This window comes from Microcoleus sp. MON2_D5 (genome assembly GCF_036701905.1).
GTDB lineage: Bacteria > Cyanobacteriota > Cyanobacteriia > Cyanobacteriales > Microcoleaceae > Microcoleus.
The window spans coordinates 1-45,845 of sequence record NZ_JAUBRM010000062.1 but is presented as its reverse complement, the minus strand read 5'-3'; the positions used below and the strand labels follow the sequence as shown (position 1 = coordinate 45,845).

The window sequence follows — 45,845 nt, the reverse complement described above, 5'->3', positions numbered from 1 at the left end:
ACTAACTGCTTGATCAGCTAGACTAACCATCCCATAAGCTTTTCAGCTTATTTTCGGTTAAACGAATCGCACAGCGAGAGCATTCCCTGGTAGGTTTTTAACTCTTACCGTTAACGTAGTACGCAGGTACGCCTCTGGTCAACTATGGTTTAAGTCTTAGGCCCGAAGCAAGCGTGTCTTGAGACCTGGGTCGTTGACAGTGATTTGGATGCCGTAGTTATTAACTGACGCCAGTTAGGCACAGCTTTAAAATATTTTAAGATTTTATGCTGAAACGGGACTCACAAAATGCCGTGTTTTTTTAATGGCCTTTCTCTAACAAACTAAATGTCAGCAAATTCTGATTTTCTGCTTGCTGTCGGATGAGGGCTGCTGCTGTTTGAGAGTCTACTGGCTTGGAGAAAAAGAATCCCTGGGCGTACTCACATTTTAACCCTTTTAGTATAGATAGTTGCGAGGCTTCTTCGACTCCTTCGGCTACTACATCCATGCCTAAATTGTGGGACAAAGTAACGATCGACCGCACAATTTCTGTGGGGTCAATGCCTCCTTTACTGAAATCGAACTCACCTCCCATCCTGCTAACAAAAGAGCGGTCTATTTTTAAGGTATTGGTGGGGAAGCGGTGCAGGTAGGAGAGCGAGGAATAGCCGGTGCCGAAGTCGTCAATGCACAAGTGTATGTTTCGGGTTCTGAGCTGCACCAGCATTGCTGTTACTGATTCGGAATTTTCTATGAGTACGCTTTCGGTAATTTCTAGTTTTAAACTGCTGCCGTCGAGGTGAGTTTCTGCGAGAACTTGGTCGATGTATTCGATTAAATTTGGTTGAGAAAACTGTTTGACCGAAATGTTGACGCTAACGCTTAAGGGGGGGTGGCTGGGAAATAGCTGCTGCCACTGGCGGATTTGGTGGCAAGCTGTGCGGAGTACCCAGCGGCCCAGGGGTACGATCAAGCCGGTTTCTTCGGCGATGGTGATGAATTCGCCGGGGGAAACTAAGCCGCGTTCTGGATGCTGCCAGCGCACTAGGGCCTCAAAACTGGTAATTGTGTTAGTGGCGATCGACACGATCGGCTGGTAGTGAATAATAAACTGGGGCGCTGCGGATAAGGGAGGTAAGGCTGATTCGGGGGATGGGGGAAAGTCTTCTTCTCTGGCCGGCTCTCTAATGGATTCGATCGCCCGCCGCAGGTCGTTTTCTAGCTGCAACAGCCGCAAAGCGTGGGCGTGCATGGAACTGTTGAAAACTTCGTGTCGGGATCTGCCGAGTTCTTTGGCGCGGTACATTGCTGTGTCAGCGTCGCGCAACAGGGTTGTCGGTTCCACGTATTCGCCAGAACTCAAAGCTATGCCGATGCTGGCGGTGATAAATACTTCGTGTCCGTCTAGAAGCAGAGGGGAGGTGATTTTCTTTTGCAGGCGGTTGACAATGGTGGTAGCTTCATTGATGCCCTCGATGTCTTCGAGCAACAGCACGAACTCGTCTCCTCCGAGGCGGGCCACTGTATCTCCGGGTCTGAGACAAGCTTCCAGACGCCGCGCGATCGCTACTAGCAGTTGATCGCCGATGGCGTGGCCGAGGGAATCGTTGACTACTTTAAATCTATCTAAATCGAGAAACAGCACGGCAAACAAGTAGTCTTTGCGCCGTTTTGCCAGCCTCAGAGCGTGTTCGAGCCGATCGGTAAATAGCGATCGGTTAGGCAATCCGGTGAGGGCGTCGTGAAAAGCATCGTGCAGCAGTTGTTCTTCGGCGAGTTTGCGCTGAGTGATATCGTGACAGTTAATCACGATTCCCTCGACTGCGGGATCGTAAAGCAAGTTGGTGGCTACAGCTTCTACATAACACCAGGAACCGTTGCGGTGGCGGACTCGGTACTCAACTGGGCACAGGCTTCTTTTGGGGTTTTCAATGGCTTTGTGGAGGGTTTCGGCGATCGTGGCGCAGTCGTCGGGGTGAACTATTTCTAAGGCGCTGCGGCCGATCGCATGGTGGGGCGCGTATCCTAAAATTCGCTTGACGGAAGGGCTGATGTAGCGGAAGATTCCTTCGGCGTCGAGAATGATCGTGATGTCTGTGGCGTTTTCAATCAGCGAGCGAAATCGCTGTTCGCTTTGGCGCAGGGCTGATTCTGCTTGTTTGCGATCGCTGATGTCGAGGGCTACTCCGTCTATAATTACGTCGCCGTTTTCGTTTTTGGAAAATTTAGCGCTGTCTTGCACCCACTTGACCTCCCCAGAGCTCAGAACGATGCGGTACTGCCGATCGCACGGCAAAAGAGTCGCTCTTGATGCTGCTACGCGGCTGTCAAACGAGCTTTTGTCGTCTGGATGGATGATTTCGGTCAAGAGTTCCGGGTGCGAAATCACTTCTTCGGCCCCGAACCCAGTAACTTCGCGCACGCCCGGACTGATGTAGGGCATGGAAATTGTGCCGTCTGGATGCAGCACGGTGCGGTAGACTGAGCCGGGAATGTTGGCTGCCATTGTGGCTAGCTGCTGCTGGATGCCGCAGACTGCTGCTTCGGCGCGCTTGCGTTCTGCAAGTTCGGTTTGGGCTTGTTGGTAAAGTTCGGCTTGGTGGATCGCGATCGCGCACTGATCGGCTATGGCTTTGAGTAGCGACAGTTCTTCGACGCTCCAAGAGCGCGCCCGATCGCACTGATAGAGGCTAATTCCTCCCAAAAATGACCGCTGGTAGAGCAGCGGCGCGATCGCGACGCCGCGAAACCCTACCAACTCTGCTGATTCTTGCAGGGACGGGCAAAGTGTCGATAACTCGTCGATGATCAGGGTTTCCCCGGCCGCTAGCCCGGAGCGGAAGTGTTCGGCCACTTTGCAATTTAGCCCGACAAACCGTTCTCTGTCGGCTCCTTTGCTGATGTAGCGAATTCTGATGCCGCCTTCAGCATCTGGCTGCAAGATGGCGCAGGCGCTGATGTCTAAAGCTTCGTGCAGTTGATCTGCGGTGGTTTGCAGCACTTCGTCGAGTACAAGGGTGAAGCGCATGGCTTGGAGGATGCGGTTGGCGATCGCTTCTCGCTGAGCTTGCCGCTGAATTTGGGCGATCGCTTCTTGTTGCTGGCGCCGCATTTTGTATTCTTGGAGCGATCGTTCTAAAACTGTTGGCAACCTAAACAGGCGCCCTTTTAATACGTAATCGGTCATTCCGGCTTTGATGCACTCAACTGCCGCTTCTTCTCCCAAACTTCCCGTTACTAAAATCAAGGGTATGTCTTGCCCTAATTCCTGCATTAATTTCAATACTTCTAAACCGTTGAAGCCGGGGAGGCGGTAATCTGAGAGTACAGCATCGTACTGGCAATTCTCGAGCAGTTTTCTGCACTCTGTTGCTGTTTCTGCCGTGTCGCAATTAAAATTTACCCCCCCCGCTTCTAAGGCGAGCACTATTAATTCCATATCTTCTGCCATGTCTTCGATAATCAACAATTTTAATGTTGATTCCGCTACCATTTTTAGTAGATAGTTGGTCTGATTTATATCTAACATAAGGAATTGGGGAGGTTTTCAAGTGGTTATTCGTGTTTTTGCTAGTAATTTTTTAGACGGAGTTTTGTGGTTAATTTTATCGGGATATTATTTTTAGTTATTATTAGCAAAATAAATTATATACTCTATTCGCAAGACCTTTATTTAGCACCTGCAGTCGAGGGCTGACCGAACCGATTGGGGATCGTCCCAATTTTTAAAAGAGGGTTTTTTAGGAGTACGAGCATCTTTCACAGCCAAGCCTATATCTTTCGCTTCCATCTCTAACAGTGAACACTCCTGTCACACCAAAATTCGGATGATCTCACCGATTGTGACTTATTTAAGTGTATAAGAGTTTTAAATTCTGAATTTAAAACTCTTATACACTTAACTTACGAATCTATATTACCGTTTGAGATTGTTTGCCCTAGTTTAAAGTAAAACGTGGCTCCTTGACTAGGTAGGCTTTCGGCCCAAACCGTGCCGCCGTGGCGGTGAATAATCCGCTGGACGATCGCCAAACCGATGCCCGTCCCTTCAAATTCTCTCTGGGAGTGCAGCCTCTGAAAGGCTCCAAACAGGCGATCGGCATATTCCATCGGAAAACCCACCCCGTTATCCTTGACAAAAATCGTCCCATCAGGTAAACCCTCAATAACTATTGTAGCCGGAGTGCGCCCGCGGCTGAACTTGACGGCGTTGCTAATCAAGTTGCTGAACACCTGTTGCAGCAAGGTTGGATCTCCCATTACCGTCGGTAAATTTCCGACTGCAAATTCAACGCTGTGGAGAGTTTGGGTCGGGTCTGCGACGGTTGGGGGTTTAGTCAATTTAATCGCATTTTGTACCAAACGGCTCAGATCGATCGGAATTTGCCTCAACTCGGTGCGACTCACCCGCGACAGGGCCAGCAAACCGTCAATCAACAGGCTCATTTTTTCGCTGCTGTCTTCAATTATTTCCATATAGTGAACTATTTTGCGATCGCTCAAAGCCTCAGTTGATTCTAGCCGCTGCTTCAACGCTTCTACAAAACCTGAAATGTGTCGCAAAGGTGCGCGCAAGTCGTGGGAAACAGAGTAAGAAAAAGATTCTAACTCTTGATTTGCAGCTTCTAATTGCTCTGTGCGTTCTGACAAAGCTTGTTTTGTCTCTACCAACTCAGTGATATCGCGAGCAGTGCCAATTAAAGCATAAACCTCACCGTCGAGATTTCTGAGGGGAATTTTAAAAGTATCGTAGTAAGTAGTGGCGCCAGCTATCACAAATTTGTCCTGCAAGTGCATAGTTTCGCCTGTTTCAAATACCTGCAAATTTTTCCTACAAAATTGTTCGGCTATTTCTGGGGAAAAACATTCAAAAAGAGTTTTCCCCTGCATCTCTTTTCTGCTATTTAAGCCAGCAGTTTTGGCAACAGATTGATTGACAAAAGCCAGGCGCATATTTTTGCGTTCGACCACAAAAATGCGATCGGGCAAGGCATCAAAAAAAGTTTCTAATTCTGCGGTACGCTGAGCGACTTGAGCTTCTAAAGTTTCGTTGAGTTCTTTGAGTTCAAATTCTACTCGTTTGCGTTCGGTGATATCTTGACCTATTCCGATACAACTGCCGTCGGAAAGGTGAACATTTGCCCAAGAAGTGTCGATAATTCGCCCGTCTCTAACTTTTGTTTTGAAGTCGCTCCACTTCTGATTTGCTGCTTGGATTTCATCCAAAACGTATTGACGGTATTCTGGCTGCGGATAAACTTCGGCCAAGATATCGCGGTTTTTGATTTCTGCCAAACTCCAGCCGAGCACTTGTTCCCAGTGGCGGTTTACCCAGTTTATTTGACCGTTTTTGTCTAAGAATGCGAGCATAATCGGCACGTTGTCGAAGATAGTTTGCAGCAGTTCTTTTTGCTGTTTTAATGATTCTTCGGCTTGTTTGCGATCGCTGATGTCGAGTACCGAACCGATAATTTGCCTCATTTTTCCGTCTGGGGTTCTTTTGAAGATTGTAGAGCGATCGTGCACCCAGCGCCATTCCCCATTTTTGTGTTTAATTCTGTAGTCTCTGTCATCCGTTTCATAGAGATTGCTGCTGTGTTTTAGTCGCTCCATACCTGTAATTAGCTTTAACAGATCCTCGGGATGAACTAAGTTAGCGACAGCCTCTGTACCAAAATCTTGCCATTCTTTGGCAGTGTAGCCGAGTATGGCTGTGACAGATTCATTTGCATAAATATTTTTGTTTTCTACTGCATCGTAAATGTAAAGAAAGTTGGGGATAGTTGTAACAATGCTCTCTAAAAGTTGCTGATGTTTTTGCAGTTCTGATTCTGCCTGTTTGCCCTCGCTTAAGTCCAGCACAAAACTGACGCCTAACTGCTGCGTTCCTTCTAAAAATGTGCTGCCCAGCAGCACCGGAACGCGGCTACCATCGGAGCGTATAAATTCTTTTTCAAAGGGAACCACCGTATTTCTAGCCTTCAGTTCGGCAACTTTTTCTGTATCTAAACGCACATATTCTGGCGGTGTCATTTCTTGCCAGTTAACTCTTCCGGCAAGCAGCTCGTCCCGCGTATAATTTACCGTGTTTAAAAAAGCGGCGTTGGCATCTGTAATGCTGCCGTTAAGATCCCAAAAAATTATGCCGATCATGTTAGAATCAACTATGGCTTTAAATTTGGATTCGCTTTGTCGCAACTGAGCTTCGACTTGTTTAAGCTCTGTAATGTCGCGGGCGATGGATAACACTGTTTCTACTGAATTGTCTTCAGCAAACTCGGGAATGACTCGACAGTGGTAATGTTTTATGCCCTCGGGAGTGGGAAACTCAAATTCTATGGTTTCTTGTTTGCCGGTGTCAAAAACTTTTAGAAAAGTCTCGTCCCACAGGTCGCACAAGTGTGGTGGCATTCCTGATTCTCTGTTGCTCTTGCCCATCAATTCTGCGGGGGGTTTTCCCGTTGCTGATTCTACTGCGTGGTTGATGTAAAGGTGGCGGAATTCTCGATCGAACCTGGCGATGATATCGGTCGCATTTTCCGCTAGGGTGCTGAAAGCTTGTTCGCGCCGGTGCAGTTCTTCTTGAGTGCGGTGGCAATCGGTTATGTCTCTACCAAGAGATAGAATTGAAACTACTGTTCCCGATTCATCAATGAGTGCAGAATTGTACCATTCGCAGTAAATTATCGAGCCATCTTTGGTATAGTTGCGGTTGCGGCAAACGTTGCGGGTTTCTCTGCTGTCTAACAGTTGATTTTTGACGGCGCACACTTTTTCAAAGTCTTCTTGATAAACTATTGACCATTCGTGCCAGTATTTGCCAATTGCTTCTGCTGCACTCCAGCCAAATAGTTGTTCTGCCATTGGCGACCACCGCACTACCCGCAATTCCCTGTCCCACTCTATAACTGCCATTGGCGAGTTTTCTAGATGAAATTCCCGCTGCGAGTTGGCTTTTTTTATTTGAGTTTGAAGTTGCTGCCGGAGTTGCTTCGCCCCGGCAAAGATCTCGCTAATTTCCTGTGTGTTTGCTGAGCCGGCTTTGGCAATGTGATCAATGGTTTCTGCTGTTTGTTTTTCGAGTTCGTTCCAAGCAAGTTCGAGGGCTGATTCCGCCTTCTCTAGCTCAGTGAAGCTGTTCTGAAACAGTGTGGCACTTTCAACTGGAAATTTACGCATAGTTTTGACACTTAGGCCAGTGTTACTTTTAGAATTCAAAATTAAAGCTTAAAAATTAAAAATATGTAATTTCCTGTTAAATTATACATTTTTAGTTTTTAGTCTGTGCGTGGAGCCGATCGTTGGAGGCGGGCGGCGTTATTAAAGACTGCAAGTAAAAGGATTTGGGGTGCAGATCGATCGGCAATTGTGGTGGATCGATCTAAAACTCTCCTGGGTAAGGGAAGGGTACGGGCAGGAGCAGGCGCTAAGTATATTTTTGCACAGAGTTGTTGTTTGGGGGCGATCGAAAGGAGATCGGCGTGGCTGGGGGCTTGGGTCGATCGCCCATCTGTAGCAGGGCGTTGCCTGTGCACAGCCCCATGTGTCTCAACTAAACACGCTTTCTCAAAGTCCGGCAGGGGTTTAAACCTGCCGAACAAAGGGTGTGACGCGCTTGTTGACACCAATGAAACCCCCCCTACCTACAAATAATCTCCACTCACTTTGGTCAATAAAAAGCTAAAATAAAATCTAAAGTTATTCAGTCTTTAAAATTGCTTATGACTGCTGCTGCACCCTCTTCGATAAAAAACCAAACTCAGTACGAAGCCATTATCGGTCTCGAAACTCATTGTCAATTGAGTACGAATACTAAAATTTTCTCCAGTTCTTCTACAGAATTTGGCAATACTCCAAATACTAACATTGACCCAATTTGTATGGGAATGCCTGGAGTGTTGCCAGTATTAAATCAAAAAGTGCTGGAGTATGCGGTGAAAGCAGGGCTGGCTCTCAACTGCGAAATCGCACCTTACAGTAAGTTTGACCGCAAGCAATATTTCTATCCCGATTTGCCGAAAAATTATCAAATTTCTCAGTTCGATTTGCCGATCGCTACTAACGGTTGGTTAGAAATTGAACTGGTGGATGAGACGGGAAATTCTACTAGAAAAAAAATCGGGATCACTCGCTTGCACATGGAGGAAGATGCCGGAAAATTGGTTCACGGCGGCAGCGATCGGTTGAGCGGTTCAACTTATTCAATGGTGGATTACAACCGTGCCGGTGTGCCTCTAATCGAAATTGTTTCGGAACCGGATTTGCGATCGGGCGCGGAAGCTGCCGAATACGGTCAAGAATTGCGCCGGATCGTGCGCTACATCGGTGTTGGCGACGGGAATATGCAGGAAGGTTCGCTCCGGTGCGACGTGAATATTTCCGTGCGCCCCGTGGGCAGAAAAGAGTTCGGCACGAAGGTGGAAATTAAAAATATGAACTCTTTTAATGCGATCGAACGGGCGATCGATTACGAGATCGAGCGGCAAATTCAAGCGGTGGAAAATGGCGAAACCATCGTCCAAGAAACGCGGCTTTGGGATGAAAACAAGCAGTGTACTTTCAGTATGCGGGTTAAGGAAGGCGCAAGCGATTACCGGTATTTCCCGGAACCGGATTTGCCTCCGATCAAAGTTTCGGCCGAGCAATTGCAGGATTGGAAAGCTCAACTGCCGGAATTGCCGGCCCAAAAGCGCAATCGCTACGAAACTGAGATCGGTCTTTCTCCCTACGACGCGCGGGTGCTGACTGACGACAAAGCGGTGGCGGAGTATTTTGAAAAATCGATCGCCGCTGGTGCTGTGGCTAAACAAGCTGCGAATTGGGTGATGGGCGATATTACTGCTTATCTGAAAAATGAAAAACTGGCGATCGCAGAAATTCCTTTCCAACCGCAGGATTTAGCCGAACTGCTGGGGCTAATTGATGCCGGTACGATCAGTGGCAAAATCGCTAAGGATATTTTGCCGGAATTGCTGGCAAACGGTGGTTCGCCTCAGAAGTTCGTTGAGAGCAAGGGTTTGATTCAAATTTCCGATACTGGGGCGATCGATCGAGCGATCGATGCGGTGTTGGCAGCCAATCCCAAGGAACTCGAACAGTACCGAGCCGGTAAAACTAAGCTGCTGGGCTTTTTTGTCGGCAAGGTGATGAAGGAAACGGGCGGCCGGGCCGATCCCAAACTGACCAATGAGCTGCTGGCGGCGAAGCTTAACGGCGCAAGCTAAGCAAATTAAGGGGGTCGTGTAGCAGATACAGCGGCGGGCGATCGGTTTTTCCCGATCTCGCCGCGCTCTCGCCCTTCTTGCTGGCTCGTAACTTTATAATTAAGATACATTTCTTTACAACATCTTCACGTTTGGGGGTGACACCCCTCATCCCTCTCGTGTTATATTGTGTTATGTAGATGCACCCTGATGGCAGAGAGAGTTACTTAGGTAGCTCTCTCTTTTTTTGTCTTTTTTTTCCACGGACGTGAAAATACGGATGGGGGAGAGGGGGATTAACGATACCGATCCCCGATTACTGATTACCGATTAGCAATTACCGCTTTGAGTCGATTAATATCAACTTTAGTTATTAACTAATTTTGACAGTATGAGCGAACAAGCTAGCGAGCTAATCAAGCAGGGGATTTCGCAATATCAGGCGCGTCAATTTGAGGCGGCGCTGGGTTCTTGGCAGGAAGCGCTGGCGCTGTATCGCTCAATGGACGATAAGCGGCGATCGGGTGCGGCGCTGGGTAATATGGGCGTAGCTTACGAAGCGCTGGGAAATTATGCTCAGGCGATCGAGTGCTACCAGCAGCATTTGGTGTTAGCGCGGGAAATTGGCGATCGTCGGGGCGAGGCTAATGCTTTGGGAAATCTGGGCAATGCTTGTTGTGCTCTGGAGAATTTTTCTGGTGCTATTGATTACCAGCAACAGCGTTTGGCGATCGCGCGGGACACTGGCGACGGGCGCTCTGAGTTGGAAACTTTGGGCAATTTGGCACTAGCTTACGATGCTAAGGGAGATTTGCCTGGTGCGATCGAATGCTATCACGAGCAGTTGTCGATCGCGCGCGCCAGCAAGGACGATCGCATTGAGCGCAATGCTCTCAAGAATTTGAAGCTTGCTTACAAGTATTTAGCAGATTACGAGAAGGCTAACCAGTACCGACAGCAGCAATTGGCGATCGTCCGGCAACTGTTTTTAACTGATAAAAATAAGAGTTTTGTACAACTTCTAGAAACAGTTGGTTTGAATCCGGTTGAGGATTTTGCTGGGGCTAATTTAAGCGGTTTTGACTTGCACTACGCTGATTTTAACGGTGCGGATTTGCGCGAAACCAACCTCCGAGGCGCAGATTTGACTTTGGCCGATCTCAGCGGTGCTTTGCTGAGCGCTGCTATTTTAATTGATGCTAACTTGTGCAATGCTAATTTGCGGGATGCTGAACTCAGCAGCGCCAATTTGAGCGGTGCTGATTTGCGGACAAAGCTGCCCCGGGCGAATTTGAGCGGTGCCAATTTAACCAACGCCAATTTGAGCAGTGCTTATTTACCGAATGCGATTTTAGTAAATGCAAATTTGACAAATACTGATTTGAAGAATGCTGATTTAAGTGGTGTTAATTTGAGCGGTGCGAATTTAAACGGTGCTGATTTGAGCCGCGCTGATTTGACAAATACGGTGGTGGAAAATGCAAAGTTTTTTTGTTGTCTGGGAATTTCGGATACCCTGAAGGTTGAATTGACGGCACGGGGCGGGATTTTTGAGTAGAATTAATTGGAAAGGTTCGTAATTGTACAGGGTAAGAAAAGCTATGACTGCCGTAACTGCAAAACGATTCTCGATCGCCGAATATCACCGTTTGGGAGAACTCGGATTTTTCGCCCCCGATGAGCGAGTTGAATTGATTCGCGGAGAAATTATCATTATGGCTGCTAAAGGTAGGCTGCACTCTTCTTGTAACAGTCTTTTAGTTCAGGAGTTAATCATTTTACTGGCAAGACGCGCTCTTGTGCGCGCGCAAGAGCCAATTATTTTGTCTGATGATAGCGAACCAGAGCCTGATGTTGTGATTGCCCGCAATCGAGCCGATCGTTATTTCTCTTCTCACCCGCAGCCTGCTGATATTTTGTTGGTAATTGAGGTTTCGGATTCTACGTTGAAGTACGATCGCACAACCAAGTTGTCTCTCTATGCTGAGACTGGGATTTCTAATTATTGGATATTTAATTTGGTTGATAATCAACTGGAAATGCACAGCGAACCTTATCAGAAACAAAACGGGAGTTATAGTTATCAATTGCAACGAGTTGTTTTGCCAAATCAGACGGTGGTAATTCCGGGTTTTTCCGAATTGTGTCTGGATTTGTCTTTGGTATTTCCCGCCTAGGCTTCCTTCGATGATATAATACAAAAGTGCGATGGCTACGCCCCGGCTTGCGCCTACGAACTCTTCACCAAAGTAGCACTATGACCGCTCAAACTCTCGCTCCACCCGAACAAATTGTCGAGCTATCGGGTATCAGTTGGCAAACCTACGAAACTTTGCTTGCCGAAATCGGCGATAGTCAAATTCGACTGACATATAATCGCGGCAATCTTGAAATTAGGGTACCTTCTCCACAACACGAACGTTTCAAAAAAGTAATGGGTCGATTTGTCGAGACTCTAGCGGAAGAATTAGAGGTGAAAATTGAGCCTCTTGGTTCTACCACATTCAAACGTCCTGAACTGAGCGGTGCAGAACCAGATGAATGTTTTTACATCCAGAATCTTAGTGCAGTTAAAGGCAAAAAAAGAATCTACCTGAATCAAGATCCGCCGCCGGATTTAGTAGTGGAAATTGATATTACCAGCCGTTCGGAAAATAGCTTGCAGGTTTATGCGGATATGGGAGTGCCGGAAGTTTGGATTTATAATGGATCGCGGCTCAGAATCAACAGATTTGAAAATGGAGAATACGTTGAGGGCGAGATCAGTTTAGCATTTCCCAGCTTACCGATATTAGAGATTGTTAGATTTTTGGAACAAGCAGAAACAATGGACTATTTGGAATTAGTGAAAGCATTTCGGAATTGGGTAAAAAGCCAAATTCAGCAAAACCAATGAGTTGCGGATCAAATTAAACAAAATTTACAATTTTGTCCACAAAAAAAAGGTGTAGTGTGATAAAATAGAGATGATAAACTAATTTAAATATCAATTACAGGCTGGTAGTGCCAGCAATTCTACCCGATATGCGATCGCTAGAGTCTCACAACAAATACCCAGATTGCTTGTGGATGCAATTAGAAGCAATTCCAGTTCCATCGGTTGCACCCCAAACCCAGCAGCTCGACATTCACTTGAGTCTGAATTTTAACGAGCATTGGGAACCGCTGCTCGGCGGTCGCGTCAAATTTGGTCTGCAAGGCGGGACGCTCAAACTCTATCTAGAAAACTGCGAAATACCCGTAGCATCGCGTCAGTTAGTCGGTTCTTTCCAGCTTTTGCCCATAGAAGAAACTCTGCCCATTCAAAACAGTGCAAAAATTTTAGTGAGCGAAAGTCAGCGCGGAGTTCAGGGCGGCGAAAATGCGGAAAAAATCAAGGAAACAGAGAGCATACGGTGTCACGTTTCCACAATAAGGAATGATACAACGCCAGCTTGGGTTTTTGCAGTTGAACAGCGCAAATCCGTATTAAAAGGTTTGCTAAAAAGTGCTAAGCTGGGAGAATTAGCTGGCAAAGAATTTCGGATGGCAGCGGCTTTTGAAGTTGCTAAAGAAGATATTAATCTCACAGATGCGGAGGGTTTGTGGCCGCACGATATCACGCCAAATCAACATTCGGTTTTAGAAAGAATCCTGACTATATACCTGCACGCAAATAAACTCCAACCTGCCCTCAGTTGGGCGCTATTGTCCTACAATTTACCTCCGGTTGAACCGCGCGAAGTGGAAATTGCCCCGGAAGCTGAATCGGAATTGCAGGAAATAGTCGATCGCATTATTTCCGCTGAAACCGACAACTTTGTGGAGTTGGCAAAAATCGCCAATCTCAATCCAGCACTAGATTTCGCGGGTAGCACCTTGCGCGGAACGACTTTAAGTGCAGTGGATTTTAGCAGCGCAAATCTCGATCGGGTAAATTTCCGGGGTGCAACCTTAAACGATGCCGATTTCAGCGACGCCAGCCTGCAAAATGCCAAATTCGGCGGTGCAGATTTGAGTGGCGCTTTCTTAGGAAATGCTGATTTAAGCGGTGCAGATTTGCACAAAGCAAGTCTAGCTTTAGCTAACCTCAGCGGTGCCAATTTGAGCGGCGCAAATCTGCTGGAAGTGAATTTAACAAATACTAATTTTAGCGGTGCGAATGTCGAGTCAGCCAGATTCGGGAACAATTCAGGAATGGATGAGGACATGCAGGTGAATCTACAGCAGCGAGGCGCGATTTTTGAAGAGGTTTAGTCGGTAAGTGCGAATCCCTTTCATCCCTCTGCATCCATCCTCGTTTATCCGCCTGCATCTGCGGTTCAAAAAGAGCGTGAAGGGAAGCTATCCCCAAGGGAATCGCCCTCAAAAAGAGCGATCGCCCTCCCAAACAAATTATCCTTCATCCTCCGACTTTACAGGAGCACGCCCAGAAATCACAATAAATCCAACAGATTCGAGAGTCAGGTTTGGGCGGCGAATACCAGCTAAAACCGCTTGACTCAACAAACTTTCTGTAGTGATTTCATCAGCCAAAACCGATTCTAAAAGTTGTTCGGATTTAGAAAGTCGGTTCAAGCGCAATTGCAATTGATTCACCCGGTTTTCGAGTTGGATTGCAGCAGTGACAGCAGATCGATCGCACATTTCCACAAAAGCCGATCGCCCGCGCAGCAATTCCTCCGATACCACCCGCCCCTTTTGACAAAAATCATCCCATTCTAGCGGATCGACAAAACTGTCAATCAGCGATGTGCGATTTTTAGACAAATTGTAATCCCGATTCGGCCCGCCTTTCCCCTTATAAGCCCGCTGCAAAATCGCCAGAAGTTCCGCATCCTCCACCAGAGACATTTCTTCGCTGCGAGCATCTACAAACACAGTTTCAAAAGTTGGGAGAAACAGAGCATCAGCGCGGCGCTGCAAAGCTTTCAAGTTGTAATTTTCGATGTTTTGTGCTTGCAAAACTTGCTCGGCCGGCTGCACATCAGTCTGGATTGAATAATTAAACTGAAAGCCGAACCACTCCTTCCCGGGCTCCGCATCCCAACTTTCATCATGCCGCCACATGGCAAAAGCTTGACCCCGATCGTCCCAGCGAATATAAGAGCCAAGTGCATCGATCAATCCCTCACCAATTCGGTAAAGAGCGACATCCGCATTCTGATAAGCAATCCGGCGATTGTAACTGCCATATTGCTGGCAATAAGGAATCAATCGGGTTCTCAAATCGTTGGACGGAATCAACGTTTTTTGAGTAGGTTGATAGCGCAGCAACCCCGATACACTCGGATGTTCGATTTGTTTGAAGTGAAGAGCTTGACACAGCCAACCTTCAGTAGCCCGCTGCATTTCCTTATGCTTAGCATCGCAGTTGTCGAGAGATTCAAAATACTGAGATGCGCTGTCATCAAGAGTATCAATTTCATCGAGAACGTACTGTTCGTCTATTTTGATTTTCTCTTGTTCGATTTCAGTTTTAATCGCTGCAATTTCGCTGGATAAGCCCTTGCCTCCCTCAGCAAACAACTTTTCTTCAAGTTTGAGAAGTTTTTCCTCAGCATAAAACTGAAGGGTGGCAATAGATTTGTCGAAGATATCAAACCCATCTTTTAAAACTTGAAACCAAGCTTCGTGGGGAGTCTCCGGCAAATCCGGGCCTGCAAACAAACAAAATTGCACTCCCATTTTGCTGCCAATGCGATCGACTCTGCCGAGTCTTTGTTCTAACTGGTTGGGAAACCACGGCAAATCGAAGTGAACTAACCAATCTGTCACTTGTAGATTTACCCCTACTTCCGCCGATCGATCGCACACTAAGATAAAACAATGCGGCTCCGTCTTAAATCGCTTGAGACTAGCCTCAACATCATCAGCAGATTTGCCCGTTTCATGGCTGGCGATCGCATTTTTACCAAAGATTTTCGCTAAATTTTCCGCAATCTCTTTACAAGTTGCCGTAAAACTGGTAAAAATCACAATTTTCGGGAAACGCTCGCCTGGAATCGGCCGTTTAATTTGCTGTTGAATTCTCGACAGCAAATCGCGAGGTTTGCTGTGATACTCGCGCGGAACCTTCAAAGCAACTGCCAGAAATCGGAGAATCGCGATTCGTAACAAACTCAGTCGATCGAGTCCTTCCTGGGGCTTTTCTAGGGTGTTGAGCAAGGTTTCCAGCATTTCCCTTTCTTCGGGAAACAGCGCAGTTTTGGTCAAAATTGCTGTGTCATTTTGTCCAAATTCGCGATCGAGCTCAGGAGTCGATTTTTTCTGCAAGCGAGCTTTGACAACCCGTTCTAAAACATTCAGCCAAGTACCAGAAGCGCGGAAAAATAGCAGAAAAATTTTCTGGTATTCGCTCGACTTAGGAGCGGCTGTGCGCCATTTATCGAGTACGGTTTGAATTTCCGACCACTGTTCATCATTCAGATCGTACTCAGTTTTAGGAACAGCATCTCGATCGAAAATCACATCTTCCACGGCATCGCGGCGGTTGCGAAGGATGCGGCGGTGCAGGCGGTAGGTATCGCTAACATGAGTGCGAATAGTTCGGACAAGCCGAGCCTGTTCTGCGGTGTCTTTAGTTTTCAAACAACTTTCTAACTCTGTTGCTAATCCGATTAAATAATCATCTTTGGCAAAAATAGTGCGAAGTTGAGCGAGTTTTGTTTGCAAAACAGCAGGCTTGGCATTTTCTCGGAAATCCAGCAAAGCGCGACCGATTTCTTGACGGTTTTGCACCTGTTCTTTGAAGCTTTCCAGGTCATCAAGACGGTAAGTTGTGGGATCTAGCAAGTGCAGCATCGTTAGAAAATCTTGCTCGCGGCCGAGAACTGGCGTTGCAGATAATAACAATACATTTTTGCTTTTGTGAGCTAGTTTCTGACAGAGTTCAAAGGACTGCTGCTGAGCGCGATCGCTCGAATGTGCCATTGCAGCCACATCATGCGCTTCATCAACAATCAGAAAATCTAGGTTGGCGTTGCGGCTAATTTGATTAATTTCGCTAACAGCAACAAGCTGTACTCGGTCAGCAAAATGAGACAAATAGAATTTATTTTCCAACTCCTGCCGCCACTGTTCAAGCAGGTATTTGGGAACAAGTACCACAGCGCGTCCTTGAGGTTCATCTAACAGAAATTGGCGCAGAACTGTGCCAGCTTCTACTGTTTTTCCCAGTCCTGGTTCGTCGGCCAATAAATAGCGCACGATTGGGTCTTCTAGGACGCGCCGGACGACTTCAACTTGATGCGGATAGAGGTCTATGTTAGCAGAAATTAAACCCGTCATGCCGCGGCTGACGGCCCGCTGTTCGATCGCAGATTGAACGAATGCCAATCGGCGATCGTGAAAATACGGCGTTTCTTGGCCTTTGACTGCTAAAATGTCGATCGGATCGGCGATCGGGATATTGCAGCGAACGTAAAGTTCGGTTTCAACAGCTTGCAAACTTTGGCTGTCGGGCAGGTCAATTTCGTACTCTAATTTATCTTCATCCCAGTCATAAACTCGACCGATAATCCATCTTTCCTGAGTGGTACTCCAGAGGTAGCAGCGGGTTTGGCGCTGAAGTCTGGCTTCTTGCAGCAAACCCAAAGGCACAGTTTTGCGGATGCGGTTTTTTACTGAGCAAAAATATTCAACTACAGCATCAGTACGCGATACCTCGACAACTTTTCCGACTCCCAAATCGTTTCTGGGCGATCGAACTAGCGAACCAACATCAATCATAATTACAACCTGACAATACTTACTAGAATACAGTAAATCTTTTCCAGTTAAAAATTTTAGCAAAATGCGATTTTTGCCTGCGTCACTTTTCTAGTCAAGTGACAGTCAATCTAGTATTCTGAAAACAATAAGTTTAGCATGGTAAATAACATTTTGGTAATTGAATAAATATGCTAGCAGCGAATAAGAATAAGTAATTACGAGGCAGGAAAAATAACGCCTGGATTACCGGATTCCCATTTCGGGTATTTCTGCATAACACTGGTATAAATTTCCGACTCGGTAAAGCCTGCTAACCAAGCTTGTAGCGGAGGCCAAGGCTGTTCGTTAAACCAATTTAGATCGGTATGAGCGAATTGACGGACAAAAGGTGCGATCGCCATATCAGCCAATGCTACATTATTACCAAATAAATATTTAGTGGCGCTTAACTGTGCATTGAGTTTGTCCAGGAATAAAGAACCTTCATAACGATGTACTTGGGCATCAACACCGGGATAACGATCGGGGTACTTATAACGGTCAAGATGATATTTAAATCTATCATCAAATAGAGCGATTAGTTCCAGCATTTCTGTAACCGAACCTTGCTGTGGCATCAACCATTTTTCAGGATCGTGTTGTCTCAATGCCCACAACATGATATCGATACTTTGATCGAGTACCCGCCCGTCAACATCAATCAATATTGGTACTGTACCTTTGGCCGATACCTCCAACATCTCTTGTGGTTTGTCTCGCAAAACAACTTCCCGCAACTCACACACCCGATTGCTAACCATCAAGGCCAAGCGCGCGCGCATAGCATAGGGACAGCGGCGAAAGGAATACAAAATCGGGTATTTTGCTGACATATTATCTCAATTCCGGTTGCACCGGAATTATTGTTGACTGTTGACTGTTGACTGTTGACGGGCGGGTCGAAAAACTGAATAGTAGAGTGTTAACTGTTGACTCGATTTTATGATTCCGATGCAACCGGAAACGATATAATTAGTCGATCGCACGATCGGGCTTTTCGGGTCAGAAACCCCGTTTCTTCGTATATTTCTCGTCGCTAAACAAGATTTTTCGTAGAAACGGGGTTTCTTTAAGCTTAGTGAATAATAAGATTAGTCGATCGCACCATCTACTTTTTCCTTCGCATCGTAGCGCGCGCCTATATGTACTTGGTTGCGACGCTTAGCAAGCTCAATCTGACGTTGACGTTCAGATAAGGCTTGTTTTTTGGTTTCAGTTTTGGAGTCATGACAATGAGGACAACTCACACCAAGTACAAATAATTCAGAAGCCTTATCTTCCTGACTAATCGGGTGACGACAACCGCGACAAAGTTCATAGTTTCCCGGCTTTAACCCCTGACCAACAGAAACCCGTTCATCAAAGACAAAACATTCACCTTCCCAACGACTTTCTGCTTCCGGTACCGTTTCCAAATATTTTAAAATTCCGCCTTCGAGATGATAGACTTCCTCAAAACCTTGAGTACGCAAAAAAGCAGTAGATTTCTCGCAGCGAATACCACCCGTGCAAAACATTGCCACCTTGGGTTTATTGCGTAAAGCAGTTTCCCGCCGCACCCATTCAGGTAACTCAGAAAAGCTTTTTGTTTTTGGATTAATAGCACCTTCAAAAGTACCCAGAGATACCTCGAAGTCGTTACGCACATCAACCACGACAACATCGGGATCGTCCAGCAGCTTATTCCACTCATCAGGCTTAACATATTTGCCAGCCATGAGGCGGGGATTAATGTCTGGTACTCCCATCGTGACTATTTCGCGCTTCAAGCGTATTTTCAGGCGGTAAAAAGGTGCTTTTTCCGAGAAAGATTCCTTGTGCACGAGATCGGCAAAACGCGGGTCACTACGCAAGAATGCCAGCACTGCGTGTACGCCCTCGGACGAGCCGGCAATCGTGCCATTGATGCCTTCTTCGGCCAGCAAGATAGTGCCTTTGACGTTGTTGTTGTTGCAACAATCGAGTAGCGGTGCTTTCAGGTCGGCAAAATCAGGTAGTTCAACGAACTTATATAAAGCAGCGGTTAAGAAATAAGCCATAGATTGAATTGATAGCACTAATTAATTTTCATAATTCTATGAAAATTCAGTCAAAGCGGACGGTGGGACTCGAACCCACGACGTTCAGCATGGGAAGCTGACATTCTACCACTGAATTACGCCCGCGCTTAGTGTTTTTTAGCTGCTTTCACCTTCTTTGACCTTGGAGGCTGCGCGGTAAAAAACGACTAGAAAAACATTGTACAACTATTTTCTGATTTTGAGTATACCATTTTGACAATCAATTTTGGGCGGCAGCCGATCGCACAACGGAGCCATGATACTGCGGCAGACGAGCAAATTGTCATCGCGGCCAAAACCTGCCACTAAATCGGCAATCGCCTCGGTTCCGAACGTTGACAAAGAGTTAGCGGCTTCTGCGCGCACGTTCCGATCGCGCGATCGAACTGCATCATTTTTAACAGCGCAGCCATTGAGTCCGCAGTTTGACTGTGCCGCCATCCTATCGCCACGAACGATCGCACCATAAACTCGCGATCGTCCACTTTCCTCAGCAACATCGGTAGCGCCACCGCAGGATCGCCCTTTCTCACAGCCGTTACCCCCCGCAGCCTGTCTGGAGAATCTGAACTTTGCAGTGCTGCTGGGATTTCCCTAATTTCCCGAAGCTAATTAAAATATATTGTTGTTACTTTGATTGAAAATTTTAGCCATGAGTGCCGGATTGTGGGAAGATTAAAAAAAATTCCGTTATTAGATTATGTCTGCCAATTAACAGCTTCAAACTTCAACACCAGAAGAAGTTCAGGAGGTATTGGGCGAATTTGAGCAATATTGGCAACGACCGATCGACGAGACTCGGGAAATGACTAAAAAGGTAAAAATGCCTCAACAATTCGTGATGAGACACTTAGAAAATCATCCCCAGATAGTTTAAATCGACAGGGCGCTAGCGAATTTGCGATGCCACAATCTGCCTAAAAACGAAATTAATTGCCGTTCTGTAGGGTGTTCTGTTTTTTTAAGTTTATCTACTTAATTGTACTGTTTTCTTTTCGCGCAGCTTCTCCCTCGCCCCACTGCTTGAGAAGGGCGGACAAGATTCGGGTTTGAAGTTCCTTGATGAGTGGACGGATTTAGGATATCTGGAGTCTGTGGTGGCCAACATTCATATAAGTGCTACGATGATCGCAGAATGTGATAAATTTACTCTTGCTCTACTTTCAACAGTACAATTAGTAGATTTTATGACGGCTTCAACCCTCACGATTGTCCCCCATTATCAAAGCAGTAGGACTCTCAATAATAATAATAATAATAATAATAATAATAATAATAATAATAGATTTTGAAAATCGCTCGCGCAGAATGCACCCGCTCAATATATCCCTAGGTAGATGCGCGATCCTTGATTTTATTATATAAACTTTAATATAATAAAAATAAAAATTTATCATCATAAAATTTATTCAAACAGCAAGATAGGCGGTAGAATAAATGAGCAATAAAAATAAATTCAAAAAATGTAAAGCTCAAGCTGATATGGATGCTGAAGGCAAGCAACAAAACAATCAAAACGAGTTATTTCCACTTGTCGGAATAGGAGCCTCTGCGGGTGGATTGGAAGCCTTTACCGAATTACTCAGGCATTTGCCGATCGATACGGGCATGGCGTTTGTAATAATCCAGCATATGTTGCCGACTCAGGAAAGTGTGTTGAGTGAGATCCTGGCTCGATCGACCCAGATGCCCGTGCATGAGATAACAGATGGGATGCCCGTAGCACCGAATCAGGTCTACGTCATCCCCCCGAATGTCAGCATGACCATCGATCGAGGGTTGCTGAAGCTAACGCCTCGCGGCAGAGCACGCGGGATATTTATGTCCGTCGATATTTTTCTGGTTTCCCTCGCCGCAGAACGCGGGAACCAAGCCATCGCAGTCGTTTTGTCCGGGGGCGACGGCGATGGTGCCCAAGGATTAAAAGCGATTAAGGCAGCAGGCGGTATTACTTTTGCCCAATGTGAAGGATCGGCACAAGTCAGCAGTATGCCGAACACTGCGGTGGCTACGGGTCAGGTAGACTTTATCTTGACACCGGAAAAAATTGCCCAGAAAATAGCAGAGATCGGCCATCATCCCTACATTGCCCAGGGGTCTGCTGCAGAATCAACCACCAGCGAAAATGCGATCGAAAGTAAAGATGCGATCGCCACCATCTACAGGTTGCTGCGCGCGGCTACCGGAGTTGACTTTACTCACTACAAACAAACCACCTTGAAGCGGCGGATACAGCGACGGATGTTGCTGTACAAGCTGGAACGGATCGAGGATTATGCCGAATATCTCCAAAACACCCCGACAGAAGTAACGGCGCTTTATCACGATATCTTCATTCATGTCACCAGCTTTTTCCGCGACCCCGAGAGCTTTGAGGCCTTAACCAGCAATGTTTTTCCCGAAATCGTTAAAAATAAATCGTCGAAAACACCGATCCGAATTTGGGTGGCCGGCTGTTCAACCGGTGAAGAAGCTTACTCGATCGCCATCTGCTTGTTAGAGTTTTTAGCAGATCGAGGTACGGATCTGCCGATTCAGCTTTATGCGACAGACATCAGCGAAAATGCGATCGCCCATGCGCGCCGCGGCTTTTATACGTCAGCCCAAGTCGCGGATATTTCATCCCAACGCCTGCATCGGTTCTTTGTGCAAGTCGAGGGCGGATACCAAATCGCTCACTCGGTGCGCGAACTCTGCGTTTTTGCTAAACAAAACCTGATCGGCGATCCGCCGTTTTCCCGGATGGATTTGATCTCCTGTCGGAACGTGCTGATCTATCTGGGCCCGCCGTTGCAGAAAAAGGTGCTGCCAATTTTTCACTATGGGCTTCGACCCGCGGGCTTTTTGCTGTTAGGCACTTCGGAAACGGTTGGTGAGTTTTCAGAATTGTTTGCGGTATTAGACAAAAAGAGCAAAATTTATACTAAAAAACTGCTGTCGCATTGGCTAAGCATGGATTTAACTGCTAGCAACTATCCTGCGACAGCCATTAACTTTCCACCGCAGCAGGCGGAAAGCTTAAACGAAATGGAAATCGAGAAACAGGCCGATCGCATTGTTTTGAATCACTATGCGCCTGTCGGCGTCGTAATTAACACAGCCAGGGAGATTCTGCAATTTCGAGGACAGACGAATCCCTACCTAGAACCGTCTCCCGGTAGGGCTAGCTTGAATTTGCTGAGAATGGCAAAAGAAGGATTGCGCGTCGAACTCCGCACTGCAATTGAACAGGCCTCCCAGCAGCAGTTGCCGATCGAACGTACCGGCTTGAAAATTAGAGAAAGCGAGATCGTCCGCCTCGTCAAAATTAATGTGATTCCATTCCCAACAGACGCTGTACCAAAAAACTATTTTTTAGTTTTGTTTCAAGATGAGGCGCCGATCCCTGCAATGCCTGCTGCTGCAAACAATGGTAGAGTCAACTTCCATGCTTTAGATGGTGAAAGTTTGGAGATTGCGAGGCTGCAAGAAGAACTCAAAAACACCAAAGACCACCTGCAATCGATCATCCAAGAACATCAAGCCGCTAACCAAGATTTGATAGCCGCCAACGAGGAGATTTTGTCGAACAACGAAGAGTTGCAAAGTACAAATGAGGAACTCGAAACCGCAAAAGAAGAGATTCAGGCAACCAATGAAGAACTAAACACGATTAATGACGAATGGCAGCGGCGCAATATTGAATCAACTCGGGTGACTAACGATTTACAGAATCTGCTCAGCACCATCAATATTCCGATTCTGATGGTGGGAGGCGACCTGCGAATCCGCCGGTTTACTCCCGCAATCGAAAGCATCTTCAACTTGATTTCTAGCGATGTCGGGCGCTGTGTGAGCGACATCACTCACAAGTTGATAGTGCCGGAGTTAGAGCCAATGATTGTAGACGTGATCCGTACCCTCCATTGGAAAGTTCAGGAGGTTCAAGATCGAGAGGGTCGTTGGTTCGATCTGCATATTCGACCGTATCGGACGATCGACCACAAGATTGATGGGGCTGTGGTGATGTTGGTGGATATCCACGATCTCAAAGTCAGCGCCCAGCAGTTGATGGAAGCGAAAAATTACGCCGAAACGATCGTGGAAACCGTGCGGGAACCGTTGCTAGTGCTGGATCTAAACCTGCAGGCGATCACCGCCAACCGTTCTTTCTACGAGACGTTTCAGGTGCAGCCGATCGACACTGAGCACCACTCGATCTTCGATCTCGGTAACAGACAGTGGAATATTCCCAAGTTGCGATCGCTCCTAAAAGAAATTCTGGCCGGAAAGACCGAGTTTCACGATTTTGAGGTCGAGCATGACTTTGAGCATATCGGGCATAAAATAATGCAGCTCAATGGCCGCAAAATGCCTCCGATGGGTGATACACAGATGATTCTGTTGGCGATCGAGGATATCACCGAGCAAAAACAGTTGGAGACAGAACGCAGCCTCCGGATTCAAGAACAATTGGCTCGTGCGGCTGCTGAGGACGCCAACCGCATCAAAGATGAGTTTTTGTCCGTCCTCTCTCACGAACTGCGGACGCCGCTCAATGCGATCATTGGCTGGACACAGTTGCTACGCATGAAAAAATTTGACCAGCCTAAAACCGAGGAGGCGCTAAAAACGATCGAGCGCAGCGCCAAAGCACAAAACCAGCTCATCGATGACATCTTAGACGTTTCGCGGATTACCACAGGCCAGTTTCACCTCAACGCTTCTGAAATTGAGCTGAATCCACTGGTTAAAAATGCGATGGAGGTCGTTCGTTTGGCAGCAGAAGCGAAAAATATTCAAATGGAATCCAGGCTAACTTCTTTAACACTAAACATATTGGGCGATCCAAGCCGTTTACAACAGGTAGTGTGGAATCTACTTTCAAACGCGATTAAATTCACCCCAGCCGGAGGAAAAATTGAAATCGCATTAGACTACATTGATGGCATGGCTCAAATCCAAGTTAGCGATACTGGTAAGGGCATTCACCCTAATTTTCTCCCCTATGTGTTCGATCGCTTCCGTCAGGCGGATAGTAGTTTCTCTCGCAGAGAGTCTGGATTGGGGCTAGGACTCTCGATCGTCCGTCATTTAGTAGAACTCCACGGCGGTACTGTTAATGCAGAAAGTTCAGGTGAGGGACAAGGGGCAACGTTTACCGTGAGGTTGCCGATACGAACAGAGATCCCATGATTGTTGACTGGTGAGTGTTGAGTGTTGACTGTTGATTGTGATATCAATTCCGGTAGCATCGGAATAGTAAAATCCAGTCATACCAATTTAATGTGAAGTTGCATATATTTCGATCCCCCTAAATCCCCCTTAATAAGGGGGACTTTGACCAAGCTCTTGTCCCCCCCTTATTAAGGGGGGTTAGGGGGGATCAGATTCTATGCAGCCTCATATAAAATTGGTATCAACAGTCAACAATTCCCGACGGTACAACCGGAATTGATCTAATCCATCTGCGTTATATCGTTTCCGGTTGCATCCGAATAATAAAATCGAGTCAACAGTTAACACTCAACCATTCAGTTTTTCGACCCGCCCCTCAACAGTCAACAGTCAACCAGAATTCCGGTGCAACCGGAATTGATATTAATCTGTGTTTATCTGCCTGTATCTGCGGTGAAAAAAAGAGAATGTATTAACCGCAAATGAGAAGGGATTGACGCTGATTCACGCAGAGGTCGAGAATAGATATAGGAATAATTCCGATGCTAACAGATGCGATATGAGTCAAAAAAGTGAAAATTGCGCCTTATATTTGTTGACAGCTTGATTCGACTTTATCAGGACCATGAAGAGCGGATTTGATATCATTCCGGCGCAACCGCAATTGATATTATTTGTAATCTTATCTCCCGATCGGATATCGTTTCCGGTTGCATCACAATAATAAAATCGAGTCAACACTCAACAATCAAGAGTCAACAGTCAACAGTCAACAGTCAACAGTCAACAATGATGCCGCTGGAACCGGAATCGATATAACTATTTACCAACCTGAACCTGAGCGCCATCCTTAAGAAAACCAGCGCCAGTAACAACCACGCGATCGCCCGCCTTCAAACCCTTTTTAATCTGTACCTTAGCAGCAGTCAAATCGCCCACAGCACCCCCGGAAATTTCCCCGAGTTCCACAGGTTGAGCCTGCACCTTGTCCTGGTCCACAAGTTTGTAAACAATAGAACTGCCGTCAGGTTGCGGCACAATAGCTTTAGCGGGCACTTTCAAACCTTGAGCCGTTGCCGTCGAAATGGATGCGCGCAAAAACATTCCCGATCGCAAAAACTCGCTGGCGGGCAAATCAATCTTCACCGTAGCTTGCCGATTTTGCGGGTCAACTAGGGGCGAAATATCTCGCACAGTTCCTGACAACTTAATCCGCTTGTCAGAATCCGAAGTAATTTGCACTGCTGTTCCCGGCCGCACTCGCGAAACTTGAGTTTCCGGCACTTTCAATTGCAGTTCCAGCTTGTTGCCGCGAATAATCGAAAAGAGTTTTTGACTTCCCGAAGAAACATCGCCAACTCGACCAATTCTTTCAGCTACAGTGCCGCTATCCGGCGCTCGAACAATTGTTTGTTCTAGTTGAGTTTGTAACTGTTTGACTTGGGCATCATTGCTGCGGACACTTGCTGCGTTATTTCCGACATTTGCTCTGGCACTGCTGACACTCGCTCCGGCCGTATTCACTTTTGCACGAGCGCTGGCGAGGGCTGCTCTAGCCGTACTGATATTAGCTTCAGCAGTAGCTACTTTAGCAATAGCCGATCGCACTTCTTCCGCTGCTTTATTCTGTTCTTCCAAAGCTGTATTCAAGTCAGCTTTAGCTTTGTTCAAGTCTTGAACAGCAGTCTGCCGCTCTGTCTTGCGTCTTTCTAAATCTTGCTGACTAATTACTCCCTGAGAAGCCAAACCTTGGGTGCGATTTACTTCTCTTTGAGCTTGATCTAATTTAGCCTGAGCGGAGGCAATGCCGGCTTTAGCTTGAGTGACACCGGCTTTAGCTTGTTCCACACCGGCTCTTGCCTGCCCGACGCCTGTTTTGGCTTGCGCTGCGTCAGCGATGGCTTTTTCAACGCCAGCTTGGGCTTGAGCGACGCCGGCTTGGGCTTCTTGTTGGGCTGACTGAGCTTGCTGTACCTGGGCTTCGGCTTGTTCTACCGTAGAATTGGCCGATTGTACTCCCGCCAGCGCTTCGGCAATTTGCGATCGTAATACCGAATCGTCCAAAACCGCCATCGTCTGACCTTTTTCTACCGCATCCCCTTCATTCACCAACACCTGCTTGATTTGCAAACCGTTGGCCTGTGGCAGCACCGGCAGCAAGTCATAGGCTGCCACGGTGCCTATCGCTTCCAAAGTTTCACCCACCTGGGCAGATTCCACAGGCGCCACTGTCACCGTCGGAGCCGCCGCCTGCTGGTTTACCGATGGAATTGGAGCGGCAGGACGCGAACTCTGATTGCCCCCTGTGAAGTGTACTGCTAGCAGCGTTGCAGCTACGCCAACCCCTGCGCCCGCCAACAAGGCCGGCCACCTGATTTCTTTGCGGGGCCCAACTTCACTTGCTTCTGGTTCCCAAACCTGTTCCTGCTCGATTTCTGGAACTTCCAGCGCAACTTCTCGTTCATCTTCCTCAGCGGAGAATTGCCAGCGAGAGTTTTCTGAGACTTCACTTTCAGCTACATCCACTGCTGAGTTCCTGTCGCGCCCGCTCTCTACGGGGGAAAGGGGTTGCTTTTCTTCGGCTTCTGAAAAAACTTTATTAGTCACGGTAGTTCCTCTCGCCAGTATGAGCCTTTCCTTTTTTTTTTATATTGTAAAGAAAGATTACGATATTATTTAGTTCATTTTAGCCGAGGGTATCTGGAGTAGCGCTTCCTCCTTTTGGGTGAGTATGGCGCCGTTTCACCCTACAATGGCGATTTTGATTAACTGTCGATCGAAGTTTGTACGATCGAGATTTAATTTGATCTGCCTCTGGGGCATACTGAATATTAGCGTGATTGGCGATCGTGGGGGCGATCGGGCTGGCATTGTCTCTCCCCAAGTGGCTTGGCCGTCACCTATCTATCAATGCTCACAAAAGTCAGTCTAATCTTGAACTGATTATTCCTAATCTATACTGTCATGTGTTTACTGTATAATACGGCACATCTGCTGAAAAAGTTGTGCCACTTTATTTAAAAAAAATCACAATGAATAGTCTCTTTTCTCCCCTCCAACAGTTTCTAATTACTTGGCTGCTAGTGCTAGTGACGGGATGGTTTACCCTAACTGCTGTCAGTTATGTTGGGGAACTGGTCAGCATTTTAGTAACGGCGGGACTCGTTGCATTTTTATTAAATTATGCAGTAAAAAGACTGCAAGTATTTTTGCCCCGGGGAGTAGCTGCGGCGCTGGTTTATTTAACTGCGGGTGTGATAGTAGTAGTAATCGGTGTAACTATTGTGCCGCCGGTGTTCAGCCAAGCGAGGCAGTTGGGGGTCAGGTTCCCGGAATTGCTGGAGTCGGGGCGGCTGCAGCTAGCTGAATTTCAAGCTTGGAGTGCCGAGCGCAATTTACCGTTTGACGTGCAAATATTAGAGCAGCAACTGTCAGCTAGAGTCCAGGGAGAAGTCCAGGCGATCGCCGGTACGGGTTTAGGCTTAGTTGTCGGTACTTTTAACTGGTTTTTGGACTTAATTTTTATTGTCGTGATTTCTTTTTATATGCTCCTAGACGGGCAAAGAGTGTGGCAGGGTTTGACCAGCATTTTTTCCCCAGACATTCGCTATGTTTTAACAGAGACTTTGGAGCGCAACCTCCAGCGATTTGTATCGGGACAGTTATTGCTAGGACTATTTATGGCGATCTCGCTAACTATGGCTTTTTGGTGGCTGCAAGTTCCGTTTTTTCTGTTGTTTGCTGTGTTTATAGGATTGACGGAAATAATTCCGTTTATTGGAGCAACGTTGGGAATTGGCACTGTTAGTATAATTGTAGCCTTTATTGATTGGTGGCTGGCGCTGCAAGTGTTGGTAGTGGCGATCGGTCTCCAGCAAATCAAGGATAATTTAGTAGCTCCCCGAATCATGGGCAATCTCACCGGATTGAGTCCGGTAGTTATTTTCACAGCTTTGCTGTTAGGAGGCAGAGTGGGAGGATTGTTAGGAGTTATCCTGGCAATTCCGCTCACTGGGGTTGTAAAAAGTATAGTAGAAATTGTACTCAATCCCAAATTGCCGCCCCAAACAGGCTCCTTTTTCTACAATCCTTTTAGCGGCGAGGAATTGGGGAAAATACCAGACGATGAAACTAGAATAATCTTGGTCGGAGATGAACAAAAGTAGTCTAATTTTTGTAGTAAGTAATTCACTTATGAAAACTGTTATAAGTCAGGAATTAACTTTTGGCTGCTGAGTCCATTAAGAACAGACTAAAGTTTCTACAAAGAACTTTAGTCTTTATTACTAACCCACTTAAAATCTCAAACCTAAAAACTTATGAACTGGTGGCAAAATCTTAGAAACAATCCTCTAGCTCGGTTGGGAGCGGTGCTACTGTTAATTTTTTATACAGTCGCGCTTTTGGCCGAATTTGTGGCACCTTACGACCCCTACGACTCTCAATTAAACGGTTCATTGCTGCCACCGACTCAGATTTATTTAAGCACCCAAGACGGGCGCTTTATCGGGCCCCACGTTTATCCGACTACTCAGGGCCCGGTGGATGCTAATACCGGTGCTCGTGAGATAATTGTAGACTGGCAAAAACCCTCTGTTCTCGGTTTGTTTGTCAAAGCTTCCCCCTATAAATTTTTAGGATTTTTGCCTTTTGACAGGCACCTGTTTGGCACTACAGGAGAAGGCCAAATTAATCTTTTAGGTACGGACGAACAAGCTCGCGATCAATTCAGTCGCTTAGTACACGGCAGCAGAATTAGCCTCAGCATCGGTTTAGTAGGAATAGCCATTTCTTTTCCCTTGGGATTGTTTATCGGAGGCATATCTGGTTATTTCGGCAGTTGGATTGACAGTATTTTAATGCGGTTCGCCGAAGTATTGATGACGATTCCCGGTCTTTATTTATTAGTAGCGCTAGCAGCAGTATTGCCACCGGGGTTGACAAGTGCTCAGCGATTTATATTGATTGTGCTGATTACTTCATTTATCAGTTGGGCGAGTTTAGCGCGGGTGATTCGCGGTCAGGTACTGTCAATTAAACAGCTAGAATTCGTGCAAGCGGCGCGGGCAATGGGCGCCAATCCAATTTATATTATTGTCCGCCACGTTTTGCCACAAACTGCTACTTATGTAATTATTTCTGCTACTTTGTCTGTTCCGGGTTTTATTGTGGCGGAGTCGGTTTTGAGTTTAATTGGCTTGGGAATTCAACAGCCCGATCCTTCTTGGGGAAATTTACTATCCCTGTCTACTAATGCTTCGATTTTAGTGTTGCAGCCTTGGTTGGTTTGGCCTCCGGCGATACTGATTATTTTGACTGTTTTGGCGTTTAATTTATTGGGGGATGGGTTGCGGGATGCTCTCGATCCGAGAAGCATTCAAAGGTAATTGGGAGTTAGTAATTTCTCGTTCCCAGGCATAGCCGGTGTAACAGTTACGCCCCGTAATTTTGCAGATTAACCGGCAAGCGAATGGTGAAAGTAGAACCAACACCCTCCTGACTTTTTACTGAAATATTGCCGCCCATCATTAGGCAAAAACGCTGGCTGATTGCTAGCCCCAAACCGGTGCCGCCGTACTTGCGCGTGGTGGAAGCGTCTGCTTGGGTAAACGGTTGGAAAATTTGCTGCAACTGGTCGGGAGTCATCCCAATTCCTGTATCTATACAATTAACAACTAAAAATTCTTTACTAGCAATTGAATATTGAGAACTTGCCGCAGGTTCAGAAGTGTTTTCTTGTTTTGCTTCGCTGCTGTCGCCCGCCATTTTTTCTCGGCTGGCTGTGAGGGTAATTGTACCGTTTTGAGTGAATTTGGCGGCATTGCTCAGCAAATTTAATAAAATCTGCTGCACTTTGGTAATGTCACCGTGCATAGTGCCGATATTCGTAATTCGATCCAAGTTGAGGGTGTTGCCGTTTTTCTCAATTAGCGGCGCGGCGGTGGAGGCGACATCTTCAATCAAGGCGGCGATGTCGAAGGTTTCTAAGTAAAGATCCATGCGACCGGCTTCGATTTTAGAAATGTCGAGAATGTCGTTAATTAGCGATAGCAAGTGTCTGCCGGAAGTGCGAATTTTGTCTAAATCTGGGGTGAGTTCATCGTAACCCAATTCTGCGGTTTCTTCTTGGAGCATTTCGCTGTAGCCGATGATGGCATTCAGAGGTGTTCGCAGTTCGTGGCTCATGTTTGCTAAAAATGCGCTTTTTGCGGTGGAAGCGGCTTCGGCTGCTTCTAGGGCGAGTTGCAAGGCGGATTCAAAGACTTTGCGATCGCTAATATCCTCGACGCTGCCTTCATAGTAGAGTACCTCGCCGTCCGCGTCGCAGACTGCACGCGCGCTTTCGGAAATCCAAATTACACTGCCGTCAACGCGGTAAACTTCTGACTCAAACCCCGAAATTTCTCCGAATTCTTCCATCACCCGCATAAACTTGTCGCCCTGCTGAGGATTGACGTAAGCTTGCTGTCTGATGTTTGTGAGATTTGATGTTAATTCTTCGGGAGTGGCGTAGCCGTAGATGCGCGCTAAAGCTGGATTTACGCTCAAGAAGTGGCCTTCGGGGGTTCTTTGAAAAATCCCTTCGACGGCATTTTCAAAGATGCTGCGATATTTTTGTTCTGCTTGACGCAAAGCGATTTGTGTACGATCGCGCTCACTCGCTTCGATCGCCAATGATACTAAATCTGCCAGGGAAGCAGCAAAATTTTGTTCTTCTAATGTCCAGTTGCGAGTAGTTCCCACTTGTTCGATACAGATGACTCCCACTGTTTGTCCGCCGAGGCGCACTGGCGCGTCTAAGGTAGAAGTAGTGCCAGCGTGTGAAAAGTAAGATTCGGCAAATTCTCTAGTTCTAATATCTGAGAGAGCGTCCTCGGCTGCGATCGTCCGGTGTTCTTCCAAAGCTTGAAAATAAGCTGGATAGTCTGCTGCTGCGAGTTCATTACCTTGGGAATGCTGGTGCTTGCTGCGGCTAAATTGGTCGAGACATTGCAGTTTCGATCGACTCTCATCATACAGCCACGCGCCAGCTTTTTCTGTCTGTAAGGTATGAGCCGCCGCTTCGGTGATTTGCCTCAAAGCTACTTGCAAATCGCCTCGATACAGCGCTTTATTTCTTGCCAATTCTACCAAAACCGTATTGTGTTTGAGCAATTGTTTTTGCCTTTGGTGTCGCGCCGATTCGGCTCGCTTCTGTTCGGTAATGTCGCGGGCTACCAAAATGACGGATTCTTCTGAAAGCGGTGAAATGCTGGCGGCAAAATAAACTTCGCGGTCTTCAATGGTTAAATCGTACTCGATGCTGACAGTTTGCTGAGTATCTAAAGCTGCTCGGATGTGGTTGAGAAAATTGTCGGCTGTAGCTTGCGGAAACACCTCTCTGACTGTTTTGCCAACTAATTCTTCGGCTGGTTTGTAGAGCAGAGAAAGATTTGTGGGCGCGATTTTTAAATAGCGACCGCTGGCGTCCACAACTATAATTAATTCGTTCATAGCTGCAAACAAAGCCCGCAATTCTGCTTCGGCGACTTCGAGTTCGGCAGTCCGCTCTGCTACTCGCTGTTCTAAACTAGAGTTGGTTTGTTCTAGGGCAATAAAAGACGATCGCAATTGTCGGGCCATTTGATTGAAAGACTGAGCTAGAAGGCCGAGTTCTTTGACGCCTTGAACTTCGACTTCGCCGTTTAATTCTGCGGAGGTGAAGTCGGATGATTCGGACATTTTTGTTAAAGCTTTGGAAGCTTGCAACAATCGGGTAATCGGTTTGACAACCCAGCGAGAGGTAAAAATTCCGAGTGCGATCGCCAGTACGAAGGCAAAAAAGCACAATAAAATAGTTGTGCGAGTGTTGGCGTTAATTTGCTCCATAAAGTCTGCTTCCGGGATTGCGACTACAACCAGCCAATCGAGGCCACGACCGTCTTGCAGGGGAGCAACGGTAATGAATTGACGTTTGCCGTCTATCTCGAAGGTAAACTGTCCTTTTCTGTCAATGCGTTCAAAACTACCAAATCGTTTTTGCAAATATGTGGAGGCCGATCGAATTAGCAAATTTTTGCTCTGTGTCGCCAACAGCCGTTTTTGTCCGTCTTTGTCGGTGACAAAGGGCAATTCGTCTGTGGAACTGGCCACTATTTGGCCGCTGCGTTCGATCGCGAAAATTTCTCCCGACGGGCTAATTTTGATACTTTTGAGAAAATCGCTGATTTGAGAAAGAGTCAGGTCAATTGCCAATACCCCCCGCAGGTTTCCTGTTTCATTGTAAATAGGCATCACCGGCGTAATCCCCAGAACTGGCGGGGCTGCGAAGACGTAGATGGGAGACCAAGTGGCTTTTCCTGACTGTTTGGCAGCTTGGTACCACGGTCTAGTACGGGGGTCATAGAACACGGTTTGGATTAGCTCAGTGCGATTTCCTTGGCTGTCCAGGCGATAAATTTGGCGGTTTGGAGCGGTTGATTCGTCTCTGATGTATACTAAGTCTTCTGCTTCTCGCCTGAGCAAGAGGAATTTGCCCTGTTCGTCGCCGTAGTAGATGGTTGTAGTTCGATCGCTCAGCTTGGTCTGGTTCCACAAATAGCGCTCTAAGTTGGGGAAGTCTTCCGGGTCTATGTTTCCAGAGGCGATCGCAGCACTATTCATTTGCAGGAATAAATGAGACACATCCCCAAAACTGCGGAAATTTTCTTTAGTCCTCGCTGCGACTTCCAAGCTTAACCTCGTAGCAAGGTCATTGACGGCTTTCTGGCCGTTGCGAAACGAAAGCCATCCAGTCACGCCGACTGCTACGGAGATTTGCACCACCAGCGGTATCAACAACACTAGGCTCAGTGACATCTTGGGGGAGCTTTTCATCAGACAACTGTTCAGACTTTTCAATAACATCAATATTCTGACACCTACCGAGTTTGCCGATCGTTTGTCGTTTAAAAGATGCCCTAGATATAAGTTACAAAATTGTACAGCAATAGTGAAGTGCGGTAGCCGATCGCTCAAAACGGGGCTGAGGTTTCCACCGCTACTGTAAAAAATTGTAATATTAATCATGCCACTACTTGCCTGAATGTGGCGATCTCTCTGGGGACTCGCGGCCAAAAAGTCACACCAGGTTAGAACAAATGCAATTGTAGACCCGCGATCCAACCCTGGTTGTCATCAGTCATTCCCAATTATTCAATTCTTTAATCTAAAATTTAAAATCTCAAATCTAAAACTGTATCAGTTCCTCCTGGCGCAGATGCCCCACCTTACCCCTGCTTAATAAAAATTTGATTTTCATTTTTTCTACAGAACTAGGACAAATGTAAATTCTGTGACAATCGGGTGTTAAAAAATTTGCTATTAATAAGATAAGCCGCCAAAATCCCGTAGCGTAGCGGCGCGTAAGCCATCGACTACAAAGAGGATAATTGAAGCATCTGCCTTTCATCAACGCCAGCAAAGTAAAGCGTTTTTGGCTTTTTGGGACGACTCCTGTGAGCGATGGGGGCTTCGATCACTCAAGCACTGAATTAGGGCTGCGTGACCTTGAGGGGTTTTATATTTTTGAGTTAGTTAATAAAGAATTGTGAAATAATCAAGGGATAACCAATGACTGCACCTGACCTCATGCTAAAGTTTTGGTGGGAGTTGAGGGCGATCGGCGATGAGTGATTGCGAATGTTAGCTGGCTTCGCTCCTGAGTTAGGGCTGGAAAAAAATTAAGCTTCTGAGAGTTTAGTGCCAAAAATCATAATAAGCAGTCACCATAACTTTTTCTGTTTCTTATAAAAGGATAAAACTGATAATCATGAGCAACTTTAACCAGTTTGTGATTAAATCTAAAAGATGTATGCGTGTTGGCTTAAGCAAAATCAGGATACAAATAAAAACTTCTATAATCAAAAATTTGGGCAATGAAAACTTATATTTTTGTCCCTGTTGTGGTCATTATTTGACTAAGTTTATTGACTGGAGTGATAGCTATCGCAATGTTATTTGTCCTTATTGTGATTCGCAGCCAAGACACCGCTCTCTGACATTACTGCTTAAAGAAAAGTCTAACTTAGACTTAAATAAACCAATTAAAATGCTACACATAGCACCTGAAAGTAGCTTAACCAAAAATTTTGCTTGTTCAGAAAACATTGAATATATAACCGCCGATCTTAATAATTCATCCGTAGATGTCCAACTCGATATCACCCAGATTCCCTATGATGATAATACCTTTGACGTAATTATCTGTAACCATGTTTTAGAACACATCTTGGATGATAGACAAGCAATGAGAGAACTTTTACGAGTTCTAAAACCCAATGGATGGGCTTCTTTACAAGTGCCAATTGCCTCGGAGCGAGAAAAAACTTTTGAGGATGCTACGATTACATCACCGGAAGATCGCTTACGCAATTTTGGACAAGAAGATCATGTTAGATGGTACGGACGTGATTATCCCGATCGTCTAAAAGAAGTAGGATTTAGTATAACCATAGAAAATATGGCTCAATCATTAAGTTCGGAAAAAGTTGAACAATATGGCTTAAGAAGTGAAGAAGACTTATATTTTGGTACGAAAGCACAGTAATGTGTTAAGTATACTTTTTCTATATAAGAGAATCTTGCTGCCTAATGTAATAAATAGGTTTGGTGGCATAAAATGCTGCAACCATAATATCGATAAATACTTCTGGTTAACGAACCTGATTGCAAAATACTCTATCTAAATTTTTAGGACTTACGCAGAAGAGCAATTTTTATACTATTTGTGGGGGTAAGATCCGCAATCCTCACCCTACAGATAGTGTCGGTGCGTAAGTTTTGTTGTTGTTTCTGCGTTATTCGTTTTGAGAGTGCTAATCTTTGAGAACTTACGCAACTGGCTAACTTAAATCAACTTGTATGGTGCGTCAGCTTTTCGTTATAGGGCAGGGATTGAGGGCTTGGGATAGTAGAGCAGCTTACTAATTGTGACACGTTTGCCTTCGTCCTATCGAATTTTAAATTTTTATACAGTGCCAGGACAAATGTAAATTCTGTGACAATCGAGTGTTAAAAAATTTGCTATTAATAAGATAAGCCGCCAAAATCCCGATCGAACAAAGAGGATAATTGAAGCATCTGCATTTCATCAACGCCAGCCAAGTAAAGCGTTTTTGGCTTTTTTGGACGATCGACATTTGGGCAAAATAATACTTCTGGAGGATGACATGAACTATACATTTGAAATCCTGGGCGTATCTCCAACTTTAACATTTTTTAACCAGCAGCAGGAATTGCTGAAACAACAGCAGCAGTCGGGTGTAGAATACTTGGGAAACTGGAAGTGTACTCTCGATGCGTTTGTGGCATCCGTGGAGACAGTTTCTCCTTACCGGGGCTGGGATGTCGATCGAGTTGTAGGCACCGTGATTAGTTTCTGGATGAACAACTCCGATAGCATCCTGTATTGGAAGCACAGGCTGGAGGATGCCGGCAGCGAAAACTTGTTAGTAGCCAGAGTAGGCGATATCAAGTCTTTGCAAGCCGCCTTTGAATCGCTGCTGGGCGAATAGGAAAATCGCCAATTGCGAAAAAGTCGATCGACTTTTTCGCAAAAATCAACTAAACTGTCTATTCGCAATTCCCAATTCCCCTGATTGGCGGCACGGAAGTCGCAGATATAAAATATCTGTTTCTTCCAGCTTCTACCTTCCATCTGCCTGATGCCTTCAACATCTGGCTAATGACTAATGACTTCGCAATTGGCAGTTCCTAAATATTATGTCTCGTTCCAAAGCCCTGCAATCTTATATTATTGTCCGCTTGCTCCTCGCACCGCTAATGTTGTGGACAATCACCACAGCAGTATTTTTATTGTTGCGGGCCACTCCGGGCGACCCCATAGATGCCATTCTCGGCTCGCGAGCTCCCGCAGGCGCCAAAGAAGCAATGCGAACTCAACTCGGCCTCGACGCACCCCTGTGGCAGCAATATCTCAAATACATGAAAGACTTGTTGAGCTTCGACTTGGGAACCTCCATCACCACTCGCGGACAAACCGTGTGGCAAATTATCGGCGACTATTTCCCCGCTACAGTGGAATTAGCAGTTTGTAGCATGGCCATAGCTTTAATTGTCGGCATAAGTATCGGTTCCTTAGCAGCATCTCGCCCCAACACTATTTTCGATGCTGTCGGCCGTTTGTTTGGCATTATCACTTACTCGCTGCCTGCTTTTTGGGCCGGCATGGTTTTGCAGTTGATTTTCGCAGTGCAGTTGGGATGGTTTCCTTTGGGAACTCGCTTTCCCGTGACATTCCCCGCCCCCGAAGGCTACACAGGACTCTACACGATTGACAGTCTCCTGAGCGCTAACCCTGGTCAGTTTCTCACATCTTTGCATTATTTGGCACTTCCGAGTTTGACGTTGGGGATTCTTTTGAGCGGCATTTTCGAGCGCATTGTCAGAGTGAATCTCAAGCAAACTTTGCAAGCAGATTATGTCGAAGCAGCTAGAGCTAGAGGCATTCCAGAATTCCAGATTTTATGGGCTCACGCTCTGAAAAATGCGCTAATTCCGGTGATTACTGTCTTAGGATTGACTTTTGCTGCACTGTTGGGCGGTGCTATTTTAACAGAGGTTACTTTTTCTTGGCCGGGATTGGCAAATCGCCTTTACGAAGCGATTAGCTTGCGGGATTATCCAACTGTTCAAGGTATTGTGGTGTTTTTTGCGGCAATTGTCGTAATTGCCAGCATTGTAATTGATATTTTGAATGCTTACGTTGACCCGCGAATTCGGTACTAAAAATATCAAGGAAGAAGGGCAACGGATGCGCGACTGTGCCACTTTCGGCTTTTTCTACCTGTACTTTCTGCGTTCGCGAGATGTTGCAGCCAGCGGTGGCCCTGTAGAAGCAGTTGTCAAAAAGATCGATCGGCTTTTAGAGTGACGACACTTGGCAATTTATGGGCAATACTGGAGAAAATAAAATTATACATTTGAGGAAACGCTGATGAGATTATTGCGAACAATCGCCGCTCTATCGGCGGCCTTGACCCCACTGATGGCTGAAGCTGCCTTTAGCCGTCCCATGCCGGGAACAGCCGACTTTCCCAGAGCCTCAAACCCCCAAGTAAATGTGCCGGTTTGCTTCATCGAAACCCGAGGCGGCACAACTTTTGATTTAGTCAGCTTGTGCGGCAGCAATGTTGCTCCCCAAAATACTGCTCCGGTTGCGGGCAACCCCGCCAATGCTCCTGCAAATAACCCCAATGGAGGTGCTCCGCCTGCTCCCCCGAACCCCAACGCCATCACCAGAGATGGTACCGGCACCCCGATAACTACTCCAACAGGCACGGCAAATCCCAACAATCAGAATAATCAGAATCCGGGAACTGCGCCCAATACCAATCAGAATAATCAGAATCCGGGAACTGCGCCCGCAGGTACTCCCAATAATGCCAATCCGGGAAGTTCACCGAGTACCAATCCCAATAATCTCAATCCGGGAAGTTCGCCCTATACCACTCCGAATAATAATGCCAATCCGGGAACTTCGCCGAATACCACTCCGAATAATAATGCCAATCCGGGAACTTCGCCGAATACCAATCAGAATAATCTCAATCCGGGAAGTTCGCCCTATACCACTCCGAATAATAATGCCAATCCGGGAAGTTCGCCGAGTACCAGTCCCAATAATAGTGCGTCTCCCACGGGTGGAACTGCTGGCGACAGCAACGGCGATTTAGTTCCCACTCCCAATCTCAATCTTCCGAGAGTGCCGCCGAGTTCCTTTGGCCCCGGAGGTGTGGCACCGACTAGAGATGCGATTGATGGCCCCCGCCAGTAATAGGCGAAGTGCCAGAACTTTCTATCACAGAAACCGGGTTTCTCTGAAACCGTCTCTTTTTTAGGGATAGTTCACCCGCGAGAAAGCCGGTATATTTATTTGCCTGCGTAATATTGATGTCAGGTACGATCGGCATATTTTGTAGCAGAGTAGCCAAATAAAAGTTAAGCTAAGAACTTGTAGACGCTATCGGCCAAGCCCTCTTTCAAAACTGGACAACCAGGTAGAAGCAGTGAGAAATAGCCAGCTTTAATCCGTAACAGGATTAGTTATCAGCAAAGGTTAAATTTATTACCAGGCGGGTGCTCGCCAGCTCCAAGTTCTCAAGCTAAACCATTCAACAGGCATATTTTTGTTAAGCCAGTGTGGTTTGGAAAGTACCGGCTGATAACATTAGCCAGACAAAATTAACCCGATTATTCGGAGGCTCTTCATGAGCAAAATATTTGTTTTAATAAATTGGAACAAAATTGCTCTAGACCCGATCGCACTTGAGGAGGACACCTAGTGTCAAACTTAGTTCAACGCTTAGAAATAACCGCTCATCCGCAACTAGAAAAATCCCTCGGCTATCGAGGAGATAGTCGCTGGGTAGCTTGGCGCTGGGAGCCCGACATCGACCAACTTATTTCCAGCGACGGCAAAACAGTCGGCACTGGCAATAATATGGCTTGGCTGGTGTTTTTGCAGCACGATTTAGTCGATCCTGCGCTACAAGAGTACAACCTCGGCGAGGGCGATCGCTACTGGCTGCTTTTAGACACCGAAACTAGAAATCTCTACGTCGGCGAAGGGAAAACAGTTCAAAGTCTGCTCGAACAGCCGGAAAGTTTAGGTTTATTGGCGTGTCTTGATGGTGGCAAGGCCGATCGACAAACTGGTGAAACTTGGCAGCAAACCCTATCTCAACTAACAGCAAAACCAGTTGTTCGCCACCTGACAAATGCCCTTCCTTTTGGTATCGCGGCTGCTTTGATAGGTGCTTTAGGCATCGGAACCGGATTGTGGGTAGTGCCAACTGTGCAGCAGAAACTAGCCCAAAAAACAGCTTTTATTTCCCCAATTAGTTCTGGCGCCAACTGCGGGCTTGGCGGTTCCGACGATTTTTCAGCTTATATCGGTTCGTCAAGCGGAAACAAAGAACTTCATTTAATAGGCGTTTACGAAGCCAATGCGGATCACAAGAACCGAGATTTATCTAAAAGTGCGATCGAAGTCAAAGTAGAACGCCGAAACAAGCCAATAATTCTCGCGCTTTCAGCCTACGAACCCGTGCAATGGAACATTACCGCAGAACCGGGCGCAGTTATCGAAAAAATCATCGTTAACGGATATCACAACCAAACTGTTTCAGGAGTTTCGGGAATTCCGGTAGAAGAGCACAGCTACGAAGAAACCGGGGACAATCTCGGCGACTTTATCTACAAGTGGGATGCTACCGCTGGCAGTTCCAATACTTCCTCCCTGGTGACTAAATTGGAACAGAGAAACCGCACCAGTTTAGCTTCTTTTCAAGGATGCTACAGAGGTAAGAACTTTAGTATTAATTGACAGCAGCGACAGAGGGCGATAAGTTATACGATTTTCGATTTTCGATTAAAGAATGGGGAATAACTGATTCGATATGGGTTTGGAACTTGTTACAGTTCCGTTCTTTTTTTTGACTGGGGTTAAAACCTATCCCCCTAAAATCACACAACCCGCGCCGGCGGGTTTTTTATTGAGAGTTAAACTTATTTGCACCTCTATGGTATGATATCCGGTGGCGCGATCGCCAATTCCCAATTCTAACAATACTAATATATTTCCTATGAAATACTGGTACGAAACGCTCGCAGTAGCACAGCGGATTTTAATTGAATTGGGGAGGCGGCGACGCAGCTTAGTATTGTGGAGTATTTTTCCAGTTTCTATCTTGCTAATTAACGGTTTAATTTTAAAAGAACGCGCTAATCTCAGCACAGCAAAAGCCTTTGAAGTTGCTGCACCTGCAAGCTTAGTAGGAGCAGCTTTATTTTTTAGCTGTCTCGGTGGTAGCGTAGCAACAGTAGTAGCAGAACGAGAACAGCATACCCTAAAACGCTTGTTTATTTCCCCGCTGAGCGGCACTTCCTACTTTTTAGGAATTTTCCTGGCCCACAGTTGCATCGGCATCGGTCAGGTAATTTTAGTATACACGATCGCCTCTTGTTTAGGGGCACAATTTCAAGGATCTATCCTGTTAGGATGTGCGATTATTCTGCTCAGTATTGTATCTTATGTAGGTGTAGGCTTTATTCTGGGCACCCAGTTTGCGAGGCGCACTGAAGATGTCAACTCCCTAGTAGCAGCTTTCGGCGTTCCTTTGTTGATTTTAGGAGGCGCATTTTTGCCTACTTCGCTCTTTCCTCAAAGTCTGCTGGAACTCGCCCAGTACAATCCAATTTATCACATGAACGAAGCGCTGATGGGCGTGTGGGCTGACGGAAAAGATTTAGCTGATATTGCCGAACACTTTTGGTATTTATTCATATTTTCTATTGCCATGATTGCAGGTGGATGGCTTTCTTACCGCAGGATGCTGAGAGTAGAAAGAAGACTTTAAAACTATTTCATTATGTCATAATTATTCATCTCTCTCTTCTCTGACTCAGCGCCCTCTGCGCCCTCTGCGGTTTAATCGTTCAGAAACAACCGTAAATATATAATAAAATAATACGGAGAATTAAAGCAGTGCTGCAAATAGAAAAGCTAAATAAGTCCTATGGCGATCGTTCAGTGCTTAAAGATTTAACACTGCACATCCAAGCTGGAGAAATTTACGGTTTGCTCGGCCCAAACGGGGCGGGCAAAACTACAACTATCAATATTTTATGTAATTTGCTAAATGCCGACAGCGGTCAACTTTCTATTAATGGCGAACCTGTTTCTGACTCTACAAAATCCTTAATAGGTGTAGCGCCCCAAGAAAATTTGCTTTACAAAAGCCTTAGCTGCGAGGAAAACCTCAACTTTTTTGCTCAAATTTACGGCTTAGAGCGCAAGCAGCGCCGCTATCAAGTAAGACACTGTTTGAAAGCAGTAAATTTGACAGATAGAGCTACAAGCCCAGTAGAAACTTTGAGCGGAGGAATGCAGCGCCGTTTGAATATTGCGGTGGCTTTGGTACACCAGCCTAAATTAGTAATTTTAGATGAACCGACAACGGGTTTAGATATTGAGGCTCGCTATGAAATTTGGGAGTTAATTCAGCGATTGCAATCGGAAGGAATTACAATTTTGCTGACAACTCACTTGTTGGATGAAGCTGAGCGGCTGTGTCAGAAAATCGGGATTTTAAAGAATGGCAGTATTGTTGCTGAAGGTAGTTTAGAAGAGTTGCAAAAACTGATTCCTGCTCAAGAAATTATTGTTGTCAAAACCAGTGAAGAAGCTGAAGTCATCGCCCGCGCTAAAGAATACAGTTTCATTCCCCGCCGCTACGGTAGCGATTTGGCTTTTTGGCTGCCGGAACGTTTGGAGTTAAAAGAGATTATTTTGCTGTTCGACGGGATTTCTATTGATTCAATCGCTCGGTATCCGGTGCGGTTAGAACATATTTATGTCGAAGTGACTAAACAAACTGTATCCTAATCTGCGTCCATCTGCGTATATCCGCCACCATCTGCGGTTAAAGTTCCAAAGTAATTCTGTAATCATGGCAAAGAGCCGACTTTTCCGACTTATAAAGGCAGAGGCCTGAAGCAATGATAGAGATAGGGAAAGTCAACCCACGATGTCTAGATTGTAAAGATATCGTAAACCTGGATGTTGTGTTGCGAACTGTTAAATAAAAATATGCTCTAAAAGATATGTATTTAGTATGATACATTTAAGTTGCATTTAAGTTACAAATACCCATTCCCACGCGAGGTCAGTGAAAGTCCACTTCATATCAGGACTACCCCGATCAGGCTCTACTTTACTGGCAGCATTACTCCGGCAAAATCCGCGATTTCACGCCGCCATGACCTCCCCCGCCGGGGGTTTAGTGGAGCGAATGTTGGAAGCCATGAGCGAAAATAATGAGTTTTCCGTGTTCATTTCCTCTGAACAAAAACGGGTACTGATTATGAGCATCTTTTCAGCTTATTACCACCCCCAAGCTGAAAAAGAAGTGATATTCGACACCAATCGTCTTTGGTGCAGCAAATTGCCATTAATTCGGGAACTATTTCCCGAAGCCAAAGTAATCTGTTGTGTCAGAAATATCGCTGGGATTATGGACAGCATTGAGCTACTGATTCGGCGCAAAGCCTTTGATGTTTCGAGGTTATTTAATAATCCAGCGCAACAAGCTAACAATTTTACCGCCCGATTGATTGGAGTAGTAAAACTAATAAATTCTTCAGTCATCATAACGAGAACTTAAGCTTCGACGCGGGGGTTGCAACAAGAGCCAGACTTAACTGTAAACGATATATATAAAGGATTTCAGCAGTTATGAACGTACCAACCGCCCACAAGCAAATTATTTTCGTTGACTCTTCTGTACCAGATTATAAAAGCCTGATTCAAAACGCCGATGCTGCTCAAATTTTTATTTTAAATGACAACTTAAGCGGCATCGCTCAAATTACAAACGCCTTAGCAACTCAAAAAGATATTGCAGCAATTCATATCCTTTCTCATGGCAGTCCAGGCAGTTTAAAACTTGGTGCAGACACGCTCAATGACAAAGAGATAGCAACTTTCAGCACTCAAATAAAACAGTGGGGAAATGCCTTAACAGAAAATGGCGATATCTACCTCTACGGCTGCGATGTAGCAGCAGGAGAAACAGGAATCAAATTTGTTAAAGAACTGAGCGAATTAACAAGTGCCGATGTAGCAGCATCGAATAACATTACAGGCAATGCAGAATTAGGAGGCGACTGGAACTTAGAAGTAGAAACAGGCACGATAGAAACATCAATACCCTTTAATTCTGAAAGTCTCAAAACTTACAAATACATTCTACCAGCCGTTGCTAACCCAGACAACAAAGCCGTTACAGTTAACTCGCCTAAAACTACTATCGACGTGCTTGCCAACGACACGGGCAGCAGTCGCGTCTCAGTGCAAAGCATCACCACTGCGCCTACTAATGGCACTGCCACCATCAACGATTGGATTTATGCAGGTGGCGATTTCACCACAGTCAACGGCACAACTCGCCACAGAATCGCCAGAATGAATGCCGACGGCAGCCTGGATACTGCTTTCAACCCCACTGGCGGCATGAATGACTCGGTCTTTGCGATCGCCCTCGACAGCAGTGGCAAACTTTACGCAGGCGGTCAGTTCACCACAGTCAACGGCACAGCTCGCAGCCGAATCGCCAGAATGAACGCCGACGGCAGCCTGGATACTGCTTTCAATCCTGGTACTGGCATGAATAACGATGTCCTAGAGATCGCCATAGACAGCAGTGGCAAGCCCTACGTAGGCGGCTTGTTCAACACAGTCAACGGCATAGCGAGCAGCTATATCGCCAGAATGAACACCGACGGCAGCCTGGATACTGCTTTCAACCCCAATCGCGGCTTTGATGACTTTGTCCATGCGATCGCCATAGACAGCAGTGGCAAAGTTTACGCAGGCGGCGATTTCAACACAGTCAACGGCACAGCTCTCAACTCTATCACCAGAATGAACGCCGACGGCAGCCTGGATACTGCTTTCAACCACACTGGCGGCATGGATTTTGTCAATGCGCTCGCCCTCGACAGCAGTGGCAAACTTTACGTAGGTGGCGATTTCTTGAGCACAGTCGACGGCACAACTCGCAGCTCTATCGCCAGAATAAACGCCGACGGCAGCCTGGATACTGCTTTCAACCTCGGTACTGGCATGAATAACCGTGTCTGGACGATCGCCATAGACAGCAGTGGCAAGCCCTACTTAGGGGGCATTTTCAGCACAGTCAACGGCACAGCTCGCAACTCTATCGCCAGAATGAACGCCGACGGCAACCTGGATACTGCTTTCAACCCCGGTACTGGCATGAATAACGGTGTCGTAGAGATCGCCATAGACAGCAGTGGCAAGCCCTACGTAGGTGGCTTGTTCAGCACAGTCAACGGCATAGCGAGCAACTTTATCGCCAGAATGAACGCCGACGGCAGCCTGGATACTGCTTTCAACCCCAATGGCGGCGTGGATGGCTTTGTCTATGCGATCACGATCGATCCTAAACGCAACATCCTCTACACCCCCAACGCCGGATTCAACGGCGTGGACACCTTCACCTACACCGCCACCGACGGCGTAGTTTCCACTCCCACCACAGTCACCGTCCTCGTCAACGACTCCCCCACCCTCGATAACGCTGGCGCACCCACCCTCAACCCACAAAACCAAAATGACAACGCCAGTACAGGCACACTCATCTCCACAATCATCGCCAACCTCGGCGGCACAAAAATCGCCGATCCCAACGCCAGCGCCTCTCAAGGCATCGCCATCAGCGCCCTAGACACCACTAACGGCACTTGGCAATACACCACCAACGGCACAACCTGGAATAACGCCCCAGCCGTTTCCCCCAGCAACGCCTTACTCTTAGCCAGTGATGCCAACACCAGCCTCCGATTTGTTCCCAACACAGGTTACAACGGCACCCTCACCAATGCCATTACCTTCGCCGCCTGGGATCAAATAGTTGGCACAAATGGCACTACCGCAGACTACACCACAGATCGAACCAATAACACCACATCCAGCGTTTTCAGTAGCGCTACTGAAACTGCCGATATTGCAATTAATCCCCTTCCTACCATTACCAGCGTCAGCGCAGCGACAGCAGACGGCACTTATGGTATTGGCACAAACATCGACATCACCGTTAACTTCTCTCAAATAGTTAACGTCACGGGTACGCCACAACTAAGCTTAGCAGGTGTAAATCCCGTTGCGAATTATCTATCAGGCAGCGCCACTAACACCTTGACATTTCGGTACGCGGTAGCAGCAGGTGATAGCAGCGCTGACTTAGACTATGCTTCCACAACAGCTTTATCTTTAAGCGACGGTACTATTAAGAATTCTGCCACTGCGGAGGCCAGCTTAACATTACCAGCACCCGCTGCGGCTAACTCTTTGGGTGCCAATAAAGCAATAGTAATAGATGGAATTGTGCCAACTGTTACCAGCGTCACCTCTACCACCGCCAACGGCAGTTATAACACAGCTAACAACATCAACGTCACCGTCAACTTCAGCGAAGCAGTTACCTTAGCCGGCGGTAACATGACAGTCGCCTTAGACACAGGTGGCACTGTAACTATTGCACCTTTCACAGGCACATCTGCTGTCGGCAGTTATACTCCAGCAGCAGGACAAAATAGCACCGACCTCAACTCAACTGGGGTCACTTTAGCAGTCGGTGCAACATTAAGAGATGCTGCGGGAAATAATGCAACAACATTGACTATTCCTGCGGGGCAGTCTTTAGCAAATAGCAAAGCCATAGTTGTAGACACCGTTGTCCCCACAGTTACCTTAACATCCGCATCCCCAACAACCACAAACGCACCATTTTTAGTCACAGCAACATTCAGCGAAAGCGTCACAGGATTTATTGCCAGCGACGTTAATCTTACTAACAGTACGATTAGCAATTTCACAGGTAGCGGCACCACTTATAATTTTACCGTTACACCGAATGCTAGTGGCCCTGTCACCGTTAACGTCCCAGCAGCTACAGCCACTGATACCGCTGGTAATAACAATACCGCAGCCACTCAACTAACTCGTACTGCTGATATTACAGCCCCCACAGTTGCCTTAACATCCGCATCCCCAACAACCACAAACGCACCATTTTTAGTCACAGCAACATTCAGCGAAAGCGTCACAGGATTTATTGCCAGCGACGTTAATCTTACTAACAGTACG

Annotated in this window: 28 protein-coding genes and 1 tRNA gene; 18 read left to right on the top strand and 11 right to left on the bottom strand. The window is 46.4% G+C overall.

Translation table 11 applies throughout. The annotated features are described in order from the left end of the window. Positions 1-301: 301 nt before the first annotated feature. The 3 genes from QUA47_RS21620 to QUA47_RS21610 all read right to left on the bottom strand — a co-directional run bounded on the left by QUA47_RS21620 (position 302) and on the right by QUA47_RS21610 (position 7,517). Positions 302-3,511 carry an EAL domain-containing protein gene (locus QUA47_RS21620; RefSeq protein ID WP_333432269.1) on the bottom strand — a complete coding sequence of 1,070 codons (3,210 nt, stop codon included), beginning with the start codon at positions 3,509-3,511 and terminating at the stop codon, positions 302-304. A 374-nt stretch (positions 3,512-3,885) separates the two neighbouring features. Next, positions 3,886-7,161, bottom strand: a complete 3,276-nt coding sequence (locus QUA47_RS21615; protein ID WP_333432268.1) for a PAS domain S-box protein — start codon at positions 7,159-7,161, stop codon at positions 3,886-3,888. A 98-nt stretch (positions 7,162-7,259) separates the two neighbouring features. Further along, complete coding sequence (locus tag QUA47_RS21610; RefSeq protein ID WP_333216909.1) at positions 7,260-7,517, bottom strand: hypothetical protein; 258 nt, start codon at positions 7,515-7,517, stop codon at positions 7,260-7,262. A 186-nt stretch (positions 7,518-7,703) separates the two neighbouring features. Between QUA47_RS21610 and gatB the strand changes: the two genes are divergently transcribed. The 5 genes from gatB (at position 7,704) to QUA47_RS21585 (ending at position 13,421) form a co-directional block, all read left to right on the top strand. After that, positions 7,704-9,206 carry an Asp-tRNA(Asn)/Glu-tRNA(Gln) amidotransferase subunit GatB gene (gene gatB, locus QUA47_RS21605; protein WP_333432267.1) on the top strand — a complete coding sequence of 501 codons (1,503 nt, stop codon included), beginning with the start codon at positions 7,704-7,706 and terminating at the stop codon, positions 9,204-9,206. 370 nt (positions 9,207-9,576) lie between these two features. Beyond that, entirely contained in the window at positions 9,577-10,743 is a 1,167-nt protein-coding gene (locus QUA47_RS21600; protein WP_333432266.1) for a pentapeptide repeat-containing protein, read from the top strand. Between the two features lie 43 nt (positions 10,744-10,786). Continuing rightward, on the top strand, positions 10,787-11,362 hold the full coding sequence (locus QUA47_RS21595; protein WP_333432265.1) for a Uma2 family endonuclease: 576 nt from the start codon (positions 10,787-10,789) through the stop codon (positions 11,360-11,362). 80 nt (positions 11,363-11,442) lie between these two features. Then, positions 11,443-12,081: a Uma2 family endonuclease gene (locus QUA47_RS21590; protein WP_333432264.1), complete on the top strand. Its 639-nt coding sequence runs from the start codon at positions 11,443-11,445 to the stop codon at positions 12,079-12,081. A 107-nt stretch (positions 12,082-12,188) separates the two neighbouring features. Continuing rightward, positions 12,189-13,421, top strand: coding sequence for a pentapeptide repeat-containing protein (locus QUA47_RS21585; protein ID WP_333432263.1), 1,233 nt, complete (start codon positions 12,189-12,191; stop codon positions 13,419-13,421). A 138-nt stretch (positions 13,422-13,559) separates the two neighbouring features. Here the strand turns inward: QUA47_RS21585 and dpdE are convergent, their stop codons facing one another. The 5 genes from dpdE to QUA47_RS21560 form a co-directional block, all read right to left on the bottom strand. Further along, entirely contained in the window at positions 13,560-16,895 is a 3,336-nt protein-coding gene (gene dpdE / locus QUA47_RS21580; protein WP_333432262.1) for a protein DpdE, read from the bottom strand. A 197-nt stretch (positions 16,896-17,092) separates the two neighbouring features. After that, positions 17,093-17,749 (bottom strand): glutathione S-transferase, encoded by a 657-nt coding sequence (locus QUA47_RS21575; protein ID WP_333432261.1) that lies wholly within the window; start codon positions 17,747-17,749, stop codon positions 17,093-17,095. A gap of 258 nt (positions 17,750-18,007) precedes the next feature. Beyond that, the gene (gene trhO / locus QUA47_RS21570; RefSeq protein ID WP_333432260.1) at positions 18,008-18,955 is read right to left on the bottom strand and encodes an oxygen-dependent tRNA uridine(34) hydroxylase TrhO; all 948 of its coding nucleotides are present in this window, start codon (positions 18,953-18,955) and stop codon (positions 18,008-18,010) included. 54 nt (positions 18,956-19,009) lie between these two features. Further along, positions 19,010-19,081, bottom strand: a tRNA-Gly gene (locus tag QUA47_RS21565). Between the two features lie 200 nt (positions 19,082-19,281). Then, positions 19,282-19,509, bottom strand: coding sequence for a hypothetical protein (locus QUA47_RS21560; protein WP_333432259.1), 228 nt, complete (start codon positions 19,507-19,509; stop codon positions 19,282-19,284). 904 nt (positions 19,510-20,413) lie between these two features. Between QUA47_RS21560 and QUA47_RS21555 the strand changes: the two genes are divergently transcribed. After that, positions 20,414-24,151, top strand: a complete 3,738-nt coding sequence (locus QUA47_RS21555; RefSeq protein WP_333432258.1) for a chemotaxis protein CheB — start codon at positions 20,414-20,416, stop codon at positions 24,149-24,151. An 801-nt stretch (positions 24,152-24,952) separates the two neighbouring features. Here QUA47_RS21555 and QUA47_RS21550 read toward each other — a convergent pair. Both QUA47_RS21550 and QUA47_RS21545 read right to left on the bottom strand, forming a co-directional pair. Further along, entirely contained in the window at positions 24,953-26,740 is a 1,788-nt protein-coding gene (locus QUA47_RS21550; protein WP_333432257.1) for an efflux RND transporter periplasmic adaptor subunit, read from the bottom strand. A gap of 79 nt (positions 26,741-26,819) precedes the next feature. Then, positions 26,820-27,017: a hypothetical protein gene (locus QUA47_RS21545; RefSeq protein WP_333432256.1), complete on the bottom strand. Its 198-nt coding sequence runs from the start codon at positions 27,015-27,017 to the stop codon at positions 26,820-26,822. Positions 27,018-27,165: 148 nt separating this feature from the next. On the opposite strand from QUA47_RS21545, the gene QUA47_RS21540 reads away from it, so the two are divergent. Together QUA47_RS21540 and QUA47_RS21535 are read left to right on the top strand one after the other, a co-directional pair. Beyond that, complete coding sequence (locus QUA47_RS21540; protein ID WP_190663043.1) at positions 27,166-28,299, top strand: AI-2E family transporter; 1,134 nt, start codon at positions 27,166-27,168, stop codon at positions 28,297-28,299. Between the two features lie 153 nt (positions 28,300-28,452). Then, on the top strand, positions 28,453-29,520 hold the full coding sequence (locus QUA47_RS21535) for an ABC transporter permease (RefSeq protein WP_333432255.1): 1,068 nt from the start codon (positions 28,453-28,455) through the stop codon (positions 29,518-29,520). A 46-nt stretch (positions 29,521-29,566) separates the two neighbouring features. Here the strand turns inward: QUA47_RS21535 and QUA47_RS21530 are convergent, their stop codons facing one another. Further along, positions 29,567-32,989, bottom strand: a complete 3,423-nt coding sequence (locus tag QUA47_RS21530; protein WP_333432270.1) for a PAS domain S-box protein — start codon at positions 32,987-32,989, stop codon at positions 29,567-29,569. A 934-nt stretch (positions 32,990-33,923) separates the two neighbouring features. On the opposite strand from QUA47_RS21530, the gene QUA47_RS21525 reads away from it, so the two are divergent. The 10 genes from QUA47_RS21525 to QUA47_RS21480 all read left to right on the top strand — a co-directional run. Continuing rightward, positions 33,924-34,700 carry a methyltransferase domain-containing protein gene (locus QUA47_RS21525; RefSeq protein WP_333432254.1) on the top strand — a complete coding sequence of 259 codons (777 nt, stop codon included), beginning with the start codon at positions 33,924-33,926 and terminating at the stop codon, positions 34,698-34,700. A gap of 622 nt (positions 34,701-35,322) precedes the next feature. Continuing rightward, a complete protein-coding gene (locus tag QUA47_RS21520) occupies positions 35,323-35,667 on the top strand; it encodes a hypothetical protein (RefSeq protein ID WP_333181541.1) in 345 nt (114 codons plus the stop codon). A gap of 208 nt (positions 35,668-35,875) precedes the next feature. Beyond that, the gene (locus QUA47_RS21515) at positions 35,876-36,901 is read left to right on the top strand and encodes an ABC transporter permease (protein ID WP_333432253.1); all 1,026 of its coding nucleotides are present in this window, start codon (positions 35,876-35,878) and stop codon (positions 36,899-36,901) included. Further along, positions 36,870-37,046 (top strand): hypothetical protein, encoded by a 177-nt coding sequence (locus tag QUA47_RS21510; RefSeq protein ID WP_333432252.1) that lies wholly within the window; start codon positions 36,870-36,872, stop codon positions 37,044-37,046. Before QUA47_RS21515 ends, QUA47_RS21510 begins: the two co-directional genes overlap by 32 nt. 63 nt (positions 37,047-37,109) lie before the next feature. Then, positions 37,110-37,949, top strand: a complete 840-nt coding sequence (locus QUA47_RS21505) for a hypothetical protein (RefSeq protein WP_333432251.1) — start codon at positions 37,110-37,112, stop codon at positions 37,947-37,949. A gap of 507 nt (positions 37,950-38,456) precedes the next feature. Next, positions 38,457-39,500, top strand: coding sequence for a hypothetical protein (locus tag QUA47_RS21500; RefSeq protein ID WP_333432250.1), 1,044 nt, complete (start codon positions 38,457-38,459; stop codon positions 39,498-39,500). A 259-nt stretch (positions 39,501-39,759) separates the two neighbouring features. Beyond that, the gene (locus QUA47_RS21495; protein WP_333282384.1) at positions 39,760-40,533 is read left to right on the top strand and encodes an ABC transporter permease; all 774 of its coding nucleotides are present in this window, start codon (positions 39,760-39,762) and stop codon (positions 40,531-40,533) included. Between the two features lie 128 nt (positions 40,534-40,661). Beyond that, entirely contained in the window at positions 40,662-41,561 is a 900-nt protein-coding gene (locus tag QUA47_RS21490; protein WP_333432249.1) for an ABC transporter ATP-binding protein, read from the top strand. Positions 41,562-41,844: 283 nt separating this feature from the next. Then, positions 41,845-42,339, top strand: coding sequence for a sulfotransferase (locus QUA47_RS21485; RefSeq protein ID WP_333432248.1), 495 nt, complete (start codon positions 41,845-41,847; stop codon positions 42,337-42,339). 71 nt (positions 42,340-42,410) lie between these two features. Further along, positions 42,411-45,845: DUF4347 domain-containing protein (locus QUA47_RS21480; RefSeq protein WP_333432247.1), on the top strand; the 3,435-nt coding region annotated here is incomplete at its 3' end.

Bases quoted from the DNA above. Each gene is read 5' to 3' on its own strand.
- QUA47_RS21620 (WP_333432269.1), bottom strand. From the start codon at position 3,511: ATGTTAGATATAAATCAGACCAACTATCTACTAAAAATGGTAGCGGAA.
- QUA47_RS21615 (WP_333432268.1), bottom strand. From the start codon at position 7,161: ATGCGTAAATTTCCAGTTGAAAGTGCCACACTGTTTCAGAACAGCTTC.
- gatB (WP_333432267.1), top strand. From the start codon at position 7,704: ATGACTGCTGCTGCACCCTCTTCGATAAAAAACCAAACTCAGTACGAA.
- QUA47_RS21600 (WP_333432266.1), top strand. From the start codon at position 9,577: ATGAGCGAACAAGCTAGCGAGCTAATCAAGCAGGGGATTTCGCAATAT.
- QUA47_RS21595 (WP_333432265.1), top strand. From the start codon at position 10,787: ATGACTGCCGTAACTGCAAAACGATTCTCGATCGCCGAATATCACCGT.
- QUA47_RS21590 (WP_333432264.1), top strand. From the start codon at position 11,443: ATGACCGCTCAAACTCTCGCTCCACCCGAACAAATTGTCGAGCTATCG.
- dpdE (WP_333432262.1), bottom strand. From the start codon at position 16,895: ATGATTGATGTTGGTTCGCTAGTTCGATCGCCCAGAAACGATTTGGGA.
- QUA47_RS21575 (WP_333432261.1), bottom strand. From the start codon at position 17,749: ATGTCAGCAAAATACCCGATTTTGTATTCCTTTCGCCGCTGTCCCTAT.
- trhO (WP_333432260.1), bottom strand. From the start codon at position 18,955: ATGGCTTATTTCTTAACCGCTGCTTTATATAAGTTCGTTGAACTACCT.
- QUA47_RS21555 (WP_333432258.1), top strand. From the start codon at position 20,414: ATGAGCAATAAAAATAAATTCAAAAAATGTAAAGCTCAAGCTGATATG.
- QUA47_RS21540 (WP_190663043.1), top strand. From the start codon at position 27,166: ATGAATAGTCTCTTTTCTCCCCTCCAACAGTTTCTAATTACTTGGCTG.
- QUA47_RS21535 (WP_333432255.1), top strand. From the start codon at position 28,453: ATGAACTGGTGGCAAAATCTTAGAAACAATCCTCTAGCTCGGTTGGGA.
- QUA47_RS21530 (WP_333432270.1), bottom strand. From the start codon at position 32,989: ATGAAAAGCTCCCCCAAGATGTCACTGAGCCTAGTGTTGTTGATACCG.
- QUA47_RS21525 (WP_333432254.1), top strand. From the start codon at position 33,924: ATGAGCAACTTTAACCAGTTTGTGATTAAATCTAAAAGATGTATGCGT.
- QUA47_RS21520 (WP_333181541.1), top strand. From the start codon at position 35,323: ATGAACTATACATTTGAAATCCTGGGCGTATCTCCAACTTTAACATTT.
- QUA47_RS21515 (WP_333432253.1), top strand. From the start codon at position 35,876: ATGTCTCGTTCCAAAGCCCTGCAATCTTATATTATTGTCCGCTTGCTC.
- QUA47_RS21510 (WP_333432252.1), top strand. From the start codon at position 36,870: ATGCTTACGTTGACCCGCGAATTCGGTACTAAAAATATCAAGGAAGAA.
- QUA47_RS21505 (WP_333432251.1), top strand. From the start codon at position 37,110: ATGAGATTATTGCGAACAATCGCCGCTCTATCGGCGGCCTTGACCCCA.
- QUA47_RS21495 (WP_333282384.1), top strand. From the start codon at position 39,760: ATGAAATACTGGTACGAAACGCTCGCAGTAGCACAGCGGATTTTAATT.